This window comes from Bradyrhizobium sp. AZCC 1719, assembly GCF_036924525.1.
GTDB lineage: Bacteria > Pseudomonadota > Alphaproteobacteria > Rhizobiales > Xanthobacteraceae > Bradyrhizobium.
On sequence record NZ_JAZHRU010000001.1, the window covers coordinates 1,231,891 to 1,287,393 of the forward strand.

The 55,503-nt window shown below is 63.0% G+C and carries 56 protein-coding genes and 1 tRNA gene (1 of these 57 only partly in view); 27 read left to right on the top strand and 30 right to left on the bottom strand.

Features of this window, described 5'->3' with window-relative positions:
* Positions 1-367: the start of a potassium/proton antiporter gene (locus V1292_RS05940; RefSeq protein WP_334371006.1), read on the bottom strand. Its footprint begins 1,427 nt before the window's first position; 367 of the gene's 1,794 nt are visible here — the first part of the coding sequence; it begins with the start codon at positions 365-367; its stop codon lies beyond the left edge, outside the window.
* A 223-nt stretch (positions 368-590) separates the two neighbouring features.
* Here V1292_RS05940 and V1292_RS05945 point away from each other — a divergent pair, with 223 nt between their 5' ends.
* From V1292_RS05945 to V1292_RS05980, 8 genes are all read left to right on the top strand, one after another.
* Positions 591-1,901: a mechanosensitive ion channel family protein gene (locus V1292_RS05945; protein WP_334371008.1), complete on the top strand. Its 1,311-nt coding sequence runs from the start codon at positions 591-593 to the stop codon at positions 1,899-1,901.
* A gap of 116 nt (positions 1,902-2,017) precedes the next feature.
* On the top strand, positions 2,018-2,842 hold the full coding sequence (gene map / locus V1292_RS05950; protein WP_334371009.1) for a type I methionyl aminopeptidase: 825 nt from the start codon (positions 2,018-2,020) through the stop codon (positions 2,840-2,842).
* A 261-nt stretch (positions 2,843-3,103) separates the two neighbouring features.
* The gene (locus tag V1292_RS05955) at positions 3,104-4,063 is read left to right on the top strand and encodes an MBL fold metallo-hydrolase (RefSeq protein WP_334371011.1); all 960 of its coding nucleotides are present in this window, start codon (positions 3,104-3,106) and stop codon (positions 4,061-4,063) included.
* 108 nt (positions 4,064-4,171) lie between these two features.
* Positions 4,172-4,885, top strand: a complete 714-nt coding sequence (gene radC, locus V1292_RS05960; RefSeq protein WP_334371013.1) for a RadC family protein — start codon at positions 4,172-4,174, stop codon at positions 4,883-4,885.
* 117 nt (positions 4,886-5,002) lie between these two features.
* Positions 5,003-5,170 carry a hypothetical protein gene (locus tag V1292_RS05965; protein WP_334371015.1) on the top strand — a complete coding sequence of 56 codons (168 nt, stop codon included), beginning with the start codon at positions 5,003-5,005 and terminating at the stop codon, positions 5,168-5,170.
* A gap of 18 nt (positions 5,171-5,188) precedes the next feature.
* Positions 5,189-5,317, top strand: coding sequence for a JAB domain-containing protein (locus V1292_RS05970; RefSeq protein ID WP_334371017.1), 129 nt, complete (start codon positions 5,189-5,191; stop codon positions 5,315-5,317).
* A gap of 66 nt (positions 5,318-5,383) precedes the next feature.
* Entirely contained in the window at positions 5,384-6,301 is a 918-nt protein-coding gene (locus V1292_RS05975) for an aldo/keto reductase (RefSeq protein ID WP_334371019.1), read from the top strand.
* A complete protein-coding gene (locus V1292_RS05980) occupies positions 6,301-6,984 on the top strand; it encodes a DUF6064 family protein (protein WP_334371021.1) in 684 nt (227 codons plus the stop codon). The genes V1292_RS05975 and V1292_RS05980 overlap by 1 nt, the downstream gene beginning before the upstream one ends.
* An 11-nt stretch (positions 6,985-6,995) precedes the next feature.
* Here the strand turns inward: V1292_RS05980 and V1292_RS05985 are convergent, their stop codons facing one another.
* Both V1292_RS05985 and V1292_RS05990 read right to left on the bottom strand, forming a co-directional pair.
* On the bottom strand, positions 6,996-7,490 hold the full coding sequence (locus V1292_RS05985) for a DUF3237 domain-containing protein (RefSeq protein ID WP_334371023.1): 495 nt from the start codon (positions 7,488-7,490) through the stop codon (positions 6,996-6,998).
* A 28-nt stretch (positions 7,491-7,518) separates the two neighbouring features.
* Positions 7,519-7,989, bottom strand: coding sequence for an ester cyclase (locus V1292_RS05990; RefSeq protein WP_334371024.1), 471 nt, complete (start codon positions 7,987-7,989; stop codon positions 7,519-7,521).
* 117 nt (positions 7,990-8,106) lie between these two features.
* On the opposite strand from V1292_RS05990, the gene V1292_RS05995 reads away from it, so the two are divergent.
* Positions 8,107-8,715: a TetR/AcrR family transcriptional regulator gene (locus V1292_RS05995; RefSeq protein ID WP_334371025.1), complete on the top strand. Its 609-nt coding sequence runs from the start codon at positions 8,107-8,109 to the stop codon at positions 8,713-8,715.
* 12 nt (positions 8,716-8,727) lie between these two features.
* On the opposite strand, the gene V1292_RS06000 is transcribed toward V1292_RS05995, so the two are convergent.
* Positions 8,728-9,105, bottom strand: a complete 378-nt coding sequence (locus tag V1292_RS06000) for a hypothetical protein (protein WP_334371027.1) — start codon at positions 9,103-9,105, stop codon at positions 8,728-8,730.
* Between V1292_RS06000 and V1292_RS06005 the strand changes: the two genes are divergently transcribed.
* Complete coding sequence (locus tag V1292_RS06005) at positions 9,074-9,595, top strand: putative quinol monooxygenase (protein ID WP_334371028.1); 522 nt, start codon at positions 9,074-9,076, stop codon at positions 9,593-9,595. The genes V1292_RS06000 and V1292_RS06005 overlap by 32 nt on opposite strands.
* 2 nt (positions 9,596-9,597) lie before the next feature.
* Here V1292_RS06005 and V1292_RS06010 read toward each other — a convergent pair whose 3' ends face one another.
* A complete protein-coding gene (locus tag V1292_RS06010) occupies positions 9,598-10,875 on the bottom strand; it encodes an RNA polymerase sigma factor (RefSeq protein WP_334371030.1) in 1,278 nt (425 codons plus the stop codon).
* A gap of 31 nt (positions 10,876-10,906) precedes the next feature.
* Positions 10,907-11,305 (bottom strand): YciI family protein, encoded by a 399-nt coding sequence (locus tag V1292_RS06015; protein ID WP_334371032.1) that lies wholly within the window; start codon positions 11,303-11,305, stop codon positions 10,907-10,909.
* A 251-nt stretch (positions 11,306-11,556) separates the two neighbouring features.
* Here V1292_RS06015 and V1292_RS06020 point away from each other — a divergent pair, with 251 nt between their 5' ends.
* Positions 11,557-11,724, top strand: a complete 168-nt coding sequence (locus tag V1292_RS06020) for a hypothetical protein (protein WP_334371034.1) — start codon at positions 11,557-11,559, stop codon at positions 11,722-11,724.
* Between the two features lie 149 nt (positions 11,725-11,873).
* On the opposite strand, the gene V1292_RS06025 is transcribed toward V1292_RS06020, so the two are convergent.
* The 6 genes from V1292_RS06025 to V1292_RS06050 all read right to left on the bottom strand — a co-directional run bounded on the left by V1292_RS06025 (position 11,874) and on the right by V1292_RS06050 (position 17,320).
* Complete coding sequence (locus V1292_RS06025; protein ID WP_334371035.1) at positions 11,874-12,758, bottom strand: universal stress protein; 885 nt, start codon at positions 12,756-12,758, stop codon at positions 11,874-11,876.
* Positions 12,759-13,006: 248 nt separating this feature from the next.
* Complete coding sequence (locus V1292_RS06030) at positions 13,007-13,708, bottom strand: AprI/Inh family metalloprotease inhibitor (RefSeq protein ID WP_334371036.1); 702 nt, start codon at positions 13,706-13,708, stop codon at positions 13,007-13,009.
* Positions 13,708-14,697, bottom strand: a complete 990-nt coding sequence (locus tag V1292_RS06035) for a 2-hydroxyacid dehydrogenase (RefSeq protein WP_334371038.1) — start codon at positions 14,695-14,697, stop codon at positions 13,708-13,710. The genes V1292_RS06030 and V1292_RS06035 overlap by 1 nt, the downstream gene beginning before the upstream one ends.
* Positions 14,697-15,485 (bottom strand): ABC transporter permease, encoded by a 789-nt coding sequence (locus tag V1292_RS06040; protein ID WP_334371040.1) that lies wholly within the window; start codon positions 15,483-15,485, stop codon positions 14,697-14,699. The genes V1292_RS06035 and V1292_RS06040 overlap by 1 nt, the downstream gene beginning before the upstream one ends.
* On the bottom strand, positions 15,482-16,294 hold the full coding sequence (locus V1292_RS06045; protein ID WP_334371042.1) for an ABC transporter ATP-binding protein: 813 nt from the start codon (positions 16,292-16,294) through the stop codon (positions 15,482-15,484). The genes V1292_RS06040 and V1292_RS06045 overlap by 4 nt, the downstream gene beginning before the upstream one ends.
* Positions 16,295-16,300: 6 nt before the next feature.
* Complete coding sequence (locus V1292_RS06050; protein ID WP_334371043.1) at positions 16,301-17,320, bottom strand: ABC transporter substrate-binding protein; 1,020 nt, start codon at positions 17,318-17,320, stop codon at positions 16,301-16,303.
* Positions 17,321-17,460: 140 nt separating this feature from the next.
* Between V1292_RS06050 and V1292_RS06055 the strand changes: the two genes are divergently transcribed.
* The 4 genes from V1292_RS06055 (at position 17,461) to V1292_RS06070 (ending at position 21,561) form a co-directional block, all read left to right on the top strand.
* Entirely contained in the window at positions 17,461-18,270 is an 810-nt protein-coding gene (locus V1292_RS06055) for a creatininase family protein (protein ID WP_334371045.1), read from the top strand.
* Positions 18,271-18,422: 152 nt separating this feature from the next.
* Positions 18,423-18,680: a hypothetical protein gene (locus tag V1292_RS06060; RefSeq protein ID WP_028351026.1), complete on the top strand. Its 258-nt coding sequence runs from the start codon at positions 18,423-18,425 to the stop codon at positions 18,678-18,680.
* 508 nt (positions 18,681-19,188) lie between these two features.
* Positions 19,189-21,192, top strand: a complete 2,004-nt coding sequence (locus V1292_RS06065) for a carbohydrate porin (protein ID WP_442895493.1) — start codon at positions 19,189-19,191, stop codon at positions 21,190-21,192.
* A gap of 18 nt (positions 21,193-21,210) precedes the next feature.
* On the top strand, positions 21,211-21,561 hold the full coding sequence (locus tag V1292_RS06070; RefSeq protein WP_334371047.1) for a DUF3147 family protein: 351 nt from the start codon (positions 21,211-21,213) through the stop codon (positions 21,559-21,561).
* A 34-nt stretch (positions 21,562-21,595) separates the two neighbouring features.
* On the opposite strand, the gene V1292_RS06075 is transcribed toward V1292_RS06070, so the two are convergent.
* The gene (locus tag V1292_RS06075; RefSeq protein WP_334371049.1) at positions 21,596-23,227 is read right to left on the bottom strand and encodes an FMN-binding glutamate synthase family protein; all 1,632 of its coding nucleotides are present in this window, start codon (positions 23,225-23,227) and stop codon (positions 21,596-21,598) included.
* Between the two features lie 406 nt (positions 23,228-23,633).
* Positions 23,634-24,407: a ferredoxin--NADP reductase gene (locus tag V1292_RS06080; RefSeq protein WP_334371050.1), complete on the bottom strand. Its 774-nt coding sequence runs from the start codon at positions 24,405-24,407 to the stop codon at positions 23,634-23,636.
* Positions 24,408-24,696: 289 nt separating this feature from the next.
* Between V1292_RS06080 and V1292_RS06085 the strand changes: the two genes are divergently transcribed.
* From V1292_RS06085 to V1292_RS06095, 3 genes are all read left to right on the top strand, one after another.
* Entirely contained in the window at positions 24,697-25,695 is a 999-nt protein-coding gene (locus V1292_RS06085) for a hypothetical protein (protein WP_334371051.1), read from the top strand.
* Entirely contained in the window at positions 25,695-27,011 is a 1,317-nt protein-coding gene (locus V1292_RS06090; protein ID WP_334371052.1) for a bifunctional folylpolyglutamate synthase/dihydrofolate synthase, read from the top strand. Before V1292_RS06085 ends, V1292_RS06090 begins: the two co-directional genes overlap by 1 nt.
* Positions 27,012-27,102: 91 nt before the next feature.
* Entirely contained in the window at positions 27,103-28,104 is a 1,002-nt protein-coding gene (locus V1292_RS06095) for an NADP-dependent oxidoreductase (protein WP_334371053.1), read from the top strand.
* A gap of 106 nt (positions 28,105-28,210) precedes the next feature.
* On the opposite strand, the gene V1292_RS06100 is transcribed toward V1292_RS06095, so the two are convergent.
* Both V1292_RS06100 and V1292_RS06105 read right to left on the bottom strand, forming a co-directional pair.
* Positions 28,211-31,369, bottom strand: a complete 3,159-nt coding sequence (locus tag V1292_RS06100; RefSeq protein WP_334371054.1) for an efflux RND transporter permease subunit — start codon at positions 31,367-31,369, stop codon at positions 28,211-28,213.
* A 9-nt stretch (positions 31,370-31,378) separates the two neighbouring features.
* Positions 31,379-32,581, bottom strand: a complete 1,203-nt coding sequence (locus V1292_RS06105; RefSeq protein WP_442895494.1) for an efflux RND transporter periplasmic adaptor subunit — start codon at positions 32,579-32,581, stop codon at positions 31,379-31,381.
* A gap of 202 nt (positions 32,582-32,783) precedes the next feature.
* On the opposite strand from V1292_RS06105, the gene V1292_RS06110 reads away from it, so the two are divergent.
* From V1292_RS06110 to V1292_RS06125, 4 genes are all read left to right on the top strand, one after another.
* Positions 32,784-33,389: a hypothetical protein gene (locus V1292_RS06110; protein WP_334371056.1), complete on the top strand. Its 606-nt coding sequence runs from the start codon at positions 32,784-32,786 to the stop codon at positions 33,387-33,389.
* Positions 33,390-33,559: 170 nt separating this feature from the next.
* Complete coding sequence (locus V1292_RS06115) at positions 33,560-33,769, top strand: hypothetical protein (protein WP_334371058.1); 210 nt, start codon at positions 33,560-33,562, stop codon at positions 33,767-33,769.
* Between the two features lie 216 nt (positions 33,770-33,985).
* On the top strand, positions 33,986-35,125 hold the full coding sequence (locus tag V1292_RS06120; protein ID WP_334371059.1) for an FAD-dependent monooxygenase: 1,140 nt from the start codon (positions 33,986-33,988) through the stop codon (positions 35,123-35,125).
* Positions 35,122-36,735: a benzoate-CoA ligase family protein gene (locus V1292_RS06125; RefSeq protein WP_334371061.1), complete on the top strand. Its 1,614-nt coding sequence runs from the start codon at positions 35,122-35,124 to the stop codon at positions 36,733-36,735. Before V1292_RS06120 ends, V1292_RS06125 begins: the two co-directional genes overlap by 4 nt.
* Before the next feature lie 145 nt (positions 36,736-36,880).
* Here the strand turns inward: V1292_RS06125 and V1292_RS06130 are convergent, their stop codons facing one another.
* Both V1292_RS06130 and maiA read right to left on the bottom strand, forming a co-directional pair.
* A complete protein-coding gene (locus V1292_RS06130; protein ID WP_334371063.1) occupies positions 36,881-37,390 on the bottom strand; it encodes a MarR family winged helix-turn-helix transcriptional regulator in 510 nt (169 codons plus the stop codon).
* On the bottom strand, positions 37,380-38,012 hold the full coding sequence (gene maiA, locus V1292_RS06135) for a maleylacetoacetate isomerase (protein ID WP_334371065.1): 633 nt from the start codon (positions 38,010-38,012) through the stop codon (positions 37,380-37,382). Before maiA ends, V1292_RS06130 begins: the two co-directional genes overlap by 11 nt.
* Positions 38,013-38,119: 107 nt before the next feature.
* Between maiA and gtdA the strand changes: the two genes are divergently transcribed.
* Positions 38,120-39,160: a gentisate 1,2-dioxygenase gene (gtdA, locus tag V1292_RS06140; RefSeq protein WP_334371067.1), complete on the top strand. Its 1,041-nt coding sequence runs from the start codon at positions 38,120-38,122 to the stop codon at positions 39,158-39,160.
* A gap of 153 nt (positions 39,161-39,313) precedes the next feature.
* Here the strand turns inward: gtdA and V1292_RS06145 are convergent, their stop codons facing one another.
* The 8 genes from V1292_RS06145 to V1292_RS06180 all read right to left on the bottom strand — a co-directional run bounded on the left by V1292_RS06145 (position 39,314) and on the right by V1292_RS06180 (position 47,862).
* Positions 39,314-40,141: an ABC transporter permease gene (locus V1292_RS06145; RefSeq protein WP_334376955.1), complete on the bottom strand. Its 828-nt coding sequence runs from the start codon at positions 40,139-40,141 to the stop codon at positions 39,314-39,316.
* Positions 40,134-40,907 carry an ABC transporter ATP-binding protein gene (locus V1292_RS06150; RefSeq protein ID WP_334371069.1) on the bottom strand — a complete coding sequence of 258 codons (774 nt, stop codon included), beginning with the start codon at positions 40,905-40,907 and terminating at the stop codon, positions 40,134-40,136. Before V1292_RS06150 ends, V1292_RS06145 begins: the two co-directional genes overlap by 8 nt.
* 196 nt (positions 40,908-41,103) lie before the next feature.
* On the bottom strand, positions 41,104-42,108 hold the full coding sequence (locus tag V1292_RS06155; RefSeq protein WP_334371071.1) for an ABC transporter substrate-binding protein: 1,005 nt from the start codon (positions 42,106-42,108) through the stop codon (positions 41,104-41,106).
* A gap of 92 nt (positions 42,109-42,200) precedes the next feature.
* A complete protein-coding gene (locus V1292_RS06160) occupies positions 42,201-43,565 on the bottom strand; it encodes an FAD-dependent oxidoreductase (protein ID WP_334371073.1) in 1,365 nt (454 codons plus the stop codon).
* A 117-nt stretch (positions 43,566-43,682) separates the two neighbouring features.
* Positions 43,683-44,396, bottom strand: a complete 714-nt coding sequence (locus V1292_RS06165) for a hypothetical protein (protein WP_334371075.1) — start codon at positions 44,394-44,396, stop codon at positions 43,683-43,685.
* 175 nt (positions 44,397-44,571) lie between these two features.
* Positions 44,572-45,417, bottom strand: coding sequence for an aspartate dehydrogenase (locus tag V1292_RS06170; RefSeq protein WP_442895495.1), 846 nt, complete (start codon positions 45,415-45,417; stop codon positions 44,572-44,574).
* A gap of 239 nt (positions 45,418-45,656) precedes the next feature.
* Positions 45,657-46,460 carry an enoyl-CoA hydratase-related protein gene (locus V1292_RS06175; RefSeq protein WP_334371078.1) on the bottom strand — a complete coding sequence of 268 codons (804 nt, stop codon included), beginning with the start codon at positions 46,458-46,460 and terminating at the stop codon, positions 45,657-45,659.
* A gap of 76 nt (positions 46,461-46,536) precedes the next feature.
* Positions 46,537-47,862: a Spy/CpxP family protein refolding chaperone gene (locus V1292_RS06180; protein ID WP_334371080.1), complete on the bottom strand. Its 1,326-nt coding sequence runs from the start codon at positions 47,860-47,862 to the stop codon at positions 46,537-46,539.
* Positions 47,863-48,054: 192 nt separating this feature from the next.
* Between V1292_RS06180 and V1292_RS06185 the strand changes: the two genes are divergently transcribed.
* Positions 48,055-49,023, top strand: a complete 969-nt coding sequence (locus tag V1292_RS06185; protein ID WP_334371083.1) for a ketopantoate reductase family protein — start codon at positions 48,055-48,057, stop codon at positions 49,021-49,023.
* 30 nt (positions 49,024-49,053) lie between these two features.
* On the top strand, positions 49,054-49,836 hold the full coding sequence (locus V1292_RS06190; protein ID WP_334371084.1) for an SDR family oxidoreductase: 783 nt from the start codon (positions 49,054-49,056) through the stop codon (positions 49,834-49,836).
* Between the two features lie 72 nt (positions 49,837-49,908).
* Here V1292_RS06190 and V1292_RS06195 read toward each other — a convergent pair whose 3' ends face one another.
* Positions 49,909-50,652 (bottom strand): aspartate/glutamate racemase family protein, encoded by a 744-nt coding sequence (locus V1292_RS06195; protein ID WP_334371086.1) that lies wholly within the window; start codon positions 50,650-50,652, stop codon positions 49,909-49,911.
* A gap of 80 nt (positions 50,653-50,732) precedes the next feature.
* Positions 50,733-51,416, bottom strand: coding sequence for an alpha/beta hydrolase family protein (locus V1292_RS06200; RefSeq protein ID WP_334371088.1), 684 nt, complete (start codon positions 51,414-51,416; stop codon positions 50,733-50,735).
* 242 nt (positions 51,417-51,658) lie between these two features.
* On the opposite strand from V1292_RS06200, the gene V1292_RS06205 reads away from it, so the two are divergent.
* A complete protein-coding gene (locus V1292_RS06205; protein ID WP_334371090.1) occupies positions 51,659-53,506 on the top strand; it encodes a di-heme-cytochrome C peroxidase in 1,848 nt (615 codons plus the stop codon).
* 101 nt (positions 53,507-53,607) lie between these two features.
* Here the strand turns inward: V1292_RS06205 and V1292_RS06210 are convergent, their stop codons facing one another.
* The gene (locus tag V1292_RS06210; protein ID WP_334371092.1) at positions 53,608-53,850 is read right to left on the bottom strand and encodes a hypothetical protein; all 243 of its coding nucleotides are present in this window, start codon (positions 53,848-53,850) and stop codon (positions 53,608-53,610) included.
* 238 nt (positions 53,851-54,088) lie between these two features.
* On the opposite strand from V1292_RS06210, the gene V1292_RS06215 reads away from it, so the two are divergent.
* Entirely contained in the window at positions 54,089-55,045 is a 957-nt protein-coding gene (locus V1292_RS06215) for an alpha/beta hydrolase (protein WP_334371094.1), read from the top strand.
* A gap of 77 nt (positions 55,046-55,122) precedes the next feature.
* Here the strand turns inward: V1292_RS06215 and V1292_RS06220 are convergent.
* A tRNA-Arg gene (locus V1292_RS06220) sits at positions 55,123-55,199 on the bottom strand.
* Positions 55,200-55,503: the final 304 nt, after the last annotated feature.

A 55,503-nucleotide genomic window follows, 5' to 3' on the forward strand; every position in this document is an offset into this window, starting at 1 on the left:
ACTCGGTCCAGTTCAGGTCGAGCGCATATTTGGCGACCGGCGCAGTGATCAGCGCGGTGAGCAATACGCCGATCGTTGCCAGCACCATCGATGGGGCAAGCACCGTGCGAATGCTCTGAAACTTGGTTCGCAAACCGCCGTCGAACAGGATCAGCGCCAGCGCCACCGAGCCGACCAGATAGGTGGTGCGGACATCATCGAAGCTGAGCTGGCCCGGCCCGGCATCCCCCGCCAGCATGCCGATCAGGAGGAACACCAGCAGCAGCGGCGCCCCGAAGCGCAACGCAAGCAGGCTCGACAGGATGCCCGCCATCACCAGAATGGCGCCCAGAAAGATGGCGATGCTGACCGAGTCGAGAGAAGTCATGAACCTCCGATGTCGTCGCAAATACTTGCAATTGCATCCTTATCGTTGCCACACTTGATCGCCAACCCATTTCTGCGATCGCGGCAATGTGCCCGATTTACCGGCCTGACCTTGCCCCGTAGCTGCGTATCGATGGCATCCGCACGTCGCCTGTGAGAATCTGCCTGCTATTCGCGAATCACCTTTGTCTGATGGGGCCAGAGCCTCGAACGAGAATTTTCCGATGGACCTGAAAGAGATCATCGAGATCCTGCACAGCGCCGCGCGCTCGGTCGGCGCGGAGGTCACCTCGCCCTGGTTCTATCTGCAACTGGGGCTGATCCTGACGGCCGCAGGCATCGCCTGGGCCGGCGCCACCGCCGTGCGCTCCAGGATAGACGTTTCGTCGGTTGCGATGGGCTGGCCGGCGCCGTTCCGGCTGTTCGTCCGCGTGCTGGTCGGCAGCACGTCGACAGCGGTGTTCGCCCTTCTGATGACGCTGGCGCGCGGGGTCATGATCGCGTCGACCTGGCCGAGCCGTAGCTATCTGCTCGCGGTTGCCGCCAAGCTCGCCTTCGCGTGGCTGGTCATCAACCTCGTTACCTCGGTAATCCGCAATACCTTCGTGGTCCGGCTGGTGTCGATCTCGGCCTGGCTGGTCGTGGCCCTGAGCGTCCTGGGCCAGCTCGAGCCGGTGGTCGAGGCGCTCGACTCGGTCTCGATCGTGCTCGGCGATCTCAGGTTGACCCCGCTGCTCCTTATCAAGCTCGGCGCGCTCCTGATCGTGGCGCTGTGGCTGACCAACATCGCCAGCAATTTCGTGGAAGGCCGCATCACCCGGTCCGGCGATCTGACGCCGTCGATCCAGGTGCTGCTGGTCAAGATCGTCCGATTCACGCTGATGGTATTTGCCATCGCAGTTGCCCTGAGCGCGGTCGGCATCAACCTCGCGGCGCTCGCGGTGTTCACCGGCGCGGCCGGCGTCGGTATCGGCCTCGGCCTGCAGAAGATCGTCGCCAACTTCATCAGCGGCATCATCCTCCTGGTCGACAAGTCGGTGAAGCCGGGCGATCTCGTCACCATTGGCGACAACACCGGGCGCATCAGCACGATGAAGACGCGCTACATCTCGGTTGCCGCCGGCGACGGCCGCGAGTTCCTGATCCCGAACGAGGATCTGGTGACGCAGAAGGTCGTGAACTGGACCTATACCGACAAGAACACGCTGGTGAAGGTGCTGTTCAGCACCAATTACGACGCCGATCCGCGAGCGGTGTGCAAGCTGGCCATCGACATTGCCGGGGCCGTTCCGCGCGCCATCAAGAACAAGCCCCCGAACTGCATCCTGACCGAATTCGCCGAGGCCGGCATGAAGTTCTCCCTGACCTTCTGGCTGCCCGATCCTGATGGCCTCGATAACGTCAAGAGCGACGTGATGCTGGCACTGTGGGATGCTTTCAAGCGGGAGGGGATCCGTGTTCCCTATCCGGTCCGCGAAATCCGGGTCCGCGGCGGCGCGCTGCCGGTCGAGCCCGTGGTGGAAGTTTCCGGCTAGATGCAAGCCTTTTAAAGCCGCGCCGTGGCCCAACCTCGGCTTGCACTGACCGGTTGGATCATTAAATTAGGCATTCAAAATCAGCCCTTTTTCCGTTCCAGAAGTATGACCCGCCCATGAGCTATATCGAAGCCACCGACACCTCCTTGCGAAAAACCGGCCAGATCAAGCTGCATGGCGCCAGCGGCTTCGCCGGCATGCGCAAGGCCGGCGCGCTGGTGGCCAAATGCCTCGACGAGCTCGCCGACGTCGTCAAGGCGGGCGTTCCGACGTCGCGGATCGACGAATTCGTCCGCGACTTCGCCTTCAGCCATGGCGCCTATCCGGCGACGCTGATGTATCGCGGTTACCGCTACTCGACCTGCACCTCGATCAATCACGTGGTCTGCCACGGCATGCCGGGCGACCGCGCGCTGAAGGAAGGCGATATCGTCAACATCGATGTTACCTTCATCGTCGACGGCTGGTACGGCGATTCCAGCCGCATGTATGTGATCGACCCGATCGCGCGCAAGGCCGAGCGGCTGATCGAGGTCACCTATGAGGCCATGATGCGCGGCATCGCCGCGGTGAAGCCCGGCGCCACCACCGGCGACATCGGCCATGCCATCCAGAGTTTTGTCGAGCCGCAGGGCATGAGCGTGGTGCGCGATTTCTGCGGCCATGGCCTTGGGCGCATGTTCCACGACGAGCCCAACATCATCCATATCGGCCGGCCCGGTGAAGGCGTGATGCTCAAGCCCGGCATGTTCTTCACCATCGAGCCGATGATCAATCTCGGCAAGCCGCATGTAAAAATCCTGTCCGACGGCTGGACCGCGGTGACGCGTGACCGCTCGCTCTCGGCGCAATTCGAACATTCGGTCGGCGTGACCGCGACCGGCGTCGAGATCTTCACGCTGTCAGAGCGCAACGGCGAGAAGCCGCTGGCCGCGGCCTAAGTTCCGCTTCGGCCCAACCCGCTACATCGAACGCAGTCGGCTCAACTTTTTGGTTGCATGCACGACGCGACTGCTTGAACGAGGCTGCCAAAGCGGCCTGTTGCAAGTCGTTCTCAATACGACATCGCCTTCCTGCCGCCAGTCAACTAATCCCAATTTTTGCGGAATAGGCCGGGTGCGCCGGTGTAGGACACGGCACGGGGCGCCTTCCGGCAGCGAGAGCCTGTGGCAGGTTGGGGATCAACCAAGGGAGCAAGCGCAATGTTCGAGATTTCACGTCGCGATCTGGTCCTCGGGAGCACGGGGGCAGCACTGGTTTTCGGCCTCAAGGGACCGGTTTCTTTCATCGGGGCGGCACATGCGCAGCGCGCCGCCGACAGCCTCAAATACAAGGTCGGCGAGATCGAGGCCTTCAGCCTGCATGACGGCAGTGTCGAGCGCGCCGCCACCGAGGGAATGATCAAGAACGCCTCGCTTGACGACATCAAGAAGGCGCTGACGGCTGCCGGCATCAACCCGGACAAGTTCGACAATCCCTTCACTGTCACCGCGATCCGGACTGGCGGCAAGGTCGTGCTGTTCGACACCGGTTTTGGCGGCAATGGCCCTGCGACAGTGGGCAAGCTCGCCGACAACATGAAGGCGGCCGGCCTTGATCCGGCGACGGTTTCAACGGTCGTGATCTCGCATTTCCATCCCGACCACATTTCCGGGCTGTGGGTGAAAGAAACCAACGCGCAGGTTTTCCCGAATGCGGAAATCCTGATGCCCGAGGTGGAGTACAAGTTCTGGACCGATCCGGCGCTGGTCGAGAAGATGCCCGAGAACATGCGGCCCCTCGTCAAGCGAATCCAGGCAACTTTCCCGACCTGGAAGAACATCAAGCAGTACAATGACGGAGCCGACCTCGCGCCCGGCGTCAAGGCGATTGCCACGCCCGGCCACACCGTCGGCCACATGTCGTTCCTGGTCGCTTCGGGCGGGCAGCAGTTGTTCATCCAGAGCGACGTCACCGGCATGCACCAATTGTTCGTGCGCAATCCCGGCTGGTTCTCGTCCTTCGACGCCGACGGGCCGAAGGCGGAAGCCACGCGGCGCGCGTTCTTCGACCGCGTCATCGCCGAAAAGGGCATGATCGCCGGCTATCACTTCGGCTTCCCGAATGTCGGCACGCTGACAAAGGACGGCAACGGCTACGCATTCGCGGCCGTGAAGGCCTGATCGCAGGTAAGAAGCCAAGGCGCCGCGCTATGTGTGCGGCGCCTTTTCTTCAGATGCTGTCGCACTTTAGAGTTGCAAAAGCTCGCAGGCACGGCATGGTTACGGCCGATGCCTGCCAAGACCAGCAATCCCCCGGATCAATCCACAGAGACGCCGCACTATCACGGCCATCGCGAACGCCTGCGCGAGCGCTTCTATGCGGCCGGGCCGGAGGCGCTGAGCGACTACGAGCTGCTGGAGATGGCGCTCTTCCCTGCCCGGCCCCGGCGCGACACCAAGCCACTGGCGAAAGCGCTGTTGAAGAAATTCGGCTCGTTTGCCGAGGTCATTCACGCGCCGGTGGCACGCCTGCGCGAGGTCGACGGAATCGGCGAGGCCTCGATCAACCAGATCAAGCTGCTCGCCGCGGCGGCGAGCCGGGTCGCGAAGGGCGAGATCAAGCGCAAGATTGCGCTCTCGTCCTGGAACGACGTGATCGAGTATTGCCGGAGCGGCATGGCGTTTGCCGACAAGGAGCAGTTTCGCCTGCTGTTCCTTGACAAGCGCAATCAACTGATCGCCGACGAGGTGCAGCAGACCGGCACCGTCGACCACACCCCGGTCTATCCGCGCGAGGTGATCAAGCGCGCGCTCGAACTATCGGCGACCGCGCTGATCCTCGTGCACAACCACCCTTCCGGCGATCCGACGCCGTCGCAGGCCGATATCCAGATGACCAAAGCGATCGTCGAGATCGCAAAGCCGCTCGGCATTTCCGTTCACGACCACATCATCGTCGGCAAGAACGGGCATACGAGCCTGAAGGGGATGCGGCTGATCTAGCTAGTCGCCTGCATTTACCATTTATTAACTCTCCGCTTCGCGCTTTGGTAGATGCGTGAGAGAGTGGTTCATCGGATGAGAGGGGATAGCTCATTCTCGATTGAGAGGGGATCGATGATGAATCAGCTAGCAGAGCGGATGAGAGGCGCGGCTCTTTCGATGAGCCCGGAGCACCTGGTCGACAAACTTCTGGACTTGCTTGAGGAACTGAGGGGCGCGCTGGCGCTTGCGGAAATCGACGGATTGGCCCGCAACGAGGCGCGAACCAGGATGCTGTACGATTGATCTGGCGACCATAGCGCGATGGCACGGTCGAACCACACAAAGGGCCGCCTCAAATGGGGCGGCCTTTTACTCGGCATCTCCGTGCACGACCACATCATCGTGGGCAGGAACGGTCACGCAAGTTTGAGGGGACTGAAGCTGATCTAATGCTGTTTAGCTGAGGATGGCGCGCGCCGCATATTGGATCCGTGCGCCGCGATGATGGAGCCTCGGATGCAGACGACACGCCGAACGTTCCTGCAAACATCCCTTGCAACAGCCGCTGCCGCGCTCTTGCCAACCTCTCTGCGTGCCCAACAAGGCCAGCCCGCGCGCCGTCCTATTCCCTCGAGCCGCGAGGAGATGCCGATCGTCGGACTGGGGACCTGGATCACCTTCAATGTCGGTAACGATCCGGTGCTCAGGGACGAATGCGCAAACGTCATGGCCGCCTTCTTCGAGGCGGGCGGCCGCATGATCGATTCCTCTCCCATGTACGGCTCGTCGCAACCGGTGGTCGGCTACGGCCTTCAAAAGCTCGGGCGGCCTCAAGCGCTATTCTCGGCCGAAAAGGTCTGGACGTCCTCGGCGACGGCAGGTCCAGCCCAGATCGAGCAATCGCGTCGCTTCTGGGGCGTGCCGAAGTTCGACCTCGTTCAGGTTCACAACCTGCTCGCCTGGAAGGCGCATCTGCAGACGCTGCTCCAGATGAAAGCCGCCGGTACGCTGCGTTACGTCGGAATCACCACGTCCGAAGGCCGCCGTCATGATCTTGTCGAACAGATCATGCGAAACGAGCCGATCGATTTCGTGCAGTTGTCCTACAACGTCGTCGATCGCGAGGCGGAGGCTCGGCTGCTGCCGCTGGCAGCAGAGCGCGGGATTGCGGTGATTGTGAATCGGCCGTTCCGGCAGGGCGAACTGACCAACCGCCTCAAGAATAAGCCGCTGCCGGAGTGGGCGGCCGAACTCGGGGTGTCGAGCTGGGCGCAGCTCATGCTGAAGTTCATCCTGTCTCACCCGGCCGTCACCGTCGCAATTCCGGCGACCACGCGCGTCGACCACGTGCGGGAAAACCTCTCGGCCGCCGCCGGACCGATGCCGGACCTCGCCACGCGGCAGCGCATCTCGGCTCACGTGCAGGCGCTTTGATGTCGGAGTGGTGGACCTATCGCGCGGAGGATTTCCTGCTGTTTTCGCCGCGCGTCTACTGGCGCATGTTCGAAACGCACAATGCGGCGCTCTGGCCTCTGCACGTCGTGACGCTTTCCGCCGGCCTGCTCGTCATCCTGCTCAAAGCGTGGCGGCCGGGAGTCTTTGCACGTTGGATCGCACTCATCCTGGCGATCCTCTGGATCTTCGTCGGGTGGTCCTTCCTGTGGAACCGCTACGCAACCGTCAACTGGGCTGCCGTCTATATCGCGCCGGCTTTCGCCATCGAAGCTGGGCTGCTCCTCATCCTATCTCTGCGCGATGACCTTGCCTTCGACCGCCGCGGACCAGTCGCGTGGACAGGATATATCCTCCTTGCCTTCGGGATTGCCGGACAGCCATTGCTTGCGCCGCTACAGGGACGTGGCTGGGCCTCGTCCGAGGTCTTTGGCATCGCACCGGATCCGACGGCGATCGCGACGCTCGGCGTTCTGCTCCTCGCCCGCGGCAGGCTTGTACCATTGCTGCTGCCGATCCCCGTGCTCTGGTGCCTTCTGAGCGGCATAACGCTGCGGACGATGGGAGAGCCGCAGGCCTGGGCTCCTTATGCCGCCGTGGCGCTTATCGTTATAGCCTGGATCTGGACGATCATCCGCCAGCGCGGATCGGCTCCGGCTGCGTGAATGCGCATCCGTCAGACGATCTGCGAAACATTGTAGGCGATGCCGCCCTCGACCAGGTATCCCGACCCGACGCAGACGATGTCGTTCATCCAGGCATATTGTTCCGCGCCGGTTTCGAACAGCGGGTTGGTGCGAAAGTAGTAGCGCGACGGGTCAACCTGATATCGTTTCTCGGGATCAGCCATTTCTGACCGCAATTCGGGCGGCGTGATCCAGCGTCCGCCATAGGTCATGTGCACCAGCGCGCCGTCATGCGTGCGTAGCGTCAGGCGAACGTCGAGCGACATCGCGCCATCGGCTCGAAACAGCGCCCAGTCGCCGCCGCCGGGCACCACCTCGCCGCGCAGCTTTGGGCCTTCGAAGGTGCCGCCGGCCGCGCCGAACAGGATGCGGCGGCCGAGCGGACCGTCGCCGATATTCAATTTCGGATTGAGATCGACGACGATGTCGAACAATGGCGCCGTCCTGATCGCGGCGACCGGTTTGACGCGTGGATCTACTGTCATCATCTGGGTCCTGATTCGCGGGCGGAAGTCATTCGGCGGCAAGCTGCCGGACGCCGGCGTCACCAAATATCCTGCGGCGTACCGCGTCGGTTGAGACGCCGGACTGCGCGCAGAGTTCGGCAAGGTCGAAGAAGAATCGCTCGTGGACGATCCGGTCGTCCCTGAACGCAAACTGGATGAATACCGGGAGGTCTGCGCGTCGGCCGTTCGGCACCACGCCGAAGCGATCGCCGGTCAGTGTCATCTGCACGCGGCCCCAGCAGACCAGCGTATCGTCATTGGCGGCGTGGCCCTGCAGGATGACATTGTAATCGGGGAACGAAGCGAAGAAGCGGCCCAGCACCTTCTCGTTCTCGGCAAGACCCCGGGCGGTGGTTCCGAAGGCCGGGTTTTCCAGCACCATGTCGTCGTGGAGAACCTTTAGCGCCGCCGGCACGTCCTGGCGGCTCTTTGCGACCGCCAGGGCCTGCGCCAGTTCGAACATTCGATCGCTGTTCATGACCCTTCCTCCCATAGCTCCTGCGGGCTCACCCCAAACTCATACCATATGTTTTTTACATACCGTATGTATGTTATATGTTGATAGGATCCTAAGCGTCAAGTGGTATGCCGGGGCATGCAGGAAGCTGGACGCGAACGAACCCGCCGCGAGGAATACACGGAAGCCACGAGGCAGGCGCTGCTGGCGGCCGGCCGGGACATTTTTGCGAGCGAGGGCTACCAGGCGGCGGGAATCGAGGCGATCTCGCGCGCGGCGCGCGTGACGCGGGGCGCCTTCTATCACCACTTCGAGGACAAGAAGGCGCTGTTCGACGCCGTGGTCGTCGCGCTGCAGATCGAGGCCGCGGCCCGGATCGAAGCGCGAGCGAAGATGGAGCGCAAGATATGGGACCGCCTGACCGAAGGCATCGAAGCCTATCTCGACGCCTGCCTCGAACCGGCCTATGCGCGCGTCGTCATCCAGGAAGCACCGGCCGTGCTCGGCAATGCCCGCTACCGGGAGATCGAGGAAGCCCATCCGATGGCCCTGCTCACCGCGACGCTTGCCGCGCTAAAACGCCAGGGCGAGCTCGATTTCGAAGATATCGAGCTCCTGAGCCGCATGGTCGACGCGATGATCTGCGAGGTGGCGCTGTTGCTGCCGGGGGCGGAGAATCCGAAAAGGCTCCGCGCCCGCGGGCAAAAGATCATTGGCAGCCTGCTCGGCGCCTTCCGCACCGCTTGAGCGCAAGCGCGCTCACGGCGCGACCCATCGCTGCACCGCCTCGGCGGTGTCGGCCGGCGTGGTGTTGAAGCAGATGCGCGTCTGCGGCGCGGCGAGGTGAACCAGATTGATGATCCGCTCGAACAAGTGCAGCCGCTCTCGCGGCTCGCGCAGCCCGGCCCCGATCACCACGCAGTCGTAATGCTTGGCGCCCAGCGCTGCGGCAGCGACGGCTTCGGCGGTATCGCCGAGATCGATCAGGCAGCTATCGGCCTCATAACCGATCGCGCGAAGCTGCTCGATCTGAGCTCCAACATAGCTCGTCATCAGTTCGGCCGTGAGCCCCGGGAAGGCGCTAAAGTCGACGAAGGAAGGCTCGATGCCGATGGCGAGCACAGTCTTTTTGGCCATGCGGCTGCTCCAGGCAAAACTATCTCCGGGGAAACGCGCGCATCGCCGAGCTGGTTCCGGCTTCGACATTGACATCATCATTCGACACACAACGAAGCATTCTTGTCGCAAGATCAGCCATTGTGATCCGCATCGCCGCTCCAACGAGCACGTGCTGGATGTTTCACAGGAGAACGCCATGGCTGTCACAAGCAACGCTAACCAGAACCTGGTCGTCACTGCATTCTGGGAAGTCAATTCGGGCGAGGAAGCCACCGTCGCGGAGCTTCTGAAAGATTTCCTCCCGCAGGCGCAGCGTGAGCCCGGCGTGAAGGCATTCCAGATTCACCAGAACATCGCAAAGCCGCGAGAATTCTTCTTTTACGAGGTATTTTCAGGCGAGGCGGCCTTTGCCGAGCATCAGCAGACCGACCACTTCAAGAACATCATTCTCGGGCAGGCGATTCCGAAACTCGCCAAACGCGAGCGGTCGCAGTTCCGGTTCATCTGAAGTCAGGACGGCTTCGGCGCGCCACGGCTCGTCTCAGTGGCCCGCCGCCGCAACAATTCGCGTTCGCGCTTGTTGGTCGCAAGCGTTGATGCGAGCTCGAACGCAGCGCGGGCTTCTGCAACGCGGCCGAGTTTGTGCAGCAGATTGCCGCGGACGCTTGGGAAGAGGTGATAGGTCTTCAGCGCGGGCTCGCCGGCCAATCCGTCCACGATCGCAAGCGCAGCCGCCGGCCCTTCGGCCATGCCGACCGCCACGGCGCGGTTGAGCTCGATGATCGGCGAACGCACCAGCGCGCCCAATTTGGCGTAGAGCTCGGCGATGCGCGGCCACTCCGTTTCATCAGGTGTAACGGCCCTGGCGTGACAGGCGACGATCGCGGCCTGCAGTGCATAGAATCCGCGCCCGCCGCCGAGTTCGCAGGCTCGCGTCAGCGCCAGCAACCCCCGGCGGATCTGAAGCCGGTCCCACAGCGCGCGGTTCTGGTCCATCAGGAGAATCGGATCGCCGGATGCGTCGGTGCGCGCCGCGGTGCGCGAAGCATTCAACTCCATCAGCGCGAGCAGGCCGTGGGCTTCAGCTTCCTGTGGCGCGACCAGCGTCAGCACGCGGCCCATGCGCAGCGCGTCGTTGCAGAGCTGCGGCCGCAGCCATTCGTCGCCGCGGGCGGCCGTATAGCCTTCGTTGAAGATGAGATAGACGACTTCCAGCACCGAGGCGAGCCGTTCCGAAAGCTGCTCGCCGCGTGGCGTTTCGTAGGCTAGTCCGGATTCGGACAGCGTCCGCTTCGCCCGCACGATGCGCTGGGCGATGGTCGCTTCCGGCTGCAGGAAGGCGCGCGCGATCTCTTCCGTGGTCAGACCGCAGATCATCCGGAGCGCCAGCGCCGCGCGCGCCTCGCGCGACAGCCTCGGATGGCAGGCGGTGAAGATCAGCCGCAGCAGTTCGTCACCAATATCGTCGTCGAGTGCGGCGTCCGGGTCCGGCATCAACAGTTGCTCCTGCTCGAGGTCGCGCGTCAGCATCTCATGCTTACGCGCGAGCATGCTGCGGCGGCGCAGATGATCCAGCGCACGGCGCTTGGCCAGAGCCATCAGCCAGGCCCCGGGCTTCTCCGGCACGCCGCTGACGGGCCAATGCTCCAGCGCCGCGACCAGGGCTTCCTGGGTCAAATCCTCCGCCAGCGGCACGTCGCGCAGCATTCGCGACAGCCCCGTGATCAGGCGCGGCTGTTCGATGCGCCAAACCGCCAGGATGGTGCGATTGACGTCGGCGGCCGTCATCGCCGCCGACCGCCTTTGCCGAACGTGCGCATCAGGCGTGAGCGCGAATGCCGGCCTCGCAGGCGCCATCCACGCCAGGCGTCGCCAGCACGCGAACTTCGCAGGTGCCTTCCCAGCCCGGCATATGCTCGAGGTGCAGTTGCATGAACTCCCTCGCGGCGGCCACGGCCTCTTCCATGTCGCGGAACTCGAAGATCGCGTAGCCGCCGATCATCTCCTTGCTTTCGACGAACGGCCCGTCGGTTACGCTGAGCTTGCCGTCCGTGATCCTGACTTGCGCGCCGGCCATGGCGATCGGCATCAGGCCGCCCATATCGATCATGCGACCGGCCTTGATCTCGCGCTCGGCGAGCTTGCCCATCGCTTCCATCAGTGCAGGCGTCGGGGCTTTGTCTGGCTGGGGCGAGGTAACGATAGACATGAAGCGCATCGAAGAACTCCCGTTGAGGCGAGCCGCGGCGACGATCGCCGGCAAAACTGTCTCGCTATGGGAGACGACGAACGGGACGGCGCCGGATCGACAGGGGGCCTGAATTAATTTTGCCCGGCTTCCCGCGGATCGGCCGGCCCATTCGGTTGCGCCGGGGGATATCGGCCCTGTAGGTTTCCTGCATTGTTGCGATCGGGAGCAAGTATGAAACCGCGCCCATTTCGGCCCGGCATCCCGGGTTTCTGTCCATCATGGCGACGATCTTCATTTTCGTCACCGCGCCAGCCGGTGCCGCCACCATCGTGGCGCTCGGCACCAGCAACACCTATGGCAAGGGGGTCGCGCGCGGTCAGGCATACCCCGCACAGCTTGAGGCGATATTGCGGGCCGAAGGGGCCAACGTCTGCCATAAGTGCTGAACTCGGGAGACCCAATTCGCTGGGGAGGAGGGTGATGCGTTTGGCAGCGTCGGTGCGTCAATCGCACGGCCCCCCAACCCGCCGTCGGCGAGTGAGGCTATAGCGTTGGCGTCGGCGGCAACCAGAGCTGGGATTGCGCTCTGACGAGGCTAATGCGCCAGGAGAACGGGGCGCGCCGAAGCGTTCTTAAGGATGTGGCGCGTGGCCCCGCCCAGAAACATCTCGCGCAGGCGGCTATGGGAATAGGCGCCCATGACCAGCAGGCCGGCTTCATGCTCTGCCCCCGCCGCGAGGAGCGTATCGCCCACCGAGCGCAATTCCGGTGCAACCACCTGCGCGGTCGCAGCGATGCCATGACAACGCAAATAGGCAAGCACCTCCGCCTGCGAGGCTTGGCGATTGCTGGCGTCCCGATCAACGCTTATGACCTGCACTGATTTGGCGAGTTGCATGAACGGTATGGAAGCCGAGACCGCGTGCCAGCATTCCGGGCTCTCGTCCCAGGCGATCATCACGCTGTCGGTCAGATCACTCTGCGGGCGAGCCGGCGCCAGCAGCACGGGGCGACGGGTCTGCAGCAGCGATTGCTCGGCAATGGCCCTGAGCGATTCCATAACGGTGGCGCTTGCGGCGACCATTAGATCGAAGGCAGCGGCCCGTTGCGCCGCGATTTCCACATACGATCCCTCGGCTTCGCGCCAGGATGCTGCGAGCGGGCTGCCGGGCTCGTCATTCGCCGATAGCATCGGGATGCCGACTACCGCGCAGGCCTGCGCGAAAACCTCACGCGCTTCCCGCGCAGTTCGCTCCCGTTCTTCGGCGTGCCAGTTTATCGATGCGGCGGTCACCGTTCGTCCCATTTCGGTGACACTTAGGCCGCCACGCGTGACAGCGCTACGCGTGTCCGGCGGCTCACTGATGAACAGAGCCTGGACGTGAGCCCCCAACGCCTTCGCGGCCGACAGGGCCGTTTCAATTTGACCGGTGTGACTGGCTGAGCCGGGAAGTGGAACCAGGATTCGCTTGATACTCATGAGAGCCTCCTGCGATGCCGCCGTTGCGACGACAGACGGCAGATGTGTGTTGAGCCGAAAGCGAAATCGCGCAACACTGCCCCATTTAGAACTCCCGGAATCACCCCAAAGTTCCGGAGACCAGCAGGTGCCGGTTGCCGACTTTGGTCGCCGATGTCCGGTGGGGGTCACGAGCGGTAATGCTCGTAACCGATCAGAAGCTTTCCGCTTGACCGTCAGAAGCCGACATGGCCCTTACGAGTACGCCCCTACTGCCCACGCACCATGATCAGCGGATTGGCGGTATCGGGCACCTTCCGCCACTGCGCATTGTCGTCGGCCTCGAACTGCCAGGTTTCGCCGGACTTTGACAGCAGGATCATCTGCCCACGCTCCAGCCGCCACTCCGTCGGCGCGAAAGTGGCGACCGCCGGATCGCATTTCGGCTTCAGGAACACCTGGAAATTATCCCCGGTCGCCTCGGTGTTGGTCAGGGTCAGGCCGCAGACCGTCTGCCCATTGCCGCGAACCATCGACCAGTCGCCGATCATCTGGTCCATCGACTTGGCGAGCGAGCGGGCGGCGGCGAGGTTCTGCAGGATGTAGACGCCCTCGCCGGTCCGCAGGCCCTCGAAAATGCCGCTCTCGACTTCGGTGAAGTCGATCACCGGCTGGCCTGCCGCATCCTGCAGCCGCACGATGTCCAGCCCCTTGATATTCCAGGCCGTGATGTCCTTGGTGAACGGCAACGCCTTGGCGCAACCGGGCTCAAGCTCGAGATTGAGCCCTTGCGGGGTCGCATCGCCCTTCATCGTGATGACGCACGTCTTGCTGCGCTCGGTCGTCGCAAGCTCCCACTGCCCGACCATTTCCTTTTTCAGGGCCGAGGCATCCTGCGCCGCCACCTGCGGCGCAAGCGCGAGCAGCGCCGTCAGCGCCGCTGCCGTAATGCCTGAACGCCCAAGCAACATCAGCGTCCCTTCACCGGGGTCTCCGGAACAGGCGTCAAGGGCGCCTTGCCGGCAAACCAGTTTTTCAGGTTGTCGACGACCAGTTGATCCATGGCGTTCCGCGTTACCACCGAAGCTGAGCCGATATGTGGCAACAGCACGACATTTTGCATGGCCTTCAGCTCGTCCGGCACGTTCGGCTCGTTGGCAAAGACGTCGAGCCCGGCGGCGAGGATGGTGCCGGATTTCAGCGCCGCGACCAGCGCCGGCTCGTCGACGACGGAGCCGCGCGCGACGTTGATCAAAACGCCGCGCGGACCAAGCGCCTGCAACACGTCGGCATTGATCATCTTGGCGGTCGAGGCGCCGCCGGGGACGATGACGATCAGCGTATCGACCGCCTTCGCCATCTCCATCAGGTCGGGATAATGCTGGTAGGACACGGCCGACGACGGATTGCGCGAATGATAGCAAACCGGGACGCGCGAGGCCTCGAGCCGGCGGCCGATCGCCTGTCCGATGCGGCCCATGCCGACGATGCCGATCTTGCGGTCGCGCAGCGAACCGGCGCTCAAGGGATAGTTCTGGGTCTGCCACTGGCCAGCGCGCAGATAGCGGTCGGCCTTGACGAATTCGCGCAAGGTCGCGATCAGAAGTCCCATCGCGACGTCGGCGACTTCTTCCGTCAGCACGTCGGGCGTATTGGTGACGACGATATTGTGCTCACGCGCATAGGCCGAGTCGACGTGGTCGTAGCCGACGCCGAAGCTCGCGATGATTTCGAGCTTCGGGAATTGCGACAGCGCCTTCGCGTCCGCCGGCACCATGTGATAGGTGACCGCCATGCCGCGGATTTTTGCGACCGTATCTGATGTCAACCGCTCGAGGTCGGCGCGGCTCTCCGCCATATGCAGGACGTACTGATCCGGAAAGCCGTTTTCCAGGATCGGCCTGACAGGTCCGTAGATCAACAGATCGATCTTTTCGGACGAAATATTCGCGGCAGCCATCAATTTTCCTTTCCAAGCGCGCTCTCATGCCAGCGCCGTAGTACCAGATGCGAAACTAGCGCCAGCAGCCCATAGATGACAATCCCGGCCACCGACAGCAACAACAACGCCGCGAACATTCGGGGAATGTTGAGGCGATAACCGGACTCGGCGATCCGGAAGGCAAGGCCGGAGCCGGCGCCTGCCGTGCCCGCGGCGATTTCGGCGACCACGGCGCCGATCAACGACAGGCCGCCCGCAATCCGCAACCCACCGAGGATGAACGGCAGGGCCGCCGGCAATTTCAGGTACCGCAACGTCTGAAGCCGTGACGCGCCATAGAGCTGAAAAAGCCCGGCCAGATTGCGATCCACCGAATTCAGCCCGAGCGTGGTGTTGGACAGAACCGGAAAGAAGCCCACGATCCAGGCGCAGACAATGACCGCGGTCTGCTGCGGCAGATAGATCAGCAATAACGGCGCAATTGCGATCACCGGCGTGACCTGCAGGATCACCGCATAGGGAAACAGCGAATATTCCAGCCATTTCGACTGGTTGAACACCAGCGCCAGCGCGACGCCGCCGACGGCTGCGGCGATGAAACCTTCCAGCGTGGTGAGCAAGGTGACGCCCAGCGATTCCGACAGCACCGACCAGTCGCTGACGAGCGTCTGAAAAACCGTTGTCGGGCTCGGCAGCACATAGGGCTGGATGTCGTTGACGCGGACGACGAATTCCCACAACGCCAGGCCCGCTGCGAGCACGACAATGGGAAGCAGCATGCGGCCGATGTTCTGCAGGGAACTCATGCGCTACGCTGCCCGGAATAGGAAGGCGCCAGCGCATTCGAGACCTCGCGGCAATAGCCGGCATAGTCGGCCGAGGTGCGAAACTCCTCCCCGCGCGGCTCCTGCGTCGCGATGCGAAACTCAGCACGGACGCGCCCCGGACGCGCCGTCATCACGATCACCCGCTGCGACAGATAGACCGACTCGAATACCGAGTGGGTGACGAAAATGACGGTCTTGTGCAGCTTGCGCCACAGCGCCAGCAGGTCGTTGTTGAGCCGAAAACGCGTGATCTCGTCGAGCGCCGCGAACGGCTCGTCCAGCAGCAGAATATCCGGATCGGTGACCAGCGCCCGCGCCAGCGAGACCCGCATCTTCATGCCGCCCGACAATTCGCGGGGATATGCACCGGCGAATTCGGCAAGGCCGACCTGCGCCAGCGCCTCCTCGATGCGCCGATCGGCTTCGGCCGCCGCCGCATGCGCAAGCTTCAGCGGCAGGCAAACGTTGTCGCGAACGCTCGCCCACGGCATTAGCGTGGGCTCCTGAAACACAAAACCGATGGGATGCCGCCCATCCGCCTTGTTGGCGCGATGGGAAACGCTCACGGCGCCCGCACTTGGCGCGCCGAGCCCCGCGATCAACCGCAGCGCGGTGGATTTTCCGCAGCCGGAAGGCCCGAGCAGCGAGACGAAGTCGCCCTTTGCGACATCAAGGTCGAGCGGCCCGAGTGCGGTCACGCCATTGTCATAGGTCTTGCTTACCGCGCGCAGACGCACTGCAAGGCCCGCCGCATCGCTATCCGTCTCCGACAAAGCGGGCCCAGCCATCTTGCGTCAGTTCTTCGGCCGCAGATCGAGGCCGACGGCCTTGTTGACGAAGCGAAGCGTGTAGGCCTGGCGGTAGTCGATATCGCGGCGAACCACGCCGGCCCGCACCATCTTGTCGAAGAAGCTCGCCACGCGCGCGTCGTTCATGGCGCCGATGCCGTCGCGCAGCGTATCGCCGGAATCGACGATGCCGTATTCCTTCATCTTGGCGACGGAATAGCTCAGCAACTCGTCGGTCATTTCGGGGTTGATCTTCTTGATCATCGTGTTGCCGGCGGAATTGTCGCCGTAGAGATAGTTGTACCAGCCGATGACGGAGGCATCGACAAAGCGCTGCACCAGGTCCGGCTTCTTGTCGACGATCTCGCGGCGGGTTTCGATCAGCGTCGAATAGGCGTTGAAGCCGTGATCGGCGAGCAGGATCACCCCGGGCTTGAAGCCGGCCGCCTTCTCGACGGCGTAGGGCTCGGAGGTAACGTAACCCTGCATCGCGCTCTGCTTGTTCACGATGAAAGGTTGCGGATTGAAGGTGTAGGGTTTTACCTTGCTCTCGTTGAAGCCATATTCAGACTTCAGCCACTGGAAGTAGCTCGCGACACCTTCCTTGGACACCAGCAGCGTCAGCGGCTTGAGATCTTCGAGTTTTGCAATCCTGGTTTCCGGATGGGTGAGGAACACCTGCGGATCCTTCTGGAAGATCGCGGCGACCGCAATCAGCGGCACGTTGTTGGCGACCGCATCGAACGATTGCAGCGTGTTCGCGCTCATGAAGAAGTCGAGCTTGCCGGCGGTCAGCAGGATGCGGTTGTTGGTGTTGGGCCCGCCGGGAACGATGGTGACGTCGAGGCCGTATTTCTTGTAGGTGCCGTCGGCGACCGCCTGGAAGAAGCCGCCATGCTCGGCCTCCGCGACCCAGTTGGTTCCGAACGAGACTTTATCGAGGGTTTCGGCGCGCGCTTGCGTCGGTCCTGCGGCCAACGCCAGAAGACCTGCGGTTAACGCTCGCAGCAAAAAGGCCGGGTTCATGGTTGGACTCCGTCGATCATTCTGGCCCATGATGAGAGGCTAAGGACAACGTCCCCGAGGGGTTTGATCCAGGGATCGGACCATCCCCGGACTATCTAACAAACTACCCTGCAAATTTATCCAAAGAAACGCTTCGCTCGATGGCCTCAACCGTTCCGCCCCGCGACTGGATCGACATCCGCTGGCCCGACATTGCCACGGCCGACGCCGCGCGCTGGATCGCGGTGCTGCCATTGGCAGCCACCGAACAGCACGGCCCGCATCTGCCGCTGGAAACCGACGTCCTGATCGGCGAGGCCTATCTGGCGCGGGTGCGCGAGCTGTTGCCCGTCGCGCTGCCCGTCACCTTTCTGCCGCTGCAGCCGGTCGGCATCTCCACCGAGCACATCGATTTTCCTGGCACGCTGACGCTGCCGACCGACGTCGCATTGAAGGAGTGGATGGCGATCGGCGAGCGCGTCGCGCGGTGCGGAATCCGCAAGCTCGTGATTGTGACGAGCCATGGCGGCAACAGCGCGGCGATGTCGCTGGTCGCGCAGGATCTGCGCGCACATCACGGGCTGCTCGTGGTGACCACCAGCTGGTCGCGCTTCGGCGCGCCGGATGGATTGTTTTCCGCGGAAGAGCTGCGTCACGGCATTCATGGCGGCGCGGTCGAGACCTCGATCATGCTGGCGCGCTATCCGCACACGGTGCGGAGCGAGGCGATCGCCGATTTTCGCCCTGCCAGCATCGCGATGGAGAAAGAATTTCGTTGGCTCTCGGCGCATCGGCCGGTCCCTTTCGCGTGGCAGGCGCAGGACCTTAACGAAAGCGGCGCAGTTGGCGACGCCACCAAAGCCACTGCGGAGAAGGGCGAACAACTGCTCGATTACGGCGCGCAGGCGTTCTGCGAACTGCTCGATGACGTCGACAAATTCGATCCGGAATTGTTTCTTCGTAAAGCATAGAATCGCGATTTATTCTCGTAACTATCTGAAATATCGAAGAAATAAACGACGAAACCATATTTCCGGCCGTCTTTTCGAACCGCTTTCCAGTGCGTTCCGTCCAACTGGGCATGCGGACCACAATGGCCGCTTAACACAGGATGGAGACTTCCATGTCGATCAAAACCAAGTTCGCCGCTCTCGCTCTCGCTACCCTTGCCGTTACCGGCGGCATGGCTTCCACACAGGCTCAGGCCAAGCCACTGCACTGGGGTGTCGGAGCCGGCCTCGTTGGCGCAGCCATCGTCGGCACTGCCATCGCAGCTTCGGGCCCCCACTACTACTATGACGGCTATCGCCGCTGCGGCTGGGTCCGCCAGTTCGACGCTTTCGGCAATTACATCGGCCGCGTCCGGACCTGCGCTTACTGATTTCTGCGGCTGACTTGGTTGCTGTTTGAGAGGCGATTTCCTTGCAAGCAAACCACTTCAGACCCTGAAAACGCTTCTCTTGTCTAACGCGTTTTCCTCACGCGAACCGGAAGGCCACTTCGCTCGAAAACGCTTTGTCGTGGATCAGCGTCCGGCACGGGCGCCTCATCCACCCCGTGCCGCACCCGACCCGCCCGGTTGTCCCCCGGGCGGGTCACCCATTTGCGGACTATCGCCCTGACAGGGCCCGGTATGTTGCGCGCACGTCACGCAACGATGTCATTTAGACGAAGCAGTTCAATGCTTCTTGCAATTGCGAATTGTTCCCAACAACGCTCGCAAAGCGGATTGCGCTCCTGCTCGATCCGGCTTCGGCCGGGAACAGCCGCTAATCCACAAAAAGAGGCTGGGCCGACGATTTCAGGCGATCTCTTTGGTGGTAGCGCGCCGGCAAATCTGCAGTGATAAGAGCGACCGCCGGAACGTTAGCGCCCAGAGTGCCCGCACGATGACCCGCCGGAGCCGATACCGAGTTTACTTGCTGGCTGGCCTGGGCTTCGGCCTGCTCGCATTGGATGGCGTTGCCAGCGCTGCCGACATGTCCCTAAAGGCCCCGGCCGTCAGAACCGTCCATAGCTGGACAGGTTTCTATCTCGGCGGCCATGCCGGTTATGGCGGCGGCAGCTTCGGCCCCGGCACCAATCCGCTGCCGCTGCAAGGCGTGCTTTTTCCCCACAGCATCACGGGCCTGATCGGCGGCTATCAGGCCGGCTATAATTTGCAACTCCCGAACGATCTGGTGTTGGGTGCCGAGGTCGATATTTCATTCATGAGCACGCTTGACCGTGCGCGGCTTGTGCCGGCCCCTTTCAACACCACCCTCGACTACATTGCCACGGCCCGGGGCCGCGTCGGGTACGCCTTCGGAACGCTGCTGCCCTACGTGACCGGCGGTGTTGCCTGGGCCCGGACCCACGTCGACATCAACGATGTCGACGGCAGCGTGGTATCCGAGCGCGGGCATGCGCCTCTCGGCTGGACCGCAGGCGCTGGCGTCGAATATGCCGCCGATGCCAAGTGGAGCGCGAAACTCGAATACGGCTACATCGATCTGGGTACCCGAACGCACGGGCTTGCGGACGTACCGCTGCCGGACGTCGCAGTCGACCCGAAGATCCACACCGTCAAACTCGGATTGAACTACAAGATCTGGGACGGTCTGCCTTCGGCGACGGCAGGCGATTACGCCATCAAGCCACCCATCCCTCCTGCATCCAGGGACTGGAACGTCCACGCCCAGACGACCTTCATATCTCAGGGCTATCCGAGCTTCCGCTCGCCGTATCAAGGCACGAACAGTCTGCCCGGCGCCGGACGCGTCAGAGAGACCTGGACGGTCGGAGCCTTTCTCGGCTGGCGATTGTGGGACGGCGGAGAGCTCTATTTTGGTCCGGAGCTTGCGCAAGGTTTCGGAATCGGCGGTACATTAGGCTTGGCAGGTTTTTCAAACGGCGAAGCGCAAAAAGGCGGCGCCGAGTATCCGAGATTCCGCGCGCAGCGCTATTTCTTCCGGCAGACATTCGGGCTGGGTGGCGAACAGGAAGAAGTGGCCGATGCGGCCAATCAGTTGCCAGGCAAGCGCGACATCGACCGCGTCACGGTAACGGTCGGGCGATTTGCGGTCGGAGATTTTTTTGACGGCAATTCCTACGCAAAAGATCCGCGCGTGGACTTCATGAACTGGGCAATGTGGGCGTCGGCCGCCTATGACTTTCCGGCCGACCTCCCCGGATTTACGCGTGGCGCCGTCGTCGAACTCAATCGCAAGGACTGGGCTGTGCGCGCCGGCCTGTTCCAGGTGCCGTCCGCTCCCAACAGCGACGTCCTCACTTTTAAGACCGGCGGCGCGGTGGTCGAGTTCGAAGAACGTCACACCGTGTTTGACCAGCCTGGCAAATTGCGACTCGGCATCTTCGCCAATCGCGGCAATACCGGCAACTACCGCAACGCGCTGGCGATCAGCGCCGCAGACCCGACGCTCGACATCAACAACGTCATGACAGACATCCGGCGCCAAAATCTCAAATGCGGATTCTACGTCAACGCCGAGCAACAGGTCATGAACGACGTCGGCGTGTTCGCGCGCGCGAGCTGGAACGACGGCCGGAGCGAAATCCTGTCGTTTACCGACATCGACCGCAGCGTCTCGGCAGGCCTATCAGTCAAGGGCAGCTATTGGGGACGGCCGAGCGATACATTCGGTCTGGGTGGCGCAATTAACGGGCTTTCCGGCGCGCACCGCGATTTCCTGGCGGCCGGCGGTCTCGGCCTGCTGATCGGTGATGGCCGTCTCAACTACAGCAACGAACGCATCCTCGAGACCTACTACGCCTACGCGCTCACCAAGCAGATCACGCTGACGGCGGACTACCAGTTCATCACCAATCCCGCCTACAATGCCGACCGCGGCCCGGTCCATGTGTTCTCCGGCAGGCTGCACGGAGAGTTCTAGTGCCCCTCGAGGCACCCCATGCTCTACTTCGTGATCAAATGCGCCCTGTCCGGCATTATCATCGCGGCGGTGTCGGAAATCGCCAAGCGCAGCCCGGCGTTCGCTGCGCTCATCGTGTCGCTGCCGCTGCTTTCACTGTTGAGCTTCCTGTGGCTCTGGCATGACACCGGCGATGCGGAGCGCATTGCCGGTGTCGCGGAATCGACGTTCTGGTACGTGCTGCCGTCGCTACCGCTCTTCCTGATATTGCCGGCGCTGCTCAGGGCGGGCGTGGGCTTCTGGCCCAGCCTCGCCGCCGGCTGCGCGGTGACGATTGTTCTTTACTTCCTCACCGCCTGGATGCTCGCCAAATTCGGCATTCGCCTTTGAAGCGGCAGGCGGCAGCCGGGAAACTGTTAGGATTTTATCCCGCCGGCTGGAACGAATCCGCGCGCGCCATCGCCCATGCATCGCGGAAGCGCGGATCCTGGGTGCCTTCGATCAACTCGCCCGGACGCAGCGACGGATAGAGTTTCGCGAATGACAACGTGTCATTCGTGGAGGATCGCTGCGAGAAGTGGACCGGCCGCAATTGCCGCGGATGGTCGAGGCCGGCCGCGGCGATAAGCTCGGACAGGGCGTGCAGGGTGGCGTGATGATAGTTGTAGACCCGCTCAATCTTGTGCGGCACCACCAGCGCGCGGGCGCGGAGCGGATCCTGGGTGCTCACGCCAGTCGGGCATCGATCGGTATGGCAGCTCAGCGACTGGATGCAGCCGAGCGCAAACATGAACCCGCGCGCAGAATTGCACCAGTCGGCGCCGATCGCCATCGCACGCGCCATGTCGAATGCGGTCGCGATCTTGCCGGCGGCACCGATCTTGACGCGGTCACGCGCATTGATGCCGATCAGTGCATTATGGACGAAATTGACGCCCTCCCGCATCGGCATCCCCAAATGGTCCATGAATTCCAGCGGCGCAGCACCGGTGCCGCCTTCATTCCCGTCCACCACGATGAAATCAGGATATATCCCGGTTTGCAGCATCGCCTTGCAGATCGCCAGGAATTCCCAGGGATGACCGACGCACAGCTTGAACCCGGCCGGCTTGCCGCCGGATAGTCGCCGCATCTCGCCGATGAAAACCATCATTTCCACCGGCGTCGAGAACGCGCGGTGCGTGGCCGGCGAAATGCAATCCTCGCCCATGGGGATACCGCGAATTTTGGAGATCTCTTCGGAGACCTTGGCCGCCGGAAGGACCCCGCCATGTCCGGGCTTGGCTCCTTGGCTGATCTTGAGTTCGACCATCTTGATCTGATCGTCGCTGGAGACGCGGGTAAATTCTTCCGGGTTGAATGTGCCGTCGCGGTTGCGGCAGCCGAAATAGCCCGAGCCGATCTCCCAGATGATGTCACCGCCGTGCTCGCGGTGGTAAGGACTGACGCCGCCCTCGCCGGTGTCATGTGCAAAGCTGCCCTTTTTCGCACCAGCGTTCAGCGCCAGTACGGCGTTGGGGCTGAGCGCCCCAAAACTCATGGCCGAGATGTTGAAGACCGAGGCCGAGTACGGCTTGGTGCAATCCGGACCACCGATGGTGACGCGAAACTGCTCGACGGCACGAGCCTTCGGCAACATCGAATGGTGCATCCATTCATAGCCGTCGCGATAGACGTCCTCCTGGGTGCCGAACGGCCGCTTGTCGAGCTCCATCTTGGCACGCTGATACACCAGAGCGCGGGTGTCGCGGGAAAACGGCTTGCCGTCCTTCTCGCTCTCGAAGAAGTACTGCCGTATCTCCGGACGAATTTCTTCGAGCAGAAAACGAATGTGCGCCGAGATCGGATAATTGCGCAACACCGCGTGGTTCTTCTGCAGGAGATCGCGAATGCCCAGCAATGTAAGCGCGCCGAAGATCACGATCGGCAGCAGCAGCAACTCCCACACCTTGAGGTTCTGATCGAAAATCCCGATGCCGATCAGCAAGGCGGTTACGACGGCACAGATCGTCAGCACGATGTAGCGCGGCGAGAACGGGAGCAGCAGCGTTTCCATGGAACCCCTCAGCCAAATATTCTTGCCGGACGGCAGCTTAGTCCAATCGCCGGAACGGGCGCTACACGATATACGAAGCGACCTTCACGGAAGTGACGGCGGCTTGAGAAAATAAACGGGATGCTTCCCGGTCCGAATAAACCAGTCGCCTTTTTGCAGTGCAGCGTAGTGGCGCGGAGACGAGCGCAGCCTTGCCGCACCAGCCTCGTCGCGCACCGGCACGCATACGCTCCCTCAATCGTCGGGTCGGCAACGAGCCGCGCGACGTTCGGGAGTGGTTATGGCGGTGAGGGATGCGCGGGCTATGGGAAGCGCCGTCATTCCGGGGCGCGTCGCAGACGCGAACCCGGAATCTCGAGATTCCGGGTTCGATGCTTCGCATCGCCCCGGAATGACGGTAAACTCATTAGCGCTCGACGAACGCTTTTTCGATTACGAAATGGCCGGGCGTGTTGCCGCTGCCTTCGATGAAGCCGCCGGATTCGAACATCTGCTTCAGCTCCTCCAGCATGGCCGGGCTGCCGCACATCATGATGCGGTCGGTCTCGATATTGAGCGGCGGCTGGTGGATGTCGTTGAACAACTGCTCGGATGAGATCAGGTCGGTGATGCGGCCGCGATTGCGGAACGGCTCGCGAGTCACGGTCGGGTAGTACAGCAGCTTCTCCGACAGCAGCGGCCCGAACAGCTCGTCGTCGCGCAGCTTGGCGACCAGGTCTTCTCCATAAGCAAGTTCGGAAACCTGGCGGCAGCCATGAACGAGCACGATGGTCTCGAACCGCTCATAGACGTCGGGGTCCTTGATCAGGCTGGCGAACGGTGCGAGGCCCGTGCCGGTCGAGAGCAGCAGCAGGCGCTTGCCCAGAATCAGATTGTCGGTGATCAGCGTGCCGGTCGCCTTGCGGCCGACCAGAATCTCGTCGCCCTCGCGGATCTTCTGCAGCTTCGAGGTCAGCGGCCCGTCCGCGACCTTGATGGAGAAAAACTCGAGCTCTTCCTCGTGATTGGCGCTGGCCATGCTGTAGGCGCGCAGCAGCGGCCGGCCCTCGACCTCGAGGCCGATCATCGCGAACTGGCCGTTCTGGAAGCGGAAACCGGAATCGCGGGTGGCCCGGAAGCTGAAAAGCGTATCGGTCCAGTGGCGGACAGAAAGGACTTTCTCTCTATAGAACGCGCTCATGTGTTTTCGTTTTTCCTGACGTCTCGATGTAGAACGTTTCGGTCTTCGGGCCTCAAAGTGCCAAAAATCAGCGAAATCATCGGCGATTTGGCGCTTCATTTGCGCACAGCACACACATAGTCAATATGACCTGCAGCACAATTGAGAACTCGGAATGGCTGTCGGTCTAATTTGCAAAAAGGTTCGATCGCCTTCGTTAACGCTTTCTCGCGCAATTAACTTGCTGAATTCGCCATCGATCTGGCAATAAATGACTACCTCGAATTAAGAACGTTTCAAAAGAGATCGCATGCGAAGCCCAACTGAGTTTCGAAAGGGAAAACCGGGCTTCTATCCGGACCAGGCGGTCTATGCAGAGTTTGCGGCTGCCGAGTTCGGACTGGCGTTTCGCGACCTCGACGGCGGCTCGGGCCTGATCTTCAGCGTCGCCGCGCGCGACAGGCTGCTTCATTTCGGCGCCGGCCGATGCTCCTGGTATCCGCAGAACAACGCGACGGCTTCGACACTGGCGTCGGACAAGTTCTTTGCCAGCAGGATTCTGCAAGACGCCGGCGTGCCGGCGCTCGGCGGTGAATATTTCTTTCTGCACGACCGCCACCGCGCGCACCGCCCGGCGGGCCACGAGCGCAGCGATGCAATCGCCTGTTTCAGGACATTGGGCGGGGCGGCCTTCGTCAAGCCTCTCACGGGGTCGCGCGGCGATTTCGCGCAAGCGGTTCATAGCGAAGCGGCGCTCGCCGGCTATCTCGACGAGGTGACGAAATATTACGATTCCGTGCTGATCCAGCCGATCGTAGATGGCACAGAGTACCGCGTTTTCATGCTCGACGATGACGCGCTGTATTGCGCGCGAAAACGCCCGCCGTTCATTTCGGGCGATGGCGTGCGCACGTTCCGCGAACTGCTGACGGCCCACAATGACGCTTTGCGGGCCCGCGGCCTTTCGCCGGCTTCGCTGCCCGATCACGATCCGTCACTCGACGCTGTGCCGGCAAATGGCGAACGGCGCGAGATCCCCGGGCGGATGAATCTCAGTGCAGGCGGCACGATGGTGCTGGCGGATGCACCGTCCGAGGAGGCCATCGTGCTGGCGCGGCAGGCGGCGCGCGCGATCGGGCTTCGCGTAGCGGCCATCGACATGTTCGTAGATATCGGTAGCCAACCGGATTCCATGCAAGTCATCGAGGTCAACTCCAACCCGGCGATCCGGCTACTGGAGGATTCCGACCGCGGCGACCTAATCCTGAAGATCTGGCATCACACTTTCTCGACGATGGGATTGCTGTAGTGTTCGACCTTCCGAAATATGGCGACGGCGTCTGCCTCGCGCGCATGGCCGAGCTGTTGAATGCGCTCAGGATCGATCGCGCGTGGCTGCAGCGCGTCTCGGTCGTGGTGACCGGCTCGAACGGCAAGGGCAGCACGGCGGCGATGGTTGCCAGCATCGGCCGCGACTACGGCCTTCGAACCGGCCTCTTCACTTCCCCGCATCTCTTCCGCTTCAACGAGCGGATCCAGGTCGACGGCATCGAAATCGGCGACGACGCCTTCGCCCAGCGCAAGCGGCTCGTCGATGCCGCCATCGCCGACGTCTCGAAGCGCCACGGCGAAAGGTTCGGCGCCTTCGAGGCGCTGTTTGCGCTGGCCTGCCTATACTTTCAGGACAGCCAATGCGATTTCGCGGTGTTCGAGGCCGGCATCGGCGGCCGCTATGATCCAATCCGCCTGATCGGCGCGCGCGAGACTTGCGTCACCTCGGTCGATTTCGAGCATGTCGACCTGCTCGGCAACTCGCTTGAACTGATCGCTTCCGACAAAAGCGACGCCTGCGCCGCCGGCGGAACGATCCTGTATGGCGAAAACTGCCGCCAGCTTCGGCCGCACCTCCTGGAATATAACCGCTCGCGGGGCTGCACCTCGCTGTTTGTTCGCAACGAGGTCCGCATCGACAACGAGGCCGTGGCGGCGTCTGGGCAACAATTTGACTACCAGTTTGGATATCATGATTTTCGTCGCCTAGAGCTTAACCTGGCCGGCGCGTTCCAGTTCAACAACGCGGCCATCGCGGTCACGCTGTTCCTGCTCTGGCTGCAACGCGAGCAGCCGCGCAAGGCTTCCGATCGCATCGAAGCAGCAATACGCGCCGGCCTGCGCAACGTCCGCTGGCCCGGCCGCCTGGAGGTCATCCAGCAAGACCCGCTCACGGTGATCGACGTCGGCCACACGCCGGACGGCATCCGGCAATCGCTGGCGAGCCTCACGTCGATTCATGGTGCCGACGGCTGGATTCTCGTCACTGGCGCCTCGCGCGACAAGAAGGCCGACGAGATCGTCGGCGTGCTGGCGCCGTCGTTCGATACGATCATCTGCACCGCGGCGCACCACAAGGGCGCGGACCCGCAAGCCATCGCCACCGCCGCGCGACTTGGCAATTCCAAAGCAACCATTCATGTCGCGACGACAATCGCGGATGCCGTGCGGCTCTCGCAGGAGATGGCTCAGGAACAACAACGAAAAGTGTATGTGGCGGGAGGGTTATTCCTGGCGATCGAATACGCAACCGTCGCGAAGGGCGGCCGCGCGGGGGATTTGGAGTTTTTCTGAACGTGGCGCACAATCCGTGCAGTCGAGCGGCTTTTCCGCGGCCAAGCGCATCGGAAAGCGCCCGAATGCGACACCGAGGGGAGAGAACACCATGAGCGACACCGTCAATCGTCAGATCCTGCTGGTCGAAAAGCCGACCGGAAAGCTCGGACCTGAGCATTTCAAGATGGTCAACGGGAGTGTTCCCGAGCCGAAGGATGGCGAGGCGCTGGTGCGGACGCGCTATATTTCGCTGGACGCCGCCAACCGCGCGTGGATGCACGGTGCGACCTATCGCGCTGCCGTCGAGGCCAACACGGTGATGGCTGGTGGCAGCATCGCGGAGGTCGTCGCCTCGAAGGCTTCAAGCCTCGCGCCGGGCGATATCGTATTCGGCGATACCGGCTGGCAGGATTACGCCGCCGTGCCGGCAAAGCATCTGAACAAGATGCCTAAAATGGAGCCGATGACGCATCTGCTCAGCGTCTACGGCATCGCCGGCCTCACTGCCTATTTTGGTCTCCTGCATGTCGGCAAGCCGAAGCAAGGTGAGACCGTCGTCGTGTCGGCTGCCGCCGGCTCCGTCGGATCGATCGTCGGGCAGATCGCCAAGATCAAGGGCTGCAACGTCATCGGCATTGCCGGCGGCAAGGACAAGTGCCAGTGGCTCACGTCCGAACTCGGCTTCGACGCCGCGGTCGATTACAAGGACGGCGCCACCTTCAAGGCGCTGCGATCAGCCGCGCCGAAGGGCATCGACGTCTATTTCGACAATGTCGGCGGCGAGATCCTCGAAGCCTGCCTTTCGCTGATGAACAACCGCGGCCGCATCGCCTGCTGCGGAGCGATCTCGCAATATGACGGCGTGCCGTCCGCGCACGGTCCACGCGGCGTGCCCGGCCTGATCGTGGTGAAGCGCCTCGTCATGCAGGGCTTCATCGTGATGGACTTCATGGACCAGAGCGCCGCCGCGCTTGCCGATCTGCAGTCCTGGGTCGCCTCCGGCAAACTGAAGGTGCAGGAGGACGTGATCGACGGAATCGAGAACACGCCGAAAGCGCTGATCGGCCTGCTCGCCGGCGAGAACCGCGGCAAGCGCATGGTCAGGGTGTAGCGCCAGCCTTTGTAGGGTGGGCAAAGGCGCTCTTGCGCCGTGCCCACCACCCCTCCGTTCGCGCGCTGGTGGTGGGCACGCTTCGCTTTGCCCACCCTACGGGGTCTTAATGCGTCGCCGCCGTCGCCTGTACGTCCGCCTTCTTCCGCTTCCGCTCCTTCAGCCAGTTCTCGAACCGCTGGATCACGACGAAGAACGTCGGCACGAACAACACGGCGAGACACGTTGACGCCAGCATGCCCGAGAACACGGTGATGCCGATCGACTTCCGCGCATTGGCGCCGGCGCCGGTGGCGAGCACCAGCGGCACGACGCCGAGGATGAAGGCGAACGACGTCATCAGGATCGGACGGAAGCGAGCGCGCGCTGCCTCGACGGCCGATTCCAATAGCGGCTTGCGGTCGCGCACGTGGAGCTCGAGCGCCACCTCGACGATCAGGATGGCGTTCTTGGCCGACAGCGCGATCAACAGGATGATGCCGATCTGGGTGTAGAGGTTGTTCTCGATCCTCAGCCCGCTCAGCACCAGCATCGGGCCGAGCAGCGACAACGGCACCGCGAGAATGACCGAGATCGGCGCGTACCAGCTCTCATACTGTCCGGCCAGCACGAGGTACACCAGCAGCAGCGCCAGGCCGAACGCCCAGTAGATCTGGCCGCCGACGACCTTCTCCTGATACGACATCGCCGTCCACTCGAAGCCGGTGCCCGGCGGCAGCGTCTTTGCGGCGATCTCTTCCATCAGATTCATCGACTGGCCGGAGCTGTAACCCGTGGCCGGCAGCCCGATGATGGATGCCGATGGGTAGAGGTTATACAGGCTGATCAGCGACGGCCCGACCGCCGGCGTGATCTTCGCCACCGCGCCGAGCGGGATCATGTCGCCCTGGCTGTTGCGCACCGTCAGCCTTTCGATGTCGCGCGGGGTCAGGCGGAATTGCGCGTCTCCCTGCGTATAGACCTGGAAGGTGCGGCCGAACTTGTTGAACTGGTTGACGAAGCTCGACCCCATGTAGGACGACAGCGTCGAGAACACCTGGTCGGTGGTGACATGCATGGTCTGGGCCTTGACCCGGTCCACCTCGACGTCGAACTGCGGCACCATCGAACGGAACGGCGAACTGACCCGTTGCAGCGCGGTTTGCGTTGACGCATTGGAAACGACAGCACCAGTGATCGCCTGCAACTTGCTGAAATCGGAATTGCCGTCGCGAAGCTGCACCTGCATCGCAAAGCCGGCCGCATTGCCGATGCCCTGGATCGGTGGCGGCGGGACCACCAGGATCCGTGCTTCCTCGATCACCGACAACTTTTCGTTCAAGCCGACGAACAGCGACCGCAGATCCTCGCCCTCGCCGCGCGCACTCCACTCTTTGAGGATCAGATAGGCCACGCCGGCATTGGCGAGGCTGGATGAATTGTCGAGCGCGGAAATGCCGGCGATGGTGATCACCTGCTCGACGCCTGCGGTTTTGGCGGTGATGTCGCTGACCCGCGTCAGCACACGCTGGGTCCGCTCGAGCGCCGCACCGTCGGGCAGTTGCACGGCCACCAGCAGATAGCCCTGGTCCTCGATCGGAATGAAACCGGTCGGCACCCGCGACAGGCCGTAGCCGCCGATCGCGATCAGGATCAATGCGCAGATCACAGATACATTGCTGTGCGCGACCAGCCGGCCGATCACCCGGCCATACCAGGCCTCAAGACGGTTATAGACAGCATTGAAGCCGCGGTAGAAAAAGTTGCGCTGCTCCGGCGGCGCTGGCCGGCGCAGCCACAACGCGCACTGCGTCGGCTTCAGCGTCGCCGCATTGATGGCGCTGAGCAGCGCGGTGGCCGCAATCACCAGCGCGAACTGCGCATACATCCGCCCGGTCAATCCCGGCAGGAACGCTGACGGCAAGAACACCGAGACCAGCACCAGCGTAATGCCGATGATCGGCGCGAACAGCACGTCCATCGCGCTGATCGCCGCGTCATGGCCGGACATTCCCTTCTCGATATTATGGGCGGCGCCTTCGACCACGATGATGGCGTCGTCAACCACGATGCCTATCGCCAGCACGATCGCAAACAGCGTCGAGATGTTCACGGTGAAGCCGAGCGCCGCCATCGCCGCGAATGCGCCGATGATGGTCACCGGCACCGTCGTCGCCGGCACCAGCATCGCGCGCCAGTCCTGCAGGAAGATCAGGATCACGACGAGAACAAGAAGGCCGGCCTCGATCAGCGTCTTGTAGACCTCGTTGATCGATTCGGAGACGAATTTGGTGGTATTGAATGGCGTGTCGTACTTGATGTCCTGCGGGAATCCCTTCGCCAACTCCGCCATCTTTTTCTGAACCGCCTGCTCGACCTCGAGCGCGTTGGCGCCCGGCGACTGGAACACGCCGATGCCGGTGGCTGGCTTGTTGTTGAGCGAGAACATCTGGCTGTAGGTCTGGGCGCCGAGCTCGACCCAGCCGACGTCGCGCACGCGCGTGACGTCGCCGCTACTGCCGGTCTTGACGATCACGTTCTCGAACTCGCTAGTGTCGTCGAGTCGGCCGCTGACGTTCAGCGTATATTGAAACGCCTGCCCTGCTGGCGCCGGCGGCGCACCGACCTGGCCGGCGGTGACCTGCTGACTCTGCTGCTGGATCGCCGAAATCACATCCTGCGGCATCAGGTTGCGTGCCTGCAGCTTGTTCGGATCGAGCCAGACCCGCATCGAATACTGGCCAGCCCCGAACACGGTGACGTTGCCGACGCCGGGCAGGCGCGACAGCTCGTCGCGAATGTTGATGGTGGCGTAGTTGCTCAGGAACAGGCTGTCATAGGTCGCTTTCGGCGATGTCAGCGTCACGAACAAGAGGATCGCCGTCGACCTCTTCTGCACGGTGACGCCCTGGTTCTGCACCGATTGCGGCAGTTGCGACAGCGCGCTCGAGACCCGGTTCTGCACCAGCACCTGCGCGAAGTTGAGGTCGGTGCCGATCTTGAAGGTGACCGTCAGCGAATAGGAGCCGTCGGCGCCGCTGTAGGACTGCATGTAGAGCATGTCCTCGACGCCGTTGACCTGCTGCTCGATCGGCAGCGCTACCGTGTCGATCACGGTTTTCGCGCTGGCGCCGGGATAGCGGGTAGTGACCTGCACCGTGGGCGGCACGACGTCGGGATATTGGGCGACAGCGAGCCGGAACAGGCAGACGCCGCCGATCAAAATCATCAGGATCGCGATGACATTGGAAAGAACGGGCCGCTCGATGAAAAATTTTGAAATCATGGCCGGCTCCTACTTGGCCGACGCCGGCTGCGCTTCGACTATTTTCAGTTGCGGATCGACCTTCTGGCCGGGGATCGCACGCAACAGCCCGGCGGTAATCACGCGGTCATCGGCCTTGAGGCCTTCCTCGATGACGCGCAGCTCGCCTTCCAACGGCCCGACGCGCACCTTGCGCTGCTCGACGACATTTTCGCCGTTCACGACCAGCACATAACGTCCGGCCTGGTCGCTGCCGAGCGCGACGTCGGGCACGAGCAGCGCGTTCTGCACCTGGTCCAAAGGCACGCGGATTCGGACGAAGAATCCCGGCAGCAGCGCGCGGTCCGCATTGGGCAGCACGCCGCGCACGGGCAGCGTGCCGGTCGACTGGTTCAGCGTGGTGGCGGCATAGTCGAGCGTGCCCTTGTGCGGAAAGCCGGTCTCGGTCTGCAATCCGACCTCGATCGGCACCTGCCTGAGATCATCGGGCGTCAGGCCGCGCCGGCGCGCTTCCTCGCGGATTCGCAGCACGTCCTGTTCGTTGACGTTGAAATTCACGTAGATCGGGTCGAGAGCCACGATGGTGGCGAGTTGCGTCGGCGACGAAGCGCCGACCAGTTCGCCGACGGAGACGAGATGCGCGCTCACAACGCCGTCGAACGGCGCGACCACATTGGTGTAGCCGTAGTTGACCGCCGCGATCTTGGTATTGACCTGGGCCTGCAGCAGGCTCGCCTGCGCATTGTCGCGGGCCGCGGTGGAATTATCCAGCGTGGCCTGGGAAACGGCCTGCCGCTGCACCAACTCCTGCTGACGCTTGAAATCCGCCTCGGTCTGCCGCACCGATGCCTGCGCGCCGGATTCCGCGGCCTGCGCCTGTTCGAGCTTCAGCTTGTAGGTGTCGGGCTCGATCGTGAACAGGGATGTGCCCTCCTTTACGAAGTCGCCATCCTTGTAGTTGATCGATTGCAGAAAGCCCTGCACGCGCGCGACCAGATCGACATTCTTGATCGCCGCCGTATTGCCGGTCGCTTCCAGATAGCGCGTGAAAGGCCGTTGCAGGGGCGGCGCAACTTCGACCTTCGGCGGCGGTGGAGGAACAAAAGTATTTTGTTCGCAGGCACTTAAGATGCCCATCGCAGCAACGGCGAAAGCTGCACGGCAGGCGGCGGCGCCTTTTTGCGTGACAGTGCCGTGTGATCTCAAGCGTGCAGGCGAACGCGAAGCCTTCATTTTTGGTGCCTCAATCGGTCTTGTTCTGGAAAAGGCTTTATTCAGAAATCGGCTTTCCGCCATCCCATGAAAATAGCAACAATCCGCTTGCGGCGGAACTGGAAAGCGAAAATGATGCGTCCCGAATTTTTCAGCAGACGCATTCAAAACTTCACTTCGGTTGAAGCGGCGGCTTCCGGCGACAACAAAAGGATTTACTTAAATGATCGACATGTTGACGTGCGCGAGAAAGCTTGGGCCGTTGTTGGCGGCCGCGACATTCGCAATTGCAGCACCGGCGTTTGCGCAAGCGCCGAGCCAGGCGCAACTCGACGCGATCAAGTCGCAGTGTCGTTCGGACTATATGGCGCGTTGCTCCAGCGTGCCGCCGGGCGGCGAGGCCGCGCTGCAATGCCTGCAGAAGAACATGTCGAGCTTGTCATCGGGCTGCCAGGGCGCGGTGCGCGCGGTGGAAGCGCCGGCGGCGCCAAAAGCTGAGACGGCGCCCGCGGCAGCGCCCGCAAAACCTGCCGCGGTGACAACGGCGCCCAAGCCCGCAGCACCTGCTGCGGCAGCGCCCGCAGCCGCGGCGCCGGCATCCGGCGGCGCCGCACCGGCCGCGGCAGCAGCGCCGACGGCGATCGTGGTGCGGCCGATGCGGCCCCGCGAAGAACTGTTCGTGCTGCGGTCGACCTGCGGCGCCGACGTCCGCTCGATTTGCGGCGGCGTGCCCGCTGGCGGTGGCCGCATCGTGCAGTGTCTGGCGACCAACGCCGCCCGGCTTTCGCCTGCCTGCAAGGAAGTGCTGGCGCAATTCGCGGCGCGCTAGTCACAAGGATGCGGCCTGCCTGATCTGCGGACAATCCGTTGAACGGCCGGCAACCCAATAAGATCGTCGTGCGTACACGCCGTGAGAACCATCCGCAGAACCTTTCCAAGAAACTTTGAAAGAGAGACTTTCGAGACTGAGTATCAACAGTACAAGTTCGGGAGACCGACATGCGTTACTTGCTGATCATTGCATCCGCCCTCTTCGCTTTCGGCACCGCCATGACCTTTGAATCGACTGAAGCCAACGCCGCTGTATGCGCCAAGGGCGTCTATCGCGCCGGCTGCGCCGGAGCGCGCGGCGCGGTCGTCGTCCGCAAACCGGCTGTGGTTTGCAGGACCGTGTGGGTGAACGGCGCGAAGGTTCGGCGCTGCACCTGAACCCTGCGCGTTTCGTCGCAGGCTTGGTCGAGCCAGAGCTGCCGCAGAGCGGACAACCGTTCGCGGACACCCGGGCGCGGCTGAAGCAGGCCATGCACCGGTGGGTGACCGGGCCTGGAACCGCGCGCCTGTCATCATTTTTCTGTAGCGCAAATTTCCGGCACGGATTAGTCTTCATCTCAAATTAGTAAGTATACTGTCGATTGGGAGGGAGACGTGCGTATCGCCGTCATCGGCGGAGGCCCCGGCGGCCTCTACTTCGCCTATCTCTGGAAGCGCCGTCATCCGGACGCGCATATCGATCTGTTCGAACAGAACCCCGAAGGCGCGACCTGGGGGTTTGGCGTGGTGTTCTCCGAACAGGCGCTGGAATTTTTGCGCGCCGACGACCCCGAGACGGTCGACGCCATCACGCCGCGGATGGAGAGCTGGAAGAACATCACGCTCAATTTGCGTGGTGAGAGCGTCGAGATCGACGGCGTCGGTTTCTCCTCGATCGGCCGGCTCGAACTGCTTACCATCCTGCAGCAGCGCGTGCGCGAGGCGGGCGTGACGGCACGATACGACACCACGATCCAGTCGATCGACGAACTCGGCGGATACGACCTGATCGTTGCCGCCGACGGGCTGAACTCGCTGGTGCGCCGCGGGTTTGAGAAGGAATTCGGCGCCTCGGTTTCACACTCGACCAACAAATTCGCCTGGTACGGCACCAGCAAACGCTTTGCCACGCTGTCGCAGACGTTCGTGAAGACTGATGTGGGCTTCTTCAACGCGCATCACTATCGCTATTCGCCCGCCATGAGCACGTTCCTGGTCGAATGCGATGCGGCGACCTGGCAGGCCTATGGCTTCGAGCACAAGACGATCGAACAGTCGCAGGCGATCTGCGAGGAGATATTTGCTTCGACGCTGGACGGCCATTCGCTGGTGTCGAACAGATCGGTGTGGCGCAATTTTCCCTGGATCTGGAATGAGCGGTGGTCGCACGGCAACATGGTGCTGATTGGCGACGCCCTGCACACCGCGCATTTCTCGATCGGCTCAGGCACGCGACTCGCCATCGAAGACGCGATCGCGCTGACCAAAGCGCTGGAGGCGGAAAACGATATTCCCGCAGGCTTCGCCCGCTACCAGGCTGAACGCAAGCCGATCGTGCAGAAGCTGGTGACGGCGGCGCGCACCAGCGCCGACTGGTACGAACATTTCCCCGAACACATGAAGCTCGACCTGATGGATTTTGCCTACAGCTACATCACCCGCTCTGGGCGGATCGCCGACGCGCGGCTGCGCGCGATGTCGCCGGAATTCATGACGCGTTACGAGGCAGCGAAAAAAATCGGGAGCCAGGCATGACGTCAGAAATTTCCGATTTGGTCCCCCGCGACAATCCGGGAGCGCGCGAGATCGGCTTTGCGATCCCGGAACGCTATAACGCGAGCCGCATCCTTTTCGATAACCTTGCGGCCGGTCGAGGCGGCCGGCTGGCGCTGACCGGCCCCGGCGGCACGCGCACTTATGCAGAGCTCTGCACTGAAGCCGCTCAATGGGGCCACGGCTTTCAGTCGCTGGGCTTGAAGCGCGGCGACCGCATCCTGATGTTCCTCGATGACACGCCGGCCTACCCGGCGGCGTTTTTCGGCGCGGTGCGCTCAGGCTTCGTGCCGCTGCTGATCAACACGCTGACGCCGCCGGAGCTCCTGCAGTTCTACCTCTCGGACGCCGGCGCAGCGGTAGCGGTAGCGGAGGCCGAGTTTACCTCGCGGTTCAACGCGGAGGCCTGCAAGGATACGCCGCTGCAAACCCTCATTGTGGTCAATGGCGTAGCGGGCGAGCACGCCGTGCCACACACCGTCGACGCGGCGAAGTGGCTACAGGGCTTCGCCACCAACCTTCCGGAAGCCGACACCCACCGCGACGAGATGGCGTTCTGGATGTATTCCTCCGGCTCGACCGGACGTCCCAAGGGCATCGTTCATCTGCAGCACGACATGGCCTATAGCGAGCAGGCGTTTGCCCGCAGCGTGCTCAAGCTCGGATCCGACGACATCTGCTTCTCGGTGCCGAAGATTTTCTTCGCCTACGGCTTCGGCAATGCCATCACCTTCCCGTTCTCGGTCGGCGCGGCGACGCTGCTGCTGCCAGGACAACCGAAGCCGGCCACGATCTTCCAGGCGATCGAAAAGTATCGACCGTCCGTGTTCTACGGGTTGCCGACACTCTACACCTCGCTGACCAAGGCCGAGGGTGCGGCGACAACCGATTTCTCGTCGCTGCGGATGGCGCTGTCGGCGGCCGAAGTCTTATCGGCGGAGGTGTTCAACGGCTGGAAAAAGCTGACGGGGCTCGAGATCATCGAAGGGCTCGGCTCGACGGAAGTCCTGCACATCTATCTTTCCAACCGCCCCGAGAAGAAGAAGCTCGGTGCGGCCGGCCTGCGCGTGCCCGGTTACGAGATCCTGCTGAAGGACAAGGACGGCCGCGAGGTCGGCGATAACGAAGAGGGGATCTTGTGGGTCCGCGGCGATTCCAACACGCCGCTGTACTGGAACCGGCCGGACAAGTCCGCCGAGACCATTCGCGACGAGGGGTGGATCTACACCGGCGACCGTTTCATGCGTGATGCCGATGGCTTCCATTTCTTCCGCGGCCGCGCCGACGACCTGGTCAAGATATCAGGCCAGTGGGTCTATCCGCTCGAGGTCGAGCTCTGCCTTGCCGAGCATCCCGACATCAGGGAATGCGCGGTGTTCGCGGCCGAACTGCCGGACCGCCGGATGACGCTGAAAGCTGTGGTAGTGATGAACAAGGGCGAGTTCGATGCGACGAACGCCACCAAGACATTGCAGGACTACGTCAAGGCAAAGCTGCTGCCTTACAAATATCCGCGCGAGATCACCTTCATCGAGGAACTGCCGAAGACCGGCACCGGCAAGATCGACCGGCAGGCATTGATGAGGATGTAACCGCGCCCGTCATTGCGAGGAGCCACCCGTCGGCGCGAAGCGCCGCCGGATGACAGGCTCCACGACGAAGCAATCCATTCCTCCACTTTGTGGCGCTATGGATTGCTTCGCTGCGCTCGCAATGACGGCCTCCCGCTCAAGCCCCTCACCCCGCCTTCCCCAGATGCTCCAGCGCGTCCTCGGCGCGCAGCGGCACGCGCGAGGCTTCATTGTTGAGATCGACGAGCTGCGCCAGGAGCGCCAGCAGGGTCTTGCGGTCAGCAGGCTTCAGCGGCTGCAGCATCCTGACCTGGGCGCGCTCGACCGACGGCATGATGTCACGCAGCACGGCTGCGCCCGATTTCGAGAGATAGAGCAGCTTGACCCGCTTGTCCTCGCGCGAGGGCTTGCGCTCGATCAGCGCCTTACTCTCCAGACGCTCGATGACGTTGCCGAGGGTCGAGCGGTCGAACGCGATCACCGCCGAAAGCCGGGTGGCATCGATGCCCGGATGGGTGTGGATCGCGACCAGCGCCGCATATTGCACCGGCGTCAGGTCGAACGCACTGCATTCCTCGACGAAGATAGAGACCGCGATCTGCTGCATCCGCCGGAACAGATAGCCGGGCGCGGTATAGACCGCATCCATCGTGATCGTTTGTGGCTTACTCGGCATCGGGCTGCCTGTCCGGTGCGGCCTCAGTGAATGCCTTCATTTGCTTTGCCGCGGCTTCCGCCTCGAGCAGGCGGGAAAAGCCTGATACGTCGACGCCGAAGCGCCGCGCATTGGCAAGCTGCGGCAGCAGGCAGAGATCGGCAACCGTCGGCGCGTCGCCGAAACAGAACGGCCCGTTCTCGCCCTTGATCAGAGCCTCGCAGGCAGCGAGGCCCTCGCGGTTGGCCCAAGCCGCCCACTCGGTGACCTTCTCCTCGGGCAGGCCGAGCTGACGCAGCCGGGCCAGCACCTTCAAATTCTGCACCGGATGGATGTCGCAGGCGATAGCGAGCGCAAAGGCCCGCACTTTGGCGCGGCGCAGCGGATCCATCGGCAATAGCGGCGGGTTGGGATGGGTCTCGTCCAGCCATTCGATGATGGCCAGCGACTGGGTCAGCACCGCGCCATCGTCGCCCTCCAGCGTCGGCACCAGCCCCTGCGGGTTGAGGGCGAGATAGTCCGGCGCAATCTGTTCGCCCTTGCGAAGGTGATGCGGCAGGTGCTCTGCCGTGAGACCCTTGAGGTTGAGCGCGATCCTGACGCGATATGCCGCGCTGCTGCGGAAATAGCCATGCAGCTTCATCGGAACCTCCCTGATTCTTATGGCCTGTCCGGGTTTACCACATTGACGCTACCGATATTGTAAGTATACTGTCAATCTACACGATAAAGAATGACGGGAGGCTTGCCATGGAAGCCGTGCAGAAGACGCCGGAACGCGAGGCGTTCTACAAGAAGATCGACGGCGACAATCTCTCCGCGCTGTGGAACGTGCTGGGCGATCTCGTCACGCCGGAGCCGCGCAGCGCCTGCCGGCCGCATCTGTGGAAATTCGATTCGATCCGCGACTACATGACCGAGGCCGGCAAGCTGATCACCGCCAAGGAGGCCGAGCGGCGGGTGCTGGTGCTGGAGAACCCGGGGCTGCGCGGCCAGTCGAAGGTCACGACCTCGCTGTTTGCCGGCGTGCAGATGGTGGTCCCCGGCGATGTCGCGCCCGCTCATCGGCACAGCCAGTCGGCGCTGCGCTTCGTGCTCGAAGGCAAGGGCGCCCATACCACCGTCGACGGCGAGCGCACGGCGATGGAGCCCGGCGATTTCATCATCACGCCGTCGATGACCTGGCACGATCATTCCAACGAGACGAATGAGCCGATGTTCTGGCTCGACGGTCTCGATATCCCGATGGTGCAGTTCTTCGATGCTTCGTTTGCCGAAGGGTCAAACGAGGACCAGCAGAAGATCTCCAAGCCCGCCGGCGACAGTTTTGCGCGCTACGGCCACAATCTGCTGCCGGTCGACGAGAAGCGCAAATCCAAGACCTCGCCGATCTTCAACTATCCCTACAGCTACACCCGCGAGGCGCTGGAGCGCGCCAAGGCACGCGACGAATGGGACGCCTGCCACGGGCTGAAACTGAAATTCTCCAATCCCGAGACAGGCGATTTCGCGATGCCGACGATCGGCACCTTCATCCAGTTATTGCCTAAAGGTTTCAAGACCGCGCGCTACCGCTCGACCGATGCCACCGTGTTCGCCGCGATCGAAGGCAAGGGCCGCACGCGGATCGGCGACCAGACGTTCGAGTGGGGCGCCCGCGATCTGTTCGTGGTGCCGAGCTGGCACTGGGTGACGCACGAGGCGGACGTTGATTCAGTGCTGTTCTCTTTCTCCGACCGCCCGGTGCAGCAGAAGATCGACCTATTCCGCGAAGACCGCGGCAATGCGTGAGGAGTGGCGAAGACTCGTAGGGTAGGCAAAGGAGCGCTAGCGACGTGCCCACCATCACGGACTCCCCGCGCAATGGTGGGCACGCTTCCGCCTTCGCTCGTTGAGCTACGGCGGACAAGTCGCTTTGCCCACCCTACAATTCTACGCCTCACCTCACCGCCAGTGCAGTAACCTCGTCTCCAGCACGTTGATCGCCTTTCCCACCGCCAGCCCGAACAGCGACAGGATCACGACGCCGGCGAGGAGCTGATCGGTCTGCATGAGATTGCCGGCCTGCAGCACGAAGGCGCCGATGCCGAACTGCGCGCCGATCATTTCCGCGCTCACCACCAAGAGCAGCGCCACCGACGCCGTAATGCGGAATCCCGCAAGAATCGAGGGCAGCGCGCCCGGCCAGATCACGCGGCGGACGATCGCATGGAACGGCACGTTAAAACTCTGCGCCATCCGGATCAGGTTACGCGGCACGGCGTCGACGCCGCTATAGACCGAAATCGCCGTGGAGAAGAACACCCCTAACGCAATGGTCGCGATCTTCGGCTCTTCGCCGATCCCGAGCCAGAGGATCAGGAGCGGCAGCAGTGCGATCTTCGGGATCGGAAACAGCGCGGAAATGAAGGTGATGCCGACGCCGCGTGCCAACGTTGAGAGGCCGATTGCAAAACCGACGATCACGCCGGCCACCGTGCCGATCAGCCAGCCTGAGCCGATGCGAACGACCGAAGCGGAAACGTGCTGCCAGAGTGCGCCACTGACGGCGAGCTTGTAGATCGCGACCGCAATCGCCGAGGGCGCCGGCAGAAACAGCGGATTGACCCAGCCGGCGCTGCCGGCGAGTTGCCACAGCGCGATCACCAGCACCAGCGCGATCCACCCGGAAGCGCGGCCACCGCCCGGCATAAAACCCGCGCCGCGGAAGGCGACCGGCCGCGGAACGCTCCCGTCCTGTTGGGTATCCTGCGAGGGCGCGCGCTCAAGCATGTTGAACCTCGCGCTCGGCATCGATCGCCTCCTCGCGGATCAGCGACCACAACTGGTTCTGCAACGTCAGCAACTTGCCGCGGGCATCGATGCCGCCGCGTTCGGCACGCGTCATCGGAATGCTCACGACCTCGCGCACGCGGCCGGGCCGGCGCGACAGCACCACCACGCGGTCGGCAAGCCGCACCGCCTCTTCCAGATTATGCGTAACGTAGACCGCGCCCATCGCGCCGTCGGCCAGCAGGCGGACAAAATCCTCCATCAGCAATTCGCGGGTCTGGGAATCCAGCGCCGACAGCGGCTCGTCCATCAACAGGATCGCCGGCCGCACCGCAAGCGCCCGCGCGATGCCGACGCGCTGGCGCATGCCGCCGGACAATTGCTTCGGATAGGCGCCGCGAAAATCAGACAGGCCGGTGCGGCGCAGCGCGTCATCGACGACGGCCTGGCGCGCGGCGGCATCGAGCGCGGTATGAATCAGCGGAAACTCGACATTCGCTTCCACCGTGCACCACGGCAGCAGCGCAAAATCCTGGAACACGAAGGTCAGCGGATTGAAACTGTTGTCCGGCGGCGCTCCGCGCAGCTCTGCCCTCCCTTCGCTCGGCCGCAACAGGCCGCCCAGGATCGACAGCAACGTGCTCTTGCCGCAGCCGGACGGCCCCACGATCGCCACCACCTCGCCAGAGGCGACGGTGAACGACACGCGGTCGAGTACGTCAAGGCCGCCGAAGCGGTGACTGATATGGTCGGCGATCAGGTCCATGTGGTTCCGAACTCGTTACTTGCTCCGTCATTGCGAGGAGTCACCGGGTCCGGCCTCCGGCCGGCCCGATGATAAACTCCGCGACGACTTGTCCGCCGTAGCTCGAAGAGCGAAGGCGGAAGCAATCCATCTATCCCCGTACCGAAGCATGGATTGCTTCGCTTCGCTCGCAATGACGTCACTGGCGTAACTTGCATCAATCCGCCTTCACATATTCCTTCGCGATGATCGCATCCGCGGCAAATCCCTTGTCGACAAAGCCCTGCTCCTGCAGCCATGCGATCTGGTTATCGACGTTCTTGACGTCGAGCTTGCCGTCCGGGTCGATATAGGCGCAATTGCCGACCACCTGCTCGACCGGCAGATTGGTGTATTTGGCGACGATCTCGAGTAGCGGCTTTGTCTTGTCGTTGATCCCGGCCTTGCCGTCCTTCACGGAGGCCAGGATCACGTCATGATATTCGCGGTCGGCGCGTACCAGCGCGCCCAGCAGCTTCGTCACCAGCGCCTTGTTGGCAAGCGTCTTCGGTGAAGCAAACACCGCGCCTAACTGCCACGGCGTCTCATCGCCGACCCAGCCGAGAAACTTGGCGCCACCGGAATCCACCAGCGCCCGTGCGGTCGAGATCGGCAGCAGGGCCGCATCGACGGTTTCGCCCTTCAGCGCCGCGGCGGCATTGGACAGCGACTGCAGCGGCATCACCTTCACGTCCGCAAGCTTGAAGCCGTATTTGTCGGCGAGCAGCCCCAGCGAATAGTGAAAGCTGGAGCCGACCTGCGTCACCGCGATGCGCTTGCCGGCCAGATCCTTCGGTGTCTTCAGCCCCGCCGCATGGGCGTTATTGCTGGCGAAATAGCCGATCAAGGGATAGCCGGCCTTCTCGCGGCTCATGCCGCCGATCACCTTCAGCGTGCCCTTGCCGGCGAGATTATAGAGCCCGGCGGTAAATGCCGTGATGCCGAAATCGACGTCGCCGGACGTGGTCGCCACCGCGATCGGCTGCGCCGCATCAAAGAATTTCAGCTCGATGTCGAGCCCGGCCTCGCGAAAATAGCCCTTGTCCTGCGCGATGAACACCGGCGCCGAGGATGACAACCGCAGCACGCCGATTTTTGCCTTCAGCGCATCATCGGCCCGTGCAACCCCGCCCGCCGCCATCGCCAACAGGCCCGCCAGCGCGAGCCGCGCAAATCCCCTCATCCCGTTCCCTCCGTCTCTTCTTTTCGTATGCTATCCACTTGGTCGTCCCTGCGAACGCAGGGACGACGTAGCACATTTCGAAACTCACCGATCTATAATCCCTCGGGCACCGCCTGGTCCCGCCCGATGAACGCACCCTGTTGTTTCAACGTTTGTTGCAACTTTTCAACTGCAATGTCGCGTGGAATCGTATTGCCTGATAGCGCCAGTACCGCGGCGAGACCGGCCGCCTCCCCCATCACAAAGCAGGCGCCGGAGACCCGCGCCGCCGATTGGCCCTCATGGGTCATCGAGGCGCAGCGCCCGGCCATCAGCAGATTGTCTATGCCCTCAGGCACCAGCATGCGATACGGCAATTCGTTGAAGCCGCGCGATTCCGGGATCGGCGGAAACTTGAAGACGACGTCGCCGGCGACATGCTGCTCCATCGGCCAGCCATTGACGCCGATGGAATCCTCGAACGAGGCGCAGCCGAGCACATCCTCGCCCGACAGCATATAGCCGCCGACCACCCGGCGCGTCTCGCGGATGCCGAGCTGCGGCGGCAGGTCGACGATGTAGGATTTTTCGAAGCCGGGCACCGTGCGCAGGAATTCGAACGCCTGCACGGCCTGACGGCGGCCTTCGATCTCGCCGCGCGTCATCTGATCAGGATCGATGCCGCTGACCGCCGTGCCGTCCTCGCGCGCGAGCTGGGTGAAATTCACCCGCCATTCGATCGCCGAACGCTGCGGCCGCACGATCGCGGACTTGCGCGGAAAACGATGCGTGCCCGCGGCTTCCGCCTTTTCCATCAGCGCCGGAATCGTCCGCCACGCCTCGCCCGCCCTTTCGGGATCGATGCCGTTGAGACGGAGCATCATAGATGGGTAAAGCATGCTGCCGGCATTGTCGCCGACTTCGAAGGGTGCGCCCGCCCAGGCCGCGAGATCGCCGTCGCCTGAGCAATCGATGAATATGCCGGCGCGTACCGCCTGACGCCCCGCCTTGGTTTCCACCATCAGCGCGTGGATGCGCTTCACATCATCCATCACCACACCGGCGCCAAGTGCGTGAAAGAGGACATCGACCTTGTGTGCGGCCAATAGATCGTCCGCCGCGATCTTGTAGGCCGCGGTGTCATAGGCCTGCGCGAAAATCTTGCCGAGGATCAGATGCGGCGCATTGAGCCCATCGAGCCGGTCGATCCGCGCCAGCAGATCGGACGCAATCCCCTGCACCACCCGACGCATCTCGCCATGCACGTTGGCATGCAGTCCGCAAAAATTGGTCACGCCGGCGGCGGTGCCCATCCCGCCGAGAAAGCCGTAGCGTTCGATCAGGAGCGTGCGGCGGCCGGCGCGCGCAGCGGCCACGGCGGCCGCGATGCCGGCGGGCCCGCCGCCCAACACGGCAACTTCATATTCGCCGTAGAGCGGGATCTGGCGGGCGGGTTCGGTGATGGTTTTGCTGTGCAAAGTTTGGGTTCCTGGACGGTGGGACCAAATAATGCCCCGAGCAAGGACTTTTGGCTATCTGGCTAAGCAATTGGTGGTTGGGCCAATGACTTAGGAACACGGACAGCCCGAGAACGGTCAAGTAAAGATGTACGCGATCAGTTCAGCGAGGCGATTCTTGGCTATCCCCATCACTTGACCAAGCCCCTCTTGCGTCCCTTTTTCCGTCGCCTTTATCGCGCCAGCCTCCAGCGCAGAACGAGCCTTTTTTAGCAAACCCACCTCGACCATTGGGCTCTTCAGAACAGCTAGCGCAGTCTCCAAGATGACGACTAGTTGCGCCCTTTCAAGTTCAGTGAGCGCCTGCTCCTCGAGAGGCAAATTCGAATGCCTCGCGTGCTCAATGATGCTGTCCAACATCGTTGCGACGATGGTGATTTTGGTTTTCATCTCTGAGGAAAGATCGACTGCGACCCAACTTTCACCCACAAACGTAAAGGGCTTTGACTTCGCTGGCGTCGGCGGAGGAGAATCTTGATCCTGCGGAAGCTGATCTTCCGGGTAACCTTGGTCCTCAGACTTCAAATGGGACCGCACACGATCGGCGACTCTAGCAGCGGCGTTCTTGGTAATAACGCCACGCATTTTCATGAACTTGTTTAGGATGCTCGCATTGATTGATAGACGGCTAGATAAAGGGTTGTTGTCCCATCCATCAAGTTCGATGATTGCTTCACAGAGCTCTGGCAGCTGTACAACCTGCACGTTGCCGGTCGGCAGGCGATCAATCCTGCGCTGGGCGTACTCAACAAGATCGAGCAGCCGGTGAACCTCTTCAATCGGCATTGCCATCACGAAAACTCTTTTGAAAAAATCCTGGAAGAAATAGGTGATAAATCAGCGGCACGCATGCAGACATTGCTACTTATGGCTGTTGGTTCTCCGGGACAACAAGATTCCGGCACCTGTAGTCGGTGTTGGGCGTCTACCGCGAAAATCACGGTATTCCTACCCTCCAGAGGCGGATTTACGTTCCGACCTGCAGCGGCGAAGTCAGCTTGCGCAGCGCCGCGATCACCGAGAGCGCGGTGATGCGGCCGGTCTTCGGATTTTCCGAGGGGATATTCTCGATCGACATCGTGAACGAGGCCGAGTCGGATTCGACCCTGATCTGATGGCAGTTCCGCGTCACCGCCGGATCGGCCCAGATTTCGATCGTCGTGCGATCGGGCCCGATGCCGGCCAGCGACAGCGCTGCCACCACGTTCACGTTGGCCGGAAAGGCGGCAGCCGCATCGCGCGCCGAGCCCTTGAAGACACATAGCGCCGATGTCAGTCCATCCATGGAGATCCCGTTCTCGACGAGATAAGGCGCGCCGGCAAGACCTCGGGGCGGCTTGCGCGTGACCATCTGCACCGAATGGATGGTTCCTTCGGCAGCCGCCGAAACCGCATCGAAGCCGATCAGCGCGCCGGTCGGCACGATGATCTGACCGCCATGCACCCGCGCCAGATCGACCAGGTCGGGACGCGGCAACAGCGCACTGGCGCTCAGCACCATCACCTGCTTGCCGGCGCGCAGCATCGGCCGGCAGATCTGGTCGAGGATATCAGCCGGCGCGCACTCGACCACGAGGTCGGCATGGTCGGGCAAATCATCGAGCGAGATCAACGGACAGGAGATGCCTTCGCGATCGAGCCACGCCTGCGCCTTCGCGTGATCCCTAGTCGTGATCGCCGCGAGCGTGAGGCTCGGCAAACCTTCCGCCAGCTTGCGCGCGACGGTTCGGCCGATCTCGCCCAGTCCGGCGATGGCGATGCGTTTCGTTGGCAAAGCTTTTACGCTCCCGAATCGCAGCCCAACAGGCCGCATGATTTCCAAAGCGCTGCCATCTCTTCATGGCTTGCGAGGGCAACCCTACCCTCGCGGATATCGCGCTGGATACGAGCAACCTCCTGCGCTTGAGCGTCAGTCAAATGGTAGCAACTCGCGTCCTGCAGCTCCATTTCGAGGAGGACTTGTGCCGGATCCTCAAGATCTTTCGCTGTCATGGCTGGAATATAGCAAACTCTTTCGCGTCCACCACTGCCGTACCTATGTCACGGAAGACTCTACTTCCCCACAGCCCCCCAATTCGCCGCCCGCTTCTCCGCAAACGACGCCAGCCCCTCCGACGCCTCTTTCGTCTGCCGCCGCGCCGAATGCATTTTCACCAGCCGCGCGTAAGCCTCGTCATCGACGCCCATGCCACCGAACGAGCTCTCCATCGCCAACCGCTTGGTTTCGGCCAACGCTTCGGGACCGTTGGCGAGCAGTTGCTCGACCACCTTGGCGCCTGCCATTTCCAGCTCCGCCAGCGGCACCACCTCATGCACCAGCCCGATGCGGCGGGCCTCTTCCGCGCCGAACCGCTCGCCGGTCAGGGCGTAGCGGCGCACCTGGCGGACGCCGATGGCGTCGCAGAGTTGTGGGATGATGATCGCGGCGGTCAGGCCCCAGCGCACTTCGGTGATCGAGAACAGCGCATTGTCGGCAGCGATCACGACGTCGCAGGCCGAGATCACGCCGGTGCCGCCGCCGAAGCAGCCGCCCTGCACCAGCGCGACCGTCGGGATCGGCAGCGTGTTCAACCGCTGCACGGCTTCGAACGTCGCGCGCGACACCGCTTCGTTTTCTGCGGCCGATTTCGGCCGGACGCCATTGATCCATTTCAGGTCGGCGCCGGCCTGGAAATGCTTGCCATTGCCCTTGAGCACGACGACGCGGAGGTTTTGCTTCTTGCCGAGGTCGTCCATCGCCGCGAGCACGCCACCGATCAGGCCCGCGTCATAGGCGTTATTCACCTCGGGGCGATTGAGCGTGACCGTTGCGACGCCGCGCTCGTCGAGATTCCACAAAACCGGATTGGCAGTCATTCGGTAGCCTCTTTGTTCGGCATGTTGTTATGCCGAACCATAGGCCGGGATCGCAGGCGCTGTCACGGCCGCCAAATTACCTTCGGCCGTACCTCCGCATCATATCGGACCTGTCGGCAAAGGAGGTCCGCCGCGGGCCGATCGCCTCGAATTGGGCTTTTTGCTCGTCGGTCAAGGTCAGATTGAAGTCATCGAGCGCGGTGCGCACCTGCTTGACCGCCTGCAGCATGACATCGAGCCGCTTGCCGGCCGCGGCGAGCCGCGCGGATGGTGTGGCCCCCTCCTCGGGACGGCACGATGTACTCAACATCTCGCTGGCTTTGGTGTTTGCATTCTGCAGGGCTGTAAGGCCCGTGCGTTGCACGTCGGTCGGGCGCAGCCGCGCCTCGATCTCCTCGCTTGGCCATCGCAAGCCCGGGAATTGCGTGATGTCGCAGGCCCGCGCCAATGACCTTCTGCCGCGCCGCTCGGCCTTCCTTTCCTGCTCCTCGGCGACCGCGTTCAGCCGCGCCTTCTGCTCGTCATTCAGAAGACCATAGAACTTGTCGAGCGCCGGCTGCACGGTAGCGACGCCCGCGATCATCGCCTCGATGCGCTGCTGCATCGAGGCGAGCCGGCCGGCCGCCGTCAGCGAAATCGAAGCCGGGCACGCCGCCTTGATCTTTTGCGCCGATGTCACCGACGCATTGGCGAGATCGTCGAGCGCTGTGCGTTGCGCCTCGGTGGGCTCGATCACCTGCGCGATCAGATCGATCGGCAGGCCGGCGATTTCGCGGCTGTCGTCACCGCAGAATTGCGCCAGCCGGTCGTCACCCGGAGAGCCACGCGGCGGCAAATAGCCGGCCAAGCCTTCGTAGTCATAAGGTCCGAACAGGCCGGCATAGATGTCGTCGTAGCCATAGAACCAGAACGGCGCGCCGACACCCGGTCCCCACAGCGTATAGTCGTAGATATCGTTGTAGGCGAACGGCCAGAACAGCGGCCCGACCCAGCCGTACCCGCCATTGCCGTGCTGCCACCAGCCACCGCCCCGCGGCCGGCCATATTGCCAACCTGCCAGCGCCGCGCCCGCGGTCAGGCTGGCGCGGGCGGCGGGATTTTTCAGGACGGCAGCGCTGCGAGCGAGCGCTCGCGCGTTCGTCGCGCGGCCGCCGGCCGCGGCGCGGTTGATGCGAGGAGCGTGGAACGAGCGAGAACGTGCCGCTCTGCCGTGAAAATGGCCTCCGCCATGATGGCGCGCGCCGAAATGTTTATGGCCGTGACCGCCGCCATGATGCCCGTGCCCGCCACCGCGACCGCCGCCGTGACCACCGCCATGGCCGCCTTTCGCGACGGCATATCCGGCCGCCGACAGCGCAGTCGCGAGAACAATGACGGCAATTCCCAGCCCAAGTTTTGTCATGGCACGCCCCACCATCGTTGCGTCACGAACCCTGACGCGCGCTGATGAACGCCAGCGGAACAGCAAAGTTCCCTCGGGCCGGGGCGGCGCGATCGCGCAACCCACCCTGTCGAACCGAACCGGTTGCGCGCGAACAAGGCTTGTGAAAACTAGCAACGGCACTTCTTCCCCTCCCAGCAGGATTTTCCATCGATGCGGATTTGCGTTTTCGGTGCGGGCGCCGTCGGCAGCCATTTTGCGGTGCGGCTCGCACTGGCAGGACATGACGTTTCCTGCGTGATGCGCGGTGCGCATCTGGATGCCGTGAAAGCCAACGGGCTGACGCTGCGGGTTGGAGATGGCGAGTTCAAGGCGAAGGTCAGCGCATCCAGCGATCCCGCCGCGCTGGGCCGGCAGGACGTTGTCCTTTGCACGTTGAAAGCGACAGGGCTCTCCAGCCTCGCCGTCGGGCTGCAGCCACTGCTCGGCAGTGACACCGCCGTGGTGTTCGCGCAGAACGGCATTCCCTGGTGGTACGATATCGGGCTCTCGCCAAGCCATCCGCCGGTGCCGGATCTGGCCTTCCTCGATCCCGGCGGACTCCTGCGTGCGGCGATCCCGAGATCGCGCATCGTCGGGGGCGTGGTATTCTCATCGAATGAAGTCATCGCGCAGGGTGTGGTCGCGAATCTGTCGCCCGAGCGCAACCGGCTCCTGATCGGCGAGTGCGACGACCGCGTCAGCGAGCGCGTCATGAAGCTGCGCGCCGCGCTGAACGCAGCTTCGATCGACTCGCCCGAGGTCACGCAGATCAGGGAGACGATCTGGTCCAAACTCCTGACCAACATGTCGATGTCGGTGCTGTGTTTGCTGACCGGGCAGACTGCGCGCGCCGTCCGCGACGATCCTGATCTCGCCGACATCGTGCCGCGCCTGCTCGATGAGGCCAACAGCGTGGCGCAAAGCTGCTTTCCGCAAGTCAGGCGCGTGACGCGATCCGGCCCCGCGCCGGACCACAAGCCGTCGATCCTGCAGGATTACGAGCTCGGCCGCGCCATGGAGATCGACGTTTTGGTCCGCGCGCCCGCCGCCTTCGCCCGCGCCGCCGGACTTTCGACACCGATGCTCGACATGATGGCCGCGCTGGCGATCCGCCAGGCGCGCGACAAGGGGCTGTACTAGACCTGAGAACAAGCAAGGGGAAACCGCATCATGCATGTCAAAGACAAGGTCTGCGTCGTCACGGGAGCCGCGAGCGGCATCGGTGGGGCGGTGGCGCGCGCCTATGCGGAAGCCGGTGCGCGTGGCGTCGTCGTCGCGGACCTAAAAACCTCGCGCGAGAAGCTTGCCAAGGTCGCGGGCGACATCGACGGGCTGCCGATCACGGCCGACGTCGGACTGGAGGAAGACATCAAGGCACTGATCGCCGCGGCTGAAGACAAGTATGGCCCCGTTGACGTGTTCTTCTCCAACGCCGGGCTCTCGCGCAAGGGACAGGAGACCGCGTCTGACGCCGATTGGGACGTGAGCTGGCGCGTCCATGTCATGAGCCATGTGTTCGCGGCGCGCGCGCTGGTGCCCGGCATGCTCGCGCGCGGCTCCGGCTATCTCCTCAACACCGCGTCCGCGGCGGGTCTGCTGGCGTCACTGAACTCGATGCCGTACGGCGTGACCAAGAACGCCGCGGTGGCGCTCGCCGAGCACCTCGCCATTCAATATGGCGACCGCGGCATCCGCGTCTCCGTGCTCTGCCCGCAATCGGTGCAGACCGGAATGACAACGCCCGGCCCCAGCGCGGCGCGGGTCGATGGCGTATTGCAGCCGCCGGAAGTGGCGCGCATGGTGATCGAAGCGATGGAGGAAGAACGCTTCCTTATCCTGTCGCACCCGCAGGTCGCCGAATACATCCAGCGCAAGGCCTCCAACCGCGACCGCTGGCTCGCCGGCATGCGGCGACTGCGCGACAAGATCTACGGCGCGCCGGCGTCGGCGTAACCGCCGTCATTGCGAGGAGCTTAAGCGACGAAGCAATCCATCTATCCCGACGCCGCTCTATGGATTGCTTCGCTACGCTCGCAATGACGGGTCAGGCGGCGCGAATTGCTCCAATAGTCCCGTGTAATTTTTGACGCCCGGCGACGCATACGAACCGCGCCGCGAGGTCGTCAGCTTCAGGCCGGCCAGCGCCTCGGCCTGCTTCACCGCTGCCGCCACGCCGTCGACGACCGGCACGCCGAACTTCCGCGACAGTTTTTGCGCGAGATCGGCCATGCCCGCACAGCCGAGCACGACCGCCTCCGCGCCCTTCTCCAGCGCACGGGCAATCTCGGCTTCAAGCTTGGCTTCCGCGCCGGAGCCCGGCTTTTCGAGATCGAGCACCGCGACGTCGCAAGCGGTGACCTGCGCCCTCTCCGTAAAACCATAGCGGCGCACCAGCTCTTCGAGCGGCACGATCGAGCGCGGCAATGTGGTGACGATCGCGATGCGTTTTGCGATCTGGCCGGCCGTTACCAGCGCCGCCTCGCAAATGCCGACCACGGGAAAGCGCGCGGCGGTGCGGGCCGCGTCGAGCCCGGTGTCGTCGAAGCAGGCGATGATCGCTGCATCGGCATCCGGCGCATTCATCAGCGCCTGGATCAGGCCAGGCACGGCGAAGGCCTCGTCGTAATAGCCTTCGATCGAGACCGGCCCCATCGCCGAGGTGACAGCGGATATTTCGGTGCCTGGTGCGGCGACAGCGCGCGCCGCGGCGCCGATCGTTTCGGTCATCGAGGCGGTGGTATTCGGATTGACGATCAGGATTTTTGTCATGACGCATCGTAGTCAAGATGGCGCGCGGCGCAACTCTCTCACCGTCGCCCCTGCGAACCGCAGGAACGACGTCGGAGAGCTTAACTCACGACCGTCTGAACCCATTCGGAAAGCGCGTCCAGCGCCTCGTCCATCACCTCGCGGTCATTCCGCCTCGAACTCTTCAACACATGGAAGGAATGATCGGCGCCATCAAGTAGATGCAGCGCCGCGCGCGATCCCAGGCTCTTGACGACAGGCTCGAGCAGACTCAATTCCGCCAGTGCATCGCGCGTGCCCTGCAGAAACAGCATCGGGACTGTGACGTCGGCGAGATGCCTGGCCCGCTCGCTGGAAGGTTTTCCGGCCGGATGCAGCGGAAAGCCGAGAAACGCCAACCCGCGGACACCCGGCAACGGCGAAAGCGCCTGTGCCTGCGACGTCATCCGCCCGCCGAACGATCGGCCGCCCGCGATCAGTGGCAATGAGGGAAAGCGTCGTCCGGCTTCCGCCACGGCCGCTCGCACTGTTGCATGCGCAACCGCAGGCGGATCGGGCCGCTTGCCGCCGTTTTCCATGTAGGGAAACTGATAGCGCAGCGTCGCAATGCCGCGCTCGGCAAGGCCCGCGGCAACCGTCTCCATCGACTTGTGTATCATGCCCGCGCCGGCCCCGTGCGCGAACACGTAACAGGCGCGAGGCTGTGGCGGCTGCATCACCAGGCCGGAAACCGCCTGACCGGAGCCGATCTCAATTCGCAAGCGTTCCAGCGCTTCTGCCGTCATGTGATCTGTCCGACACTTTTCTGCATGATGGAGACTCTATACTGGAAAACGCGCGGCGAAAGATGACCGGCGAGGACCGCATCCCGCGGCCCTCAAGGATTTGGATTTATGGACAGACCTACGGCGCCACTATAAGATGGCATCATGTTCAACCGCACGCCGAGGGTGATTCGCCTTGCGGCGTTTTTTGATAACAGACCGATATTGCGCGCCAACGGCGCATTTTTAACGAGGGGCAGGCCATGCGGGGCAAAAGGATTGCAAAAATTGTGATCGTGCTGGCGGTCGTCGGCATCGGCTATGCCGCCGTCAAGGACGACATCGCCAAGCTCTGGCAGGATCTTCACGTCAAGATCGTGGAGCATCCCACACCGAAGAAGACCGTCTGGCTCGATCAGGGCATCGCCAAGGAAAAACTGAGCTGGTTCTATCACGCCGATCAGGGAACGCGGACCTTCGGCTTCCCCTATGAGTGGTTCATGGCGCTGGAGCAGCCGACGATTTCGTGGCTGCCGTTCACCAAGGTCGGCCTCTTCAGCGACACCGCCTATCTCGATCGCTACGGCTTCATCCCCGATACCATCATCCCTGGCAAGCAGGCGCTTCCGATCGGCTTCGCGAAAGGCACCCCGATGCTGGATCCGACCGGCGCGCCGTGGAAGAACCCGCGCAACAAGCAGGACATGACCGGCGTCGGCCTGACCTGTGCGGCCTGCCACACCGGCAGCTTCACCTACAAGGACACTGCTGTCGTCATCGACGGCGGACCGGCGCTCACCAACCTCTTCGCGATGAAGCAGGGTATGGGCATCTCGCTTCTGCTGACGCGCTACTGGCCTGGGCGGTTCGACCGCTTCGCCGAGCGCATCCTTGGTCCGGATTCCACCGTCGACGACCGCGAGACGCTGAAGAACCAGCTCGACCAGGTCCTTGCCCAATACAAGCAGGTCAAGAATCTGGAGGAACGCGTCGCCTCCCAGAGCATCCTGGAAGGATATGGACGGCTCGACGCGCTGAACCGGATCGGCAACCAGGTGTTTTCGATCGACCTGAAGAAGCCGGAGAACTATGCCGGCTCCTCCGCGCCGGTGCATTTTCCGCGGATCTGGAACACGCCGTGGTTCGACTGGGTGCAGTACAACGGTTCGATCATGCAGCCGATGGTGCGCAACGCCGGCGAGGCGCTTGGCGTATCGGCGGAGCTCAATCTGACCGAACCGTCGAAGGGTCTGTATAAATCAAGCGTCGACCTGAAGTCGCTCGACGAAATGGAGCAGATGATCAAGGGCAAGAATCCGCCGAACGCGAAGGACGGATTCTCAGGCCTGAAATCCCCGAAATGGCCGGGTGATATCCTGCCGCCGATCGACCAGAAGCTGGCCGACAAGGGCGCCGAACTCTACAAGACCCACTGCCAGGAGTGCCACCGGCCGCCGGTGACGAGCGAGGCGTTCTACGATTTCAACAACAAGGACTGGTGGACCAAGAACGAGGCGGGCGAGGCGATCCTCAAGGTCGAGAACGTTCCGATCTCGCACATCGGAACCGATCCCGCGCAGGCGGCGGACATGCTGGCCCGCACGGTCGCGGTTCCCGACCATCTCGGAATCAAAAGCAGCAGTTTTGCATTCGCACTCGGCGAACTCGTCGAGAAGACCGTCAACACCATCTTCGATCAACAGAAGCCGCCTGCGAGCGCTGCGGAGCGGAAGCGGATGGATGGCTATATGCCGAACGAACTCCGGGGCGAACTGGCCTACAAGGTCCGTCCGCTGAACGGCGTGTGGGCGACGCCGCCCTATCTGCACAACGGCTCGGTGCCGACCATCGACGACCTGCTCGGCGACCCGGAAAAGCGGCCGACGAAATTCCATCTCGGCAGCCGCGAATACGACCCCGTGAAGCTCGGTTACAAGACCGACCCGATCGCCAACGGGTTCGAATTCGACACCTCGATTCGCGGCAACTCGAACAGGGGCCACGAGTTCAGGAAGGACTACAGCAAGGAAAGGGAAGTCAAGGGCGTCATCGGACCGGAGTTGTCCGCCGACGATCGAAAGGCGCTGATCGAATACCTCAAGACGCTCTGATTCATTCGAACTGATTCATTCGAGCACCTTCGCGGCCGGACTTCGTCCGGCCGTCGCCACCTGCGCGCCTGCCTCGCAGCGTCGGAATCGAACGGCTGGCCTTAACGGCTGGCCACCAACCGCAAATGCGGCTTGATCTTTTCCTCAAGCTCGGCCTTGAGCTGGTGCACGCGCGGATCAGCCGAGCGCGCCGCGCACAGCGAATATTGGTTGACCGAGCACGCCAGCGCGCGCCGCTCGTCGGCGGTCCGCGTCACTTCCGGGCTGGACAGTTTCAGCACCATCCCGCCGAGTTGCACCAGCATTTCGTCGAGCACCCGATCCATTCCGGCAATTTGATCCATCGCACCACTCCCTCTGGAAGGAGTAATGATCGGCGCGCCCGGCCGTTCCCCGCGCGCGCTCGGTTAGGGATGACCAGAAGTAAACGGACCGCGATTCTATCGACGCCGCCCGCATATCGTCTTGAGGGAATCATTATCAATTGAAGGATGCGGGCCCGGTTTGCTCTGGGAAACGCCGCAATTGCGGCGGCCGCCGCCGTTACCTATGCTGCCGTCCTGTTCCGCAACGAGGCCCCGCATGATCCCGCCGCTCGATCCCGTCGTCGCCCAGATCATTCCGCTGCTGCCGCTGCGCGATCCCGCGACGATGACGCCGCAGAGCGCGCGCGATGCGCTCCGCGCATTGGCGGCCTCGCGCGCGGCAGTGCCGCCGCCTCCGGTGATGAGTACGGAAGACATCAAGGTGAAAGGTCCGGCCGGGTTCCTTGCCGCGCGGGTCTACCGGAACTCGAACGAAAAATCGCCGACGGTCGTGTTCTTTCACGGCGGCGGCTGGGTTGCAGGCGATCTCGAAACCCATGACCGGCAGGCGCGCTGGCTCGCGATCGAGACCGGCGCCGTCGTCGTCTCGGTCGATTACCGCCGCCCGCCCGAGGTGTGCTTTCCCGGCGCCTTCGAGGATGCCTTCACGGCCACACAGGACGTCATCGCCCGCATCGCCGAATTCGGCGGCGATGCCGCGCGCGTCGGCGTCGCCGGCGACAGCGCGGGCGGCAATCTGGCGGCCACCACCGCGATCGCCTGCCGCGACGCCAGCATCAGGCTATCCGCGCAACTGCTGGTCTATCCCGTCACCGACGTTGCCGGAAATTTCGCGGACCCGACGGAAAACGCCCGCTTCCCCTCGCGCAGCGAGAACGCAGAAGGCTATTTCCTCACCCGCGCCACCATGGAATGGTTTTGCGGCCATTACCTCGAAGACAAAACGCATGGCACCGACTGGCGCGTCTCGCCGCTCTGCGCCAAGAACCTTGCCGGCGTAGCGCCGGCGATTGTCTGCACCGCATGGTTCGATCCGCTCCGCGACGAAGGCAAGGCCTACGCCGACGCGCTCAAGGCCGCCGGCGTGCCGACCAGCCATTACGACGGCCTCGGCCTGATCCATGGCTATTTCGGCCTCGGCGAGGCGTCGGAGACCGCGAAGCGAGAAGCGCAGCGGGCGCGAGCGGATTTCAGGGCGCTGCTCGAAGCGTGATGGTGACAATGTCTGTCATGCGCCGGTTCGATCCCCGCGGATGGCTGCGTTGTGGAGCTGGTCGGACACTGGCGTGCTGGCGATCCCGGGAAGACTCGAACTTCCGACCTACGGTTTAGGAAACCGTCGCTCTATCCGGCTGAGCTACGGGACCGCGGACCCGCGTGGCAAGGCAGGTGCTTGGGAGGGTTCATAGCAAAGCAGGCGTGGCATCGCCAGCCCCTCCGGGCCGACCCTTTGGCCCCGCAGAGAGATCCCGCGTCGATCGAAAACCAAAAAGGAGCCGCCCGCCGACGGCTCCAGTTGCGGCTTTTCTGCCCCGTGTACCGCCGTTACCTTGTTTGCGGCCATACCTCTTCAACATACGGCTGATTCGACCTCTCGCACGTGGCCGGGGAGTGACACAGTCAGAGAAACCCGACGCCACGCCGCATCCTCAAATCATGCCGAAACTTCCC

Coding starts and splice junctions, on each gene's coding strand:
- V1292_RS06155 (WP_334371071.1), bottom strand. CDS start 42,108: ATGAGGGGATTTGCGCGGCTCGCGCTGGCGGGCCTGTTGGCGATGGCG.
- V1292_RS06130 (WP_334371063.1), bottom strand. CDS start 37,390: ATGCCGAGTAAGCCACAAACGATCACGATGGATGCGGTCTATACCGCG.
- V1292_RS05995 (WP_334371025.1), top strand. CDS start 8,107: ATGCAGGAAGCTGGACGCGAACGAACCCGCCGCGAGGAATACACGGAA.
- V1292_RS06010 (WP_334371030.1), bottom strand. CDS start 10,875: ATGACGGCCGCCGACGTCAATCGCACCATCCTGGCGGTTTGGCGCATC.
- V1292_RS06055 (WP_334371045.1), top strand. CDS start 17,461: ATGGCCTCAACCGTTCCGCCCCGCGACTGGATCGACATCCGCTGGCCC.
- V1292_RS06195 (WP_334371086.1), bottom strand. CDS start 50,652: ATGACAAAAATCCTGATCGTCAATCCGAATACCACCGCCTCGATGACC.
- V1292_RS05945 (WP_334371008.1), top strand. CDS start 591: ATGGACCTGAAAGAGATCATCGAGATCCTGCACAGCGCCGCGCGCTCG.
- V1292_RS06045 (WP_334371042.1), bottom strand. CDS start 16,294: ATGGCTGGGCCCGCTTTGTCGGAGACGGATAGCGATGCGGCGGGCCTT.
- V1292_RS06025 (WP_334371035.1), bottom strand. CDS start 12,758: ATGAGTATCAAGCGAATCCTGGTTCCACTTCCCGGCTCAGCCAGTCAC.
- V1292_RS05965 (WP_334371015.1), top strand. CDS start 5,003: ATGAATCAGCTAGCAGAGCGGATGAGAGGCGCGGCTCTTTCGATGAGC.
- maiA (WP_334371065.1), bottom strand. CDS start 38,012: ATGAAGCTGCATGGCTATTTCCGCAGCAGCGCGGCATATCGCGTCAGG.
- V1292_RS06070 (WP_334371047.1), top strand. CDS start 21,211: ATGCTCTACTTCGTGATCAAATGCGCCCTGTCCGGCATTATCATCGCG.
- V1292_RS06080 (WP_334371050.1), bottom strand. CDS start 24,407: ATGAGCGCGTTCTATAGAGAGAAAGTCCTTTCTGTCCGCCACTGGACC.
- V1292_RS06115 (WP_334371058.1), top strand. CDS start 33,560: ATGCGTTACTTGCTGATCATTGCATCCGCCCTCTTCGCTTTCGGCACC.
- V1292_RS06110 (WP_334371056.1), top strand. CDS start 32,784: ATGATCGACATGTTGACGTGCGCGAGAAAGCTTGGGCCGTTGTTGGCG.
- radC (WP_334371013.1), top strand. CDS start 4,172: ATGCCTGCCAAGACCAGCAATCCCCCGGATCAATCCACAGAGACGCCG.
- V1292_RS06005 (WP_334371028.1), top strand. CDS start 9,074: ATGCCGATGGCGAGCACAGTCTTTTTGGCCATGCGGCTGCTCCAGGCA.
- V1292_RS06085 (WP_334371051.1), top strand. CDS start 24,697: ATGCGAAGCCCAACTGAGTTTCGAAAGGGAAAACCGGGCTTCTATCCG.
- V1292_RS06105 (WP_442895494.1), bottom strand. CDS start 32,581: ATGAAGGCTTCGCGTTCGCCTGCACGCTTGAGATCACACGGCACTGTC.
- V1292_RS06210 (WP_334371092.1), bottom strand. CDS start 53,850: ATGGATCAAATTGCCGGAATGGATCGGGTGCTCGACGAAATGCTGGTG.
- V1292_RS06150 (WP_334371069.1), bottom strand. CDS start 40,907: ATGGACCTGATCGCCGACCATATCAGTCACCGCTTCGGCGGCCTTGAC.
- V1292_RS05975 (WP_334371019.1), top strand. CDS start 5,384: ATGCAGACGACACGCCGAACGTTCCTGCAAACATCCCTTGCAACAGCC.
- V1292_RS06215 (WP_334371094.1), top strand. CDS start 54,089: ATGATCCCGCCGCTCGATCCCGTCGTCGCCCAGATCATTCCGCTGCTG.
- V1292_RS06125 (WP_334371061.1), top strand. CDS start 35,122: ATGACGTCAGAAATTTCCGATTTGGTCCCCCGCGACAATCCGGGAGCG.
- V1292_RS06170 (WP_442895495.1), bottom strand. CDS start 45,417: ATGCGGCCTGTTGGGCTGCGATTCGGGAGCGTAAAAGCTTTGCCAACG.
- V1292_RS06050 (WP_334371043.1), bottom strand. CDS start 17,320: ATGAACCCGGCCTTTTTGCTGCGAGCGTTAACCGCAGGTCTTCTGGCG.
- V1292_RS06145 (WP_334376955.1), bottom strand. CDS start 40,141: ATGCTTGAGCGCGCGCCCTCGCAGGATACCCAACAGGACGGGAGCGTT.
- V1292_RS06175 (WP_334371078.1), bottom strand. CDS start 46,460: ATGACTGCCAATCCGGTTTTGTGGAATCTCGACGAGCGCGGCGTCGCA.
- V1292_RS06165 (WP_334371075.1), bottom strand. CDS start 44,396: ATGGCAATGCCGATTGAAGAGGTTCACCGGCTGCTCGATCTTGTTGAG.
- V1292_RS05970 (WP_334371017.1), top strand. CDS start 5,189: ATGGCACGGTCGAACCACACAAAGGGCCGCCTCAAATGGGGCGGCCTT.
- gtdA (WP_334371067.1), top strand. CDS start 38,120: ATGGAAGCCGTGCAGAAGACGCCGGAACGCGAGGCGTTCTACAAGAAG.
- V1292_RS06200 (WP_334371088.1), bottom strand. CDS start 51,416: ATGACGGCAGAAGCGCTGGAACGCTTGCGAATTGAGATCGGCTCCGGT.
- V1292_RS06020 (WP_334371034.1), top strand. CDS start 11,557: ATGGCGACGATCTTCATTTTCGTCACCGCGCCAGCCGGTGCCGCCACC.
- V1292_RS06015 (WP_334371032.1), bottom strand. CDS start 11,305: ATGCGCTTCATGTCTATCGTTACCTCGCCCCAGCCAGACAAAGCCCCG.
- map (WP_334371009.1), top strand. CDS start 2,018: ATGAGCTATATCGAAGCCACCGACACCTCCTTGCGAAAAACCGGCCAG.
- V1292_RS05980 (WP_334371021.1), top strand. CDS start 6,301: ATGTCGGAGTGGTGGACCTATCGCGCGGAGGATTTCCTGCTGTTTTCG.
- V1292_RS06205 (WP_334371090.1), top strand. CDS start 51,659: ATGCGGGGCAAAAGGATTGCAAAAATTGTGATCGTGCTGGCGGTCGTC.
- V1292_RS06060 (WP_028351026.1), top strand. CDS start 18,423: ATGTCGATCAAAACCAAGTTCGCCGCTCTCGCTCTCGCTACCCTTGCC.
- V1292_RS06040 (WP_334371040.1), bottom strand. CDS start 15,485: ATGAGTTCCCTGCAGAACATCGGCCGCATGCTGCTTCCCATTGTCGTG.
- V1292_RS05985 (WP_334371023.1), bottom strand. CDS start 7,490: ATGACAGTAGATCCACGCGTCAAACCGGTCGCCGCGATCAGGACGGCG.
- V1292_RS06030 (WP_334371036.1), bottom strand. CDS start 13,708: ATGTTGCTTGGGCGTTCAGGCATTACGGCAGCGGCGCTGACGGCGCTG.
- V1292_RS06095 (WP_334371053.1), top strand. CDS start 27,103: ATGAGCGACACCGTCAATCGTCAGATCCTGCTGGTCGAAAAGCCGACC.
- V1292_RS06190 (WP_334371084.1), top strand. CDS start 49,054: ATGCATGTCAAAGACAAGGTCTGCGTCGTCACGGGAGCCGCGAGCGGC.
- V1292_RS06075 (WP_334371049.1), bottom strand. CDS start 23,227: ATGGAAACGCTGCTGCTCCCGTTCTCGCCGCGCTACATCGTGCTGACG.
- V1292_RS05955 (WP_334371011.1), top strand. CDS start 3,104: ATGTTCGAGATTTCACGTCGCGATCTGGTCCTCGGGAGCACGGGGGCA.
- V1292_RS06185 (WP_334371083.1), top strand. CDS start 48,055: ATGCGGATTTGCGTTTTCGGTGCGGGCGCCGTCGGCAGCCATTTTGCG.
- V1292_RS06100 (WP_334371054.1), bottom strand. CDS start 31,369: ATGATTTCAAAATTTTTCATCGAGCGGCCCGTTCTTTCCAATGTCATC.
- V1292_RS06000 (WP_334371027.1), bottom strand. CDS start 9,105: ATGGCCAAAAAGACTGTGCTCGCCATCGGCATCGAGCCTTCCTTCGTC.
- V1292_RS06065 (WP_442895493.1), top strand. CDS start 19,189: ATGACCCGCCGGAGCCGATACCGAGTTTACTTGCTGGCTGGCCTGGGC.
- V1292_RS06180 (WP_334371080.1), bottom strand. CDS start 47,862: ATGACAAAACTTGGGCTGGGAATTGCCGTCATTGTTCTCGCGACTGCG.
- V1292_RS05990 (WP_334371024.1), bottom strand. CDS start 7,989: ATGAACAGCGATCGAATGTTCGAACTGGCGCAGGCCCTGGCGGTCGCA.
- V1292_RS06035 (WP_334371038.1), bottom strand. CDS start 14,697: ATGGCTGCCGCGAATATTTCGTCCGAAAAGATCGATCTGTTGATCTAC.